The organism is Methylobacterium sp. 275MFSha3.1 (genome assembly GCF_900108435.1).
Taxonomy (GTDB): domain Bacteria; phylum Pseudomonadota; class Alphaproteobacteria; order Rhizobiales; family Beijerinckiaceae; genus Methylobacterium.
The window spans coordinates 278,748-334,927 of the sequence record NZ_FNWP01000003.1 but is presented as its reverse complement, the minus strand read 5'-3'; the positions used below and the strand labels follow the sequence as shown (position 1 = coordinate 334,927).

The 56,180-nt window shown below is 72.0% G+C and carries 50 protein-coding genes and 1 tRNA gene (2 of these 51 cut by a window edge); 24 read left to right on the top strand and 27 right to left on the bottom strand.

The genetic code is table 11. The features are described 5' to 3' along the window. From BLW78_RS04510 to BLW78_RS04485, 6 genes are all read right to left on the bottom strand, one after another. Positions 1 to 679 carry the 5' portion of an urease accessory protein UreF gene (locus BLW78_RS04510; protein ID WP_091677025.1) on the bottom strand. 11 nt of this gene lie to the left of the window's left edge, so 679 of the gene's 690 nt are visible here — the first part of the coding sequence; the start codon lies at positions 677 to 679; its stop codon lies off the left edge, out of view. Further along, complete coding sequence (locus tag BLW78_RS04505; protein WP_091677021.1) at positions 666 to 1,166, bottom strand: urease accessory protein UreE; 501 nt, start codon at positions 1,164 to 1,166, stop codon at positions 666 to 668. The genes BLW78_RS04510 and BLW78_RS04505 overlap by 14 nt, the downstream gene beginning before the upstream one ends. Before the next feature lie 33 nt (positions 1,167 to 1,199). Continuing rightward, on the bottom strand, positions 1,200 to 1,679 hold the full coding sequence (locus tag BLW78_RS04500) for a DUF29 domain-containing protein (RefSeq protein WP_091677018.1): 480 nt from the start codon (positions 1,677 to 1,679) through the stop codon (positions 1,200 to 1,202). Between the two features lie 32 nt (positions 1,680 to 1,711). Continuing rightward, positions 1,712 to 3,439 (bottom strand): urease subunit alpha, encoded by a 1,728-nt coding sequence (gene ureC / locus BLW78_RS04495; RefSeq protein WP_091677016.1) that lies wholly within the window; start codon positions 3,437 to 3,439, stop codon positions 1,712 to 1,714. A 2-nt stretch (positions 3,440 to 3,441) separates the two neighbouring features. Next, positions 3,442 to 4,062, bottom strand: a complete 621-nt coding sequence (locus BLW78_RS04490) for an urease subunit gamma (RefSeq protein ID WP_091677013.1) — start codon at positions 4,060 to 4,062, stop codon at positions 3,442 to 3,444. Between the two features lie 123 nt (positions 4,063 to 4,185). Then, positions 4,186 to 5,199, bottom strand: a complete 1,014-nt coding sequence (locus BLW78_RS04485) for a LysR family transcriptional regulator (protein ID WP_091677010.1) — start codon at positions 5,197 to 5,199, stop codon at positions 4,186 to 4,188. A gap of 97 nt (positions 5,200 to 5,296) precedes the next feature. On the opposite strand from BLW78_RS04485, the gene BLW78_RS32155 reads away from it, so the two are divergent. The 3 genes from BLW78_RS32155 to BLW78_RS04470 are packed head-to-tail and all read left to right on the top strand — an operon-like array spanning position 5,297 to position 7,366. Then, positions 5,297 to 6,550 carry a GNAT family N-acetyltransferase gene (locus BLW78_RS32155; RefSeq protein ID WP_091677007.1) on the top strand — a complete coding sequence of 418 codons (1,254 nt, stop codon included), beginning with the start codon at positions 5,297 to 5,299 and terminating at the stop codon, positions 6,548 to 6,550. Further along, complete coding sequence (locus BLW78_RS04475; RefSeq protein WP_020091947.1) at positions 6,547 to 7,161, top strand: cysteine hydrolase family protein; 615 nt, start codon at positions 6,547 to 6,549, stop codon at positions 7,159 to 7,161. Before BLW78_RS32155 ends, BLW78_RS04475 begins: the two co-directional genes overlap by 4 nt. A gap of 49 nt (positions 7,162 to 7,210) precedes the next feature. Then, positions 7,211 to 7,366: a hypothetical protein gene (locus BLW78_RS04470; protein WP_020091948.1), complete on the top strand. Its 156-nt coding sequence runs from the start codon at positions 7,211 to 7,213 to the stop codon at positions 7,364 to 7,366. Here the strand turns inward: BLW78_RS04470 and BLW78_RS04465 are convergent, their stop codons facing one another. Both BLW78_RS04465 and BLW78_RS04460 read right to left on the bottom strand, forming a co-directional pair. Next, positions 7,367 to 7,546, bottom strand: coding sequence for a hypothetical protein (locus BLW78_RS04465; RefSeq protein WP_091677004.1), 180 nt, complete (start codon positions 7,544 to 7,546; stop codon positions 7,367 to 7,369). A gap of 448 nt (positions 7,547 to 7,994) precedes the next feature. Next, on the bottom strand, positions 7,995 to 8,222 hold the full coding sequence (locus BLW78_RS04460) for a hypothetical protein (protein ID WP_042673504.1): 228 nt from the start codon (positions 8,220 to 8,222) through the stop codon (positions 7,995 to 7,997). 255 nt (positions 8,223 to 8,477) lie between these two features. Here BLW78_RS04460 and BLW78_RS04455 point away from each other — a divergent pair, with 255 nt between their 5' ends. The 6 genes from BLW78_RS04455 (at position 8,478) to BLW78_RS04430 (ending at position 17,105) form a co-directional block, all read left to right on the top strand. Next, the gene (locus BLW78_RS04455) at positions 8,478 to 9,731 is read left to right on the top strand and encodes an efflux RND transporter periplasmic adaptor subunit (protein WP_091677001.1); all 1,254 of its coding nucleotides are present in this window, start codon (positions 8,478 to 8,480) and stop codon (positions 9,729 to 9,731) included. Positions 9,732 to 9,780: 49 nt separating this feature from the next. After that, positions 9,781 to 12,945: an efflux RND transporter permease subunit gene (locus BLW78_RS04450; RefSeq protein ID WP_091676999.1), complete on the top strand. Its 3,165-nt coding sequence runs from the start codon at positions 9,781 to 9,783 to the stop codon at positions 12,943 to 12,945. A gap of 236 nt (positions 12,946 to 13,181) precedes the next feature. Then, positions 13,182 to 14,327 (top strand): CaiB/BaiF CoA transferase family protein, encoded by a 1,146-nt coding sequence (locus BLW78_RS04445; RefSeq protein WP_091676996.1) that lies wholly within the window; start codon positions 13,182 to 13,184, stop codon positions 14,325 to 14,327. A gap of 34 nt (positions 14,328 to 14,361) precedes the next feature. Then, complete coding sequence (locus tag BLW78_RS04440) at positions 14,362 to 15,111, top strand: SDR family oxidoreductase (RefSeq protein WP_091676992.1); 750 nt, start codon at positions 14,362 to 14,364, stop codon at positions 15,109 to 15,111. A gap of 10 nt (positions 15,112 to 15,121) precedes the next feature. Then, a complete protein-coding gene (locus BLW78_RS04435) occupies positions 15,122 to 16,270 on the top strand; it encodes an acyl-CoA dehydrogenase family protein (protein WP_091676990.1) in 1,149 nt (382 codons plus the stop codon). A 1-nt stretch (position 16,271) separates the two neighbouring features. Then, complete coding sequence (locus tag BLW78_RS04430; protein ID WP_091676987.1) at positions 16,272 to 17,105, top strand: HTD2 family dehydratase; 834 nt, start codon at positions 16,272 to 16,274, stop codon at positions 17,103 to 17,105. A 123-nt stretch (positions 17,106 to 17,228) separates the two neighbouring features. Here the strand turns inward: BLW78_RS04430 and BLW78_RS04425 are convergent, their stop codons facing one another. Both BLW78_RS04425 and ade read right to left on the bottom strand, forming a co-directional pair. Continuing rightward, positions 17,229 to 17,654, bottom strand: a complete 426-nt coding sequence (locus BLW78_RS04425; protein ID WP_020091957.1) for an organic hydroperoxide resistance protein — start codon at positions 17,652 to 17,654, stop codon at positions 17,229 to 17,231. Between the two features lie 85 nt (positions 17,655 to 17,739). Further along, complete coding sequence (ade, locus tag BLW78_RS04420; protein ID WP_091677213.1) at positions 17,740 to 19,461, bottom strand: adenine deaminase; 1,722 nt, start codon at positions 19,459 to 19,461, stop codon at positions 17,740 to 17,742. A gap of 127 nt (positions 19,462 to 19,588) precedes the next feature. Here ade and ilvD point away from each other — a divergent pair, with 127 nt between their 5' ends. After that, positions 19,589 to 21,418, top strand: a complete 1,830-nt coding sequence (gene ilvD, locus BLW78_RS04415; protein WP_091677211.1) for a dihydroxy-acid dehydratase — start codon at positions 19,589 to 19,591, stop codon at positions 21,416 to 21,418. Here ilvD and BLW78_RS04410 read toward each other — a convergent pair whose 3' ends face one another. The 3 genes from BLW78_RS04410 to BLW78_RS04400 form a co-directional block, all read right to left on the bottom strand. Then, positions 21,419 to 22,117, bottom strand: a complete 699-nt coding sequence (locus BLW78_RS04410; protein ID WP_091676984.1) for a GDSL-type esterase/lipase family protein — start codon at positions 22,115 to 22,117, stop codon at positions 21,419 to 21,421. 3 nt (positions 22,118 to 22,120) lie between these two features. Then, positions 22,121 to 23,143: a lipase gene (locus BLW78_RS04405; protein ID WP_091676981.1), complete on the bottom strand. Its 1,023-nt coding sequence runs from the start codon at positions 23,141 to 23,143 to the stop codon at positions 22,121 to 22,123. Between the two features lie 77 nt (positions 23,144 to 23,220). After that, positions 23,221 to 24,192 carry a GDP-L-fucose synthase gene (locus tag BLW78_RS04400; protein ID WP_020091962.1) on the bottom strand — a complete coding sequence of 324 codons (972 nt, stop codon included), beginning with the start codon at positions 24,190 to 24,192 and terminating at the stop codon, positions 23,221 to 23,223. A gap of 321 nt (positions 24,193 to 24,513) precedes the next feature. On the opposite strand from BLW78_RS04400, the gene BLW78_RS04395 reads away from it, so the two are divergent. The 4 genes from BLW78_RS04395 (at position 24,514) to BLW78_RS31985 (ending at position 28,777) form a co-directional block, all read left to right on the top strand. Then, complete coding sequence (locus tag BLW78_RS04395) at positions 24,514 to 25,977, top strand: hypothetical protein (protein ID WP_244526767.1); 1,464 nt, start codon at positions 24,514 to 24,516, stop codon at positions 25,975 to 25,977. A 74-nt stretch (positions 25,978 to 26,051) separates the two neighbouring features. Next, the gene (locus BLW78_RS04390) at positions 26,052 to 27,575 is read left to right on the top strand and encodes a phytoene desaturase (RefSeq protein ID WP_091676976.1); all 1,524 of its coding nucleotides are present in this window, start codon (positions 26,052 to 26,054) and stop codon (positions 27,573 to 27,575) included. Further along, on the top strand, positions 27,556 to 28,626 hold the full coding sequence (locus tag BLW78_RS04385; RefSeq protein WP_091676973.1) for a phytoene/squalene synthase family protein: 1,071 nt from the start codon (positions 27,556 to 27,558) through the stop codon (positions 28,624 to 28,626). Before BLW78_RS04390 ends, BLW78_RS04385 begins: the two co-directional genes overlap by 20 nt. 22 nt (positions 28,627 to 28,648) lie before the next feature. Beyond that, positions 28,649 to 28,777 carry a hypothetical protein gene (locus BLW78_RS31985; protein WP_280141588.1) on the top strand — a complete coding sequence of 43 codons (129 nt, stop codon included), beginning with the start codon at positions 28,649 to 28,651 and terminating at the stop codon, positions 28,775 to 28,777. Positions 28,778 to 28,827: 50 nt separating this feature from the next. Here the strand turns inward: BLW78_RS31985 and BLW78_RS04380 are convergent, their stop codons facing one another. Both BLW78_RS04380 and hemC read right to left on the bottom strand, forming a co-directional pair. Then, positions 28,828 to 29,739 (bottom strand): PhzF family phenazine biosynthesis protein, encoded by a 912-nt coding sequence (locus BLW78_RS04380; protein ID WP_091676970.1) that lies wholly within the window; start codon positions 29,737 to 29,739, stop codon positions 28,828 to 28,830. Between the two features lie 10 nt (positions 29,740 to 29,749). Continuing rightward, on the bottom strand, positions 29,750 to 30,673 hold the full coding sequence (hemC, locus tag BLW78_RS04375) for a hydroxymethylbilane synthase (RefSeq protein WP_091676968.1): 924 nt from the start codon (positions 30,671 to 30,673) through the stop codon (positions 29,750 to 29,752). Positions 30,674 to 30,856: 183 nt separating this feature from the next. Here hemC and BLW78_RS04370 point away from each other — a divergent pair, with 183 nt between their 5' ends. The 3 genes from BLW78_RS04370 (at position 30,857) to BLW78_RS04360 (ending at position 33,062) form a co-directional block, all read left to right on the top strand. Beyond that, positions 30,857 to 31,777 carry a metallophosphoesterase gene (locus BLW78_RS04370; protein ID WP_091676964.1) on the top strand — a complete coding sequence of 307 codons (921 nt, stop codon included), beginning with the start codon at positions 30,857 to 30,859 and terminating at the stop codon, positions 31,775 to 31,777. A 191-nt stretch (positions 31,778 to 31,968) separates the two neighbouring features. Beyond that, positions 31,969 to 32,523 carry a tellurite resistance TerB family protein gene (locus BLW78_RS04365; RefSeq protein ID WP_091676961.1) on the top strand — a complete coding sequence of 185 codons (555 nt, stop codon included), beginning with the start codon at positions 31,969 to 31,971 and terminating at the stop codon, positions 32,521 to 32,523. Positions 32,524 to 32,600: 77 nt separating this feature from the next. Then, positions 32,601 to 33,062, top strand: coding sequence for an ABC transporter ATPase (locus BLW78_RS04360; protein ID WP_091676959.1), 462 nt, complete (start codon positions 32,601 to 32,603; stop codon positions 33,060 to 33,062). Positions 33,063 to 33,100: 38 nt separating this feature from the next. Here BLW78_RS04360 and BLW78_RS04355 read toward each other — a convergent pair whose 3' ends face one another. Continuing rightward, positions 33,101 to 34,633, bottom strand: a complete 1,533-nt coding sequence (locus BLW78_RS04355) for an acyl-CoA carboxylase subunit beta (RefSeq protein WP_091676956.1) — start codon at positions 34,631 to 34,633, stop codon at positions 33,101 to 33,103. 157 nt (positions 34,634 to 34,790) lie between these two features. Then, a tRNA-Val gene (locus BLW78_RS04350) sits at positions 34,791 to 34,865 on the bottom strand. Positions 34,866 to 35,123: 258 nt separating this feature from the next. On the opposite strand from BLW78_RS04350, the gene BLW78_RS04345 reads away from it, so the two are divergent. Next, positions 35,124 to 35,465 (top strand): Rdx family protein, encoded by a 342-nt coding sequence (locus tag BLW78_RS04345; protein WP_234082982.1) that lies wholly within the window; start codon positions 35,124 to 35,126, stop codon positions 35,463 to 35,465. 55 nt (positions 35,466 to 35,520) lie between these two features. Continuing rightward, on the top strand, positions 35,521 to 37,737 hold the full coding sequence (locus BLW78_RS04340) for a sensor histidine kinase (protein ID WP_091676953.1): 2,217 nt from the start codon (positions 35,521 to 35,523) through the stop codon (positions 37,735 to 37,737). Positions 37,738 to 37,761: 24 nt separating this feature from the next. Here BLW78_RS04340 and BLW78_RS04335 read toward each other — a convergent pair whose 3' ends face one another. The 8 genes from BLW78_RS04335 to BLW78_RS04300 are packed head-to-tail and all read right to left on the bottom strand — an operon-like array spanning position 37,762 to position 49,070. Further along, a complete protein-coding gene (locus BLW78_RS04335) occupies positions 37,762 to 38,910 on the bottom strand; it encodes an ABC transporter permease (protein WP_091676951.1) in 1,149 nt (382 codons plus the stop codon). A gap of 11 nt (positions 38,911 to 38,921) precedes the next feature. Then, positions 38,922 to 39,938: an ABC transporter permease gene (locus tag BLW78_RS04330; RefSeq protein WP_020091976.1), complete on the bottom strand. Its 1,017-nt coding sequence runs from the start codon at positions 39,936 to 39,938 to the stop codon at positions 38,922 to 38,924. Beyond that, positions 39,935 to 41,902 carry an ABC transporter substrate-binding protein gene (locus tag BLW78_RS04325; protein WP_091676948.1) on the bottom strand — a complete coding sequence of 656 codons (1,968 nt, stop codon included), beginning with the start codon at positions 41,900 to 41,902 and terminating at the stop codon, positions 39,935 to 39,937. The genes BLW78_RS04330 and BLW78_RS04325 overlap by 4 nt, the downstream gene beginning before the upstream one ends. Beyond that, positions 41,899 to 42,765, bottom strand: a complete 867-nt coding sequence (locus BLW78_RS04320) for a hypothetical protein (RefSeq protein ID WP_091676945.1) — start codon at positions 42,763 to 42,765, stop codon at positions 41,899 to 41,901. The genes BLW78_RS04325 and BLW78_RS04320 overlap by 4 nt, the downstream gene beginning before the upstream one ends. After that, positions 42,765 to 44,606, bottom strand: coding sequence for an ABC transporter ATP-binding protein (locus BLW78_RS04315; protein WP_026604759.1), 1,842 nt, complete (start codon positions 44,604 to 44,606; stop codon positions 42,765 to 42,767). The genes BLW78_RS04320 and BLW78_RS04315 overlap by 1 nt, the downstream gene beginning before the upstream one ends. Continuing rightward, positions 44,603 to 46,555 carry a glycosyltransferase gene (locus BLW78_RS04310; RefSeq protein WP_091676943.1) on the bottom strand — a complete coding sequence of 651 codons (1,953 nt, stop codon included), beginning with the start codon at positions 46,553 to 46,555 and terminating at the stop codon, positions 44,603 to 44,605. Before BLW78_RS04310 ends, BLW78_RS04315 begins: the two co-directional genes overlap by 4 nt. Next, positions 46,543 to 47,823, bottom strand: a complete 1,281-nt coding sequence (locus BLW78_RS04305; protein ID WP_091676940.1) for a glycosyltransferase family 4 protein — start codon at positions 47,821 to 47,823, stop codon at positions 46,543 to 46,545. The genes BLW78_RS04310 and BLW78_RS04305 overlap by 13 nt, the downstream gene beginning before the upstream one ends. Further along, positions 47,820 to 49,070 (bottom strand): glycosyltransferase family protein, encoded by a 1,251-nt coding sequence (locus BLW78_RS04300; protein ID WP_042669527.1) that lies wholly within the window; start codon positions 49,068 to 49,070, stop codon positions 47,820 to 47,822. Before BLW78_RS04300 ends, BLW78_RS04305 begins: the two co-directional genes overlap by 4 nt. A 148-nt stretch (positions 49,071 to 49,218) precedes the next feature. Between BLW78_RS04300 and BLW78_RS04295 the strand changes: the two genes are divergently transcribed. Continuing rightward, positions 49,219 to 50,547, top strand: a complete 1,329-nt coding sequence (locus BLW78_RS04295) for a glycosyltransferase family 87 protein (protein WP_091676937.1) — start codon at positions 49,219 to 49,221, stop codon at positions 50,545 to 50,547. Here the strand turns inward: BLW78_RS04295 and BLW78_RS04290 are convergent. Then, a complete protein-coding gene (locus BLW78_RS04290; protein ID WP_091676935.1) occupies positions 50,507 to 51,367 on the bottom strand; it encodes a carotenoid 1,2-hydratase in 861 nt (286 codons plus the stop codon). The genes BLW78_RS04295 and BLW78_RS04290 overlap by 41 nt on opposite strands. Then, on the bottom strand, positions 51,364 to 52,899 hold the full coding sequence (gene crtD, locus BLW78_RS04285; RefSeq protein WP_091677208.1) for a 1-hydroxycarotenoid 3,4-desaturase CrtD: 1,536 nt from the start codon (positions 52,897 to 52,899) through the stop codon (positions 51,364 to 51,366). Before crtD ends, BLW78_RS04290 begins: the two co-directional genes overlap by 4 nt. A 106-nt stretch (positions 52,900 to 53,005) precedes the next feature. Here crtD and BLW78_RS04280 point away from each other — a divergent pair, with 106 nt between their 5' ends. The 4 genes from BLW78_RS04280 to BLW78_RS04265 form a co-directional block, all read left to right on the top strand. Further along, positions 53,006 to 53,875: a polyprenyl synthetase family protein gene (locus BLW78_RS04280; protein WP_091676932.1), complete on the top strand. Its 870-nt coding sequence runs from the start codon at positions 53,006 to 53,008 to the stop codon at positions 53,873 to 53,875. A 29-nt stretch (positions 53,876 to 53,904) separates the two neighbouring features. Continuing rightward, the gene (locus BLW78_RS04275; RefSeq protein WP_091676929.1) at positions 53,905 to 55,032 is read left to right on the top strand and encodes a methyltransferase; all 1,128 of its coding nucleotides are present in this window, start codon (positions 53,905 to 53,907) and stop codon (positions 55,030 to 55,032) included. Between the two features lie 94 nt (positions 55,033 to 55,126). Beyond that, on the top strand, positions 55,127 to 56,065 hold the full coding sequence (bchC, locus tag BLW78_RS04270; protein WP_091676925.1) for a chlorophyll synthesis pathway protein BchC: 939 nt from the start codon (positions 55,127 to 55,129) through the stop codon (positions 56,063 to 56,065). After that, on the top strand, positions 56,062 to 56,180 hold the beginning of the coding sequence (locus BLW78_RS04265) for a chlorophyllide a reductase iron protein subunit X (RefSeq protein WP_042669531.1). Its footprint extends 886 nt past the window's final position; the window shows 119 of its 1,005 coding nt (coding positions 1-119); the start codon lies at positions 56,062 to 56,064; its stop codon lies off the right edge, out of view. Before bchC ends, BLW78_RS04265 begins: the two co-directional genes overlap by 4 nt.

The following is a 56,180-nucleotide window of genomic DNA, read 5'->3' as shown; positions in this document are numbered from 1 at the left end:
AGATGCGGGAATACTGGGTCTCATGGCGGAAGGAGCCGAGATCCAGGCGGAAGGTGGCGGCACCGAGGGCGTCGAGATCCGCCGCGGCGGCCGCCTCGGCGAGCCCGGCGAGGCGCGGCGCGAGGGCGGCCACGACTCGCGTGCCGGCGGCCTGACCCACGGGCGCCGCCCGGAGGGCCGCGGAGACGAGGTTCTGCAGGAAGGCGAGGCCGTAGGCGGCGAGCACGGGGCCCGGATCCATGCGGTGCGCGCCGGCCGCGAGGCCGACCGCGACCGGGTAGGCGACCGGCCCCGGCAGATTGCCGGCCAGGGCGTCGAGGGCGTCGCAGGGCCACGCGCCGCGCGTCGCGTCGAGGAAGCTGCGGCCCTGCTGGCTCGTCTCCAGGTGCAGCTCCCGCGACGGCGCCAGGGCCAGGGCGAGGTCGTTGACGGCGACCAGCGCGGCGCCGTCCGCGGACAGCGCCGCCGCGTGGGCGTGGGTGGCCAGGATCAGGTCGTTGCGCAGGGCGCCGCGCTCGCAGACGTCCCGGAGCCACGCGGTCAGGCTCGCCTCGTCGCGGACGTCGCCCGCTTCGACCGCCCATTCGAGCCCGTGCGAGTAGGCGTAGGCCCCGACCGGGTAGCCGGGCGACAGCCACGCCATCAGGCGCAGCGCCTCCAGGGCGTCAGCCCGCGGCATGGTGGTGCTGATGGCCGCCGTGCGGGTGGTCGTGCCCGTGGTCGTGCCCGTGGCCGCCGGAATAGGCGCCGCCCTCGGGCCGGAACGGGCGCTCCACCGGCTCGGCGGTGCCGCCGAGGCCCCGGACCATCTCGGCGAGGACGTGGTCGTGCACGATCCAGACCGCGTCCGGGCCGATCTCGGCGGCGATGTGCCGGTTGCCGATGTGCCAGATCAGGCGCTTGAGGGCGTGATCGCCGGCGGCCCGGATCTCGAGCAGGCGCTCCGGCGCGGCCTCGACCCAGACGAGGCGTCCGTCCTGCAGGACCAGAGCGTCGCCGTCCTCCAGCACGGTCGGCTCCGGAAGGTCCAGCAGGAAGCTCAGCCCCCCGGCGCCGCGCATGGCGACGCGGCGGCGGTGGCGGTCGCCGTGATCGAGGACGACGCGGTCGACGATCTCGCCACCCGACAGGGCGTCGCGGCGGAGGATGCGGGTGGCGCGGATCATGGTCGACGGTTCGGGCTGGATACTCGGGCGCGGTCAGACAACGTCCGTCTCCGGCGTGCCCGGATAGAAGCCGAGCTCACGGATCTGCTCGATCGCGTAGGGACAGGATTTCGGAAAGACGGATCCGGGCAAGCCCGTCTCGCTCGCGGCCCCGAGAACAGCGACGGAATAGGCCTTCGCGAGCACCGCATCCGGCCAGGACTGGAGGCTGGGGCTCATGTCGATCAGGTCATCGATCCGGATGCGCTGGTCGAGGATGGTCGCGCGCCAGCCGTACTTCCGCTTCTCCGGCTGGAATTCCCACTTCAGCAGGTGCAGCAGCAGGATGGCGAGACGGCTCCGGATCTCGGCTTTCTGGGATCCGCCCAAGCTCTCGATCTCCTCGGCGACGTTGGCGCGGTCCAGATCCGGCCAGCGCCCGGCCCGGAGCAGGGCTGCCTGCTCCTCGGTCCAGAGGCAGAGATCGGTCGTGTAGAGGTCGTCCCTCGCCGGAAGCTGGGCGATCTTCGTCATCGCGGCTCTCCTGCCACCGAGCCCATCCTATCTCAGAACAGGAAGTAGCGCTGCGCCATCGGCAGCACCTCGGCCGGCTCGCAGACCAGCAGCTCGCCGTCGGCGCGCACGTCGTAGGTCTCCGGATCGACCTCGATGACCGGCGTGGCGTCGTTCAGCACCATGCTCTTCTTCGAGATGCCGCCGCGGACGTTCTCAACGGCGACCAGCTCCTTCTGCACGCCCAGCCGCTCCCGCAGGCCGTCCTCCACCGCCGCCCTTGAGACGAAGGTAAGGGCGGTGGCGAAGGGCGCCCGGCCGTAGGCGCCGAACATCGGCCGGTAATGCACCGGCTGCGGCGTCGGGATCGAGGCGTTCGGGTCGCCCATGGGCGCGGTTGCGATGCTGCCGCCCTTCAGCACGAGGTCGGGCTTCACGCCGAAGAAGGCCGGCGTCCACAGCACGAGGTCGGCGAGCTTGCCGGGCTCCACCGAGCCGATATGCCGGGAGATGCCGTGCGCGATGGCCGGGTTGATCGTGTACTTGGCGACGTAGCGGCGCGCCCGCAGGTTGTCGGTGCCGGACGCGTCGCCCGGCAGGGCGCCCCGCTGGCGCTTCATCTTGTCGGCGGTCTGCCACGTGCGGATGATGACCTCGCCGACCCGGCCCATCGCCTGGCTGTCGGAGGACATCATCGAGAGCGCGCCGATGTCGTGCAGGATGTCCTCGGCCGCGATGGTCTCGCGCCGGATGCGGCTCTCCGCGAAGGCGAGATCCTCGGGGATCGACGGGTCGAGGTGGTGGCACACCATGAGCATGTCGAGATGCTCGTCGATCGTGTTCCACGTGTAGGGCCGCGTCGGGTTGGTGGACGACGGCAGCACGTTCGGCAGCCCGGCCACCTTGATGATGTCCGGCGCGTGGCCGCCGCCCGCGCCCTCGGTGTGGAAGGCGTGGATAGTCCGGCCCTTGAAGGCCGCGATCGTGTCCTCGACGAAGCCCGATTCGTTGAGCGTGTCGGTGTGGATCATGACCTGGATGTCGTGGGCGTCCGCCACCGACAGGCAGGTATCGATCGCCGCGGGCGTGGTGCCCCAGTCCTCGTGCAGCTTCAGCGCGCAGGCACCCGCCCGCACCATCTCGACGAGGCTCTCCGGACGGGACGCGTTGCCCTTCCCGGCGAAGGCGAGGTTCATCGGGAAGGAATCCGCCGCCTCGATCATCCGGGCAATGTGCCAGGGGCCTGGCGTGCAGGTGGTGGCGAAGGTTCCGTGCGCCGGGCCGGTGCCGCCGCCGAGCATCGTGGTGACGCCCGAGCAGAGCGCCTCCTCGATCTGCTGCGGGCAGATGAAGTGGATGTGGCTGTCGAAGCCGCCCGCCGTCAGGATTTTGCCCTCGCCGGCGATGACCTCGGTGCCAGGCCCGACCACGATGTCGACCCCGGGCTGCACGTCCGGGTTGCCGGCCTTGCCGAGCCGGAAAATCCGGCCGCGCACGATGCCGACATCGCACTTCACGATGCCCCAGTGGTCGAGGACCACCGCGTTGGTGATCACCGTGTCGACGGCGCCGTCGGCGTTCGTGGCCTGGCTCTGGCCCATGCCGTCGCGGATGACCTTGCCGCCGCCGAACTTCACCTCCTCGCCGTAGGTGGTGAAATCGCGCTCGATCGTGATCTCCAGGCTCGTGTCCGCGAGCCTGATGCGGTCGCCGACGGTCGGGCCGAACATGTCGGCGTAGGCCGAGCGCGGCAGGCTGGCGGGCTTGGGCGTGTTGGCCATGATCAGAGCTTGCCCATCACGTCGCCGCGGAACCCGCAGACGGTGCGCCCGCCGGAGAGCGGCACCAGCGCCACTTCCCGCGTCGATCCCGGCTCGAACCGCACGGCGGTGCCCGGCGCGATGTCGAGGCGCTTGCCGCGGGCCTGCTCCCGCGGGAACACGAGGCCCGGATTGACCTCAAAGAAGTGATAGTGCGAGCCGACCTGGATCGGCCGGTCGCCGACATTGGCGACCTCGATCACGGTCCGCTCGGCGCCGGGGTTGAACACGATCTCGCCGGGCAGAGTCGTCACCGCGCCGGGGATGTCGGACGAGGCCGCACCGCGGATCGGGTGATGCACGGTGACGAGCTTCGTGCCGTCCGGGAAGGTCGCCTCCACCTGGATGTCGTGGATCATCTCGGGCACGCCCTCCATGACCTGATCGGCGTTCAGCACGGTGGCGCCGGCCTGCATCAGGTCGGCCACGGTGCGGCCGTCCCGCGCGCCCTCGACCACGAAGTCGGTGATCAACGCCACCGATTCCGGATGGTTGAGCTTCACGCCGCGGGCGAGGCGGTTGCGCGCCACCTGCGCCGCCATGGCGATGAGCAACTTGTCCTTCTCACGGGGCGTCAGCAGCACGGGCAACCTCGTCGTCGCGGCGGCCGGAGCAAGGATCATGCGCGCGGCGCGGTCAAGGGCGGGCGTCGGCCGTTGCAGGACCCGGACCAGCGGCCGTCGCGGCCCGCCGGAATCACGGAGGCGTCACGGCGTCATGGCGATGAAGCCGGCGAACAGGTCGGGGAGGGCCGCGCCCTTCACGGCACCCGGCAGGTCGCGGGGGTGGATGAACTCGTCCCGGAACCAGGGATAGCGCTTCGGATCGAAGGAGGCCCGCAGCCAGTCGATCGTCCGCCGCACGCGGGTGATCCGCTCGGCGTCCGGGTGATAGGTCAGCCAGATGTCGACGCTGAAGCGGCCGAGATTGTCCACCGGGACGACCTGCGCGCCGATCGCGCTGGCATAGGTCGGCAGCAGGCCGATCCCGGCCCCCTTGGCGATAGCCCAGTAATACGCGCTGCTGACGTTGATCTTCAGGGTGATCGGGACCTTCGCGGGGAAGCCCGGCACCGTGCTCACGTAATCCTCGAGGGCGACGGTCTGGCCGCCGTCCTGCACCACGATCCGGTGGCGCTCCAGGTCCTCGGGGCGAGCCGGGAGCCCGTAGGTCTCCTCGTAGCTCCGCGCGGCGTAGGGCACCATGTGGATCCGGCCGAGCTTGACGATGCGCAGGTCCGGGCTGGTCGGCCGCGTCAGCTGGATCGCGACGTCGGCCTCCAGCCGCAGGACGTCGGCGGATTCCATCGCGCAGCGCAGGTCGACGGTCAGGCGCGGGTTGGCGCGCTGGAACTCGACGAGCCGCGGCGCGAGCCAGAAGGCGCCCAGCCCCTCCGTCACGGCGATCCGCACCTCGCCGGTCTCGGCGAAGGGCGCGCCCTCGCCGGTGCGCACCAGGCTGAACGCCGCCACCTCCATACGGCCGGCGGCCTCGAGGATCGCGTGGCCCTCGGCGGTGAGGCGGATGCCGTCGACGTGGCGGGTCAGCAGCGGCGCGCCGATCAGCGCCTCGAGATCGTCGATCCGGCGCCGCACCGAGTTCACCGACAGGCCGAGCTTCGTGGCCGCCGAGCGGAAGCTACCGGACCGCTGGAGCGCCAGGAAGACCCGGATGCTCTGCCAGTCGGGCATCGGGTCCCGGATCGCCTCCGCCTGTTCCATCGACGGAACACCCCTGTTTCAAATTTTGCACATACAGACAGAGCGCTAGATGCGAAGTGCTTAACCGTCAATCCGTACCCGAATGACAGGTCATCCGATGACGGTGCACATTGCTCGCGCGCAGTTCGTGGCCAAGGACGCCGATCAACTCGGTACAGCGCCAGTCTCTCCCGAGCCGCGGCACGCGCTGAATGCGCTCGAGGTCGGCCGAATTGCCAGGCACCTCGTCATCTTCACGCCGACCCCGGACGATCTGGCGCGGCTGATCGCGGCGGCGCGCGCGGATCTGCCCGATCTCGCGCCCCTGCGCACCGTCCAGCGGGTGATGTCGATCAATCCCGACAGCGTCCTGGCGATCGCCCAGCGCCACCGGTTCGACGCCGCGGATCCGCGGGGCGAGGGGTTCGTGGCCTGCCTGATGCTGAACGCCGACGGCCTGGCGGCGCTCAAGGGCGGGACGCTCGACGCGTCCGACCCGCCCGCCGCGCTGCTGACCGGCCAGCACGAACGTCCGGCCGGGATCTACGTCTGGGCCGTCTACGCGCGGCGGCGCCTCTCCGGCGGCGTCGGCCTCGTCTTCGACCGTCTGTCGAGCCCGACCTACCGGGGCGTCGACTTCTACGCCCGCGCGGCCACCCCCGAGGGGGCCGACCTGCTGACCACCCTCGGCTTCACCGCGCAGACCTCCGCCCGCGGTGCCCTGTACCATTTCGCCCGCGCGTCGAAGGCGGAGCCGGCGCCCCCGTACGACACCCACCGGTCCGGCGGGACCGGCATCAGCGTCGCGGTCGCGCGGAACATGGAGGACCTGTCCCGCGTGATCGCCCTGCGCGCCGCCGTCTACATGGCGGAGCAGGCCTGCCCGTACGAGGAAGAGTTCGACGGCAACGACCTCTCGGCGACGCACCTGATCGGCTACGTCGGCGACGAGCCGGCGGGCTGCCTGCGAATCCGGTTCTTCGCGGATTTCGCCAAGATCGAGCGCCTCGCGGTCCGGGCCGAGTTCCGCAACACGCGCCTGTCCTTCGCGCTGGTCCGCGCCGGGATCGAGCTGGCCCGGGTCAAGGGCTACCGGCGGCTCTACGGCCACGCTCAGAAGCGCCTCGTCGGCTTCTGGAGCCGCTTCGGCTTCCGGGTCTTCGAGGGCGCGCAGGAGCTGGTCTTCTCGGATTTCGACTACGTCGAGATGCTGATGGAGGCGGAGCCGCACCCGCAGGCGATCGGCCTCGGCGCCGACCCCTACGTCATCATCCGGCCGGAGGGGCGCTGGCACCGGGCGGGCGCCCTCGACCGCTCGCGGAGCCGCGCCGTGACCCGCCCGTCCGTCGACCGGGCGGTGGCCGCGCGATGAACCGGCCGATCAACCCGGCGCTGTATCGCCGGCCGCGCAGCGTCCCGGCCCTGGTGCTGGTGGACATGCAGCAGGAATACGAGATCGCGGGCCGCCCGCTCGCCCTGGCGGGGATCGAGCCCGCGCTCTCCAACTGCCGGCGCGCCCTCGCGCATGCCCGCGCGAGCGGCATGCAGGTCGTCTACGTCCGCTGGATCGGCGCGCCGCTGTTCCAGGCGGGCAGCCGCTTCGTCCGCTGGATCGAGGGGTTCGAGCCGCACGGCTGCGACATGATCTTCGACCGGGACCGCCCGTCCTGCTACGCCAGCCCCGCCTTCGCGGACGCGATGGAGCGGGGATCGCCGCCGCTCGTCATCGCGGGCTTCGCCGGCGAGTCGTCCTGCCTCGCGACGGCGGTCGACGGCTTCCACCGCGGCCAGGACGTGACCTTCCTGTCCGACGCCTCCGCGAGCCACGACCTCGACGGCATCTCCGCCGACGAGATCCACCGGTCGGTGAGCGCGGTGATGCGGGTGTTCGGCGACGTCACCGACACGCAATCCTGGATCGCGGCCTCGGCGCCTTTCAGGCCCCTGCCCACAGCTTCGAGACCCACGCACGCCAATGACTGACCGAAGCCAGAATCACGGGATTCCGGAGGGGGTCCCGGCCGGCGACGATGTGGACCTGCGCCTTGGCCGGCACGCGATCGAGCTGCTGCAGGCGGCGCGCGAGGCCGGCGAGCCGACGCTGATCGCGCAGGCCGAGGCCATGGCGATGGCGGTCGGCTTCGTGCTGGCGAGCCGGCTGCCGGGCGGCGCGCCGGAGACCGCGTGATCAGTCGGCGCCGTCCTCGCCGCCGATGAGGCGCATCGCGCGCAGGCGCGCGGTCCGCTCGTCCTGGGCGCGCCGGTCCGCGTCGAGCGCCCGCCAGAGCACGACGAGCTCATCCGCGACAGGCGAATCGACGGTTTCGTCGGCATCGCGCGCGATATTGGCGTGATCGAAGGCGTCCATGTTCGAGGTTCCGCGCCTTGAGGTGCGGTCCGCTAACAGGACAGGATCGCGATCGTCCAGCCCGAAAGTTGAGCAGATCCTGTACAAGCCGACGGGATCGTCACGCGCGGCGCAATCCATCGCCGGCAAACCGAACACCGGATCGTAGATCGGCGAGGATGGGGAGGCTGACGGCGGTCGATCGACCGGGGCGATGATCCGGCTGGACCGAATTGCATCCGGAGCCGCTGTTTCGGCGCCTGCCCGGACATGAATTCAATAATCTATTGACGATCATCGATGAATACGCGACCGGCCACGCCGCCCGCCGCCTCGAACAGTGTCCGCACGGGGCCGCGCACGCCGCGAGCGCTCAGAAACATCTCGGACACCGAACTGTGACAATCCCGACCGGTATCGGCCAGGGCCCGGGCGCCGCACGGGTGCGTCCGATCGGACCGCGAGCACCTCAGGCCCGGGATCGCGTCAGCGCGGCGATGATGGATTCGACCACCACGATCTGCTCCTGCACGGCGACCAGCCGCGGCCCGGCATCCGCGCCGTCGCCCAGCACGAAGGTGCCCTTCTGCCGCCGCGCGTCGCGCAGCTTGCGCACCGACGCGACGATGACCTGCCGCTCCTCGATCAGCGCGTCGCGCAGTTCGTTCAGGCCGTCCAGTTCCAGGGTCGAGGCCATGCGGCGTCCCGGTCTCACATCCTCGGCGCGGCGTCGGCGGCCATCCCGCGCGGGCACGCCGGGCGCCTGTCGTCCGCGCGGGGCGTCCGGCCCCGCGGCGCGGCCCACTCTCGGCGGCGGTAGCACGCTTTCCGCTCACGGAACATTGCCGCGATCCGGGGAGCGCCGCGATGTCCGGCGCGGCCATTGTATGCTATTGAATGCAAAATTATCCCGGTCCGCGAAGCGGTCGGATCAACGGGCGGATAGCGGCGCATGCTGAGTGAGGACGTGCACGACCGCGACGGGTCTCGCGCGGACGAGACGGTCACGGACCGGCGCCACGGCGACGCGCGCCGCGCCGCGACGAAACCGGCGAAGAAGCGCTCGGGCGCGGCCGGCCTGATCCTCCTGCTGCTCGCCGTCGCGGGCGGCGGCGCCTACGGCTACACGCGCCTGAATCAGCCCGCGGTGAAGTCCCGGGCGGCGGCCCCGCTGCCGGTGCCCGTCACCCTCGGCACGGTCGAGCAGGGGCCGTTCGCCCTCGTGTCGAACGGTCTCGGCACCGTCCAGGCGTACAACACCGTTCAGGTGCGCACGCGCGTCGACGGCGAGATCCAGCAGGTCGCGTTCCGCGAGGGTCAGACCGTCCGCAAGGGCGACGTGCTCGTGCAGATCGACCCGCGGCCCTACCAGGCGGCGCTGGATCAGGCGAAGGCCAAGAAGGAGCAGGACACGGCCAACCTCGGCAACGCGAAGGCGGACCTCGTCCGCTACACCGGGCTGGGCGCCTTCGCCTCCCGGCAGCAGACCGAGACGCAGACGGCCCTGGTCGCCCAGCTCACCGCGCAGGTGGCGTCCGACCAGGCGGCCATCGACAACGCCACGACGCAGCTCGGCTACGCCACGATCCGCGCGCCCATCGACGGCGTCACGGGCTTCCGGCAAGTCGATATCGGCAACATCGTCAACGCGGCCGGCCAGACCCCGATCGTGACGATCACCCAGGTCGAGCCGATCTTCGTGGTGTTCACGGCCCCGGAGGATCAGCTGCCCGCCATCACCGCGGCCCTCAAGGCCGGTGACGTGCCGGTGGAGGCCTGGACGTCGGACGGGCTGACCAAGCTCGCCGACGGCAAGCTGGCCCTGTTCAACAACCAGGTCGACACCGCGACGGGCACGATCCGCCTCAAGGCCGTCTACGAGAACAGGAACCACGCGCTGTGGCCGGGCCTGTCGGTCTCCACCAAGATGCGGGTCGGCACGGTCGCGGTCGCCACGACGGTGCCGGACGACGCGATCCAGCACGGGCCCGACGGGCTGTTCGCCTTCGTGGTGGACGATGCCAGCCGGGCGCATCAGCGCGCACTGAAGGCGGGCCGCTCGGATTCGGGGCGGACGCGCGTTCTCAGCGGCGACCTCCGGCCCGGCGAGCGGGTGATCGTCGCCGGCCAGTACAAGGTGCAGGACGGCAGCCTCGTGGCCGATCCGCACGCGGCCCACACCGCGCAGGCGGAGGCGGTCCAGTGACGCGCGCGACACGCCTCACGGCGGGCGCGTCCCCGCGCGGGGCCCGGCCATGAAGGGCGGCATCTCGGCGCCGTTCATCCGGTTCCCGGTGGCGACCACGCTGATCATGGTCGGCATCCTGTTCCTCGGGATCGTGGCCTACCCGCTGCTCGGCGTCGCGCCGCTGCCGCAGGTGGATTTCCCGACCATCCAGGTGACCGCGCAGCTCCCCGGGGCCAGCCCGGAGACGATGGCCTCGTCGGTGGCGCAGCCCCTCGAGCGGCAGTTCTCGCAGATTCCCGGCGTGTCGCAGATGACCTCGACGAGCTCCCTCGGGATCTCGACGGTCACGGTCCAGTTCGACCTCAACCGCAACATCGACGGCGCCGCGAGCGACATCCAGGCGGCGATCAATGCCGCCAGCGGCCAGCTCCCGAAGAACCTCCCGACCCCGCCGACCTACCGCAAGGTCAATCCGGCCGATTCGCCGATCCTGCTGCTCTCGGCCACCTCCGACAGCATGCCGCTGATCGACGTCGACGACGCGGTCGACGTCCAGCTCGCCCAGCGGATCAGCCAGATCTCGGGCGTCGCGCAGGTCTTCATCGGCGGCCAGCAGAAGCCCGCCGTGCGGATCCAGATCGACCCGGCCAAGCTCGTGGCCAAGGGCCTGTCGCTGGAGGACGTGCGCGCGCAGCTCACCCTCACCACGGTCAACAACCCGAAGGGCAGCATCGACGGCGGCAGCCACAGCTACACCATCTACGCCAACGACCAGCTCACCGCAGCCCACAACTGGAACGACGTCATCGTCGCCTATCGCGACGGCGCGCCGCTGCGCGTCCGCGACATCGGACAGGCGGTCGCCGGCCCCGAGGACACCAAGCAGGCCGGCTGGACCAACGGCAAGCGCGGCATCTTCCTGGTCGTGTTCAAGCAGCCCGGCGCCAACGTCATCGACACGGTCGACAGCATCAAGGCCCAGCTGCCCCGCCTGACCGCCACACTGCCGGCCGCCATCAAGGTCGGCATCCTGAGCGACCGCACGCAGACCATCCGCGCCTCGGTCGAGGACGTGCAGTTCACCCTGCTGCTGACGATCGTGCTGGTCGTCGGGGTGATCTTCGTCTTCCTGCGCAGCTTCTGGGCGACCGTGATCCCGAGCGTGACCGTGCCGCTCGCGCTGCTCGGCGCCTGCGCGCTGATGTGGATGGCGGGCTACACCCTCGACAACCTCTCGCTGATGGCCCTGACGATTTCGGTCGGCTTCGTGGTCGACGACGCCATCGTCGTGCTGGAGAACATCAGCCGCTACGTCGAGGAGGGGATGCGGCCCATGGAGGCCGCTTTCAAGGGCGCGGGCGAGATCGGCTTCACCATCGTGTCGATCTCGGTGTCGCTGATCGCCGTGCTGATCCCGCTCCTGCTGATGGGCGGCATCATCGGAAGGCTGTTCCGCGAGTTCGCCGTGGTGCTGTCGATGACCATCGCGGTCTCGGCCTTCGTGTCTCTGACGCTGACCCCGATGATGGCCTCGCGGCTGCTGAAGGCCCACGACGCCGAGCGCCACGGCCGCCTCTACCGCATGAGCGAGGCCGCCTTCGACTGGCTGCTGGCGGTCTACGCCGACGCCCTCGACGTCGCGCTGCGCTTCCGCCGCGTCACGCTGCTGGTCTTCTTCGCCACGCTGGCGCTGACCGGCTACCTGTTCGTCGCCATCCCGAAGGGCTTCTTCCCGCAGCAGGACACCGGTTTCATGATCGGCGTCACCGAGGCGTCGCAGGACATCTCCTTCTCGGCGATGAAGGCGCTGCAGGAGAAGGTCGGCGCGATCGTCCAGGCCGATCCCGCGGTCGCCACCGTCGGCATGTCGCTCGGCGGCAACGGCCAGGCGCTCAATTCCGGGCGCATGTACATCACGCTGAAGCCCCGCGACGAGCGCGACGTCAACGCCTTCCAGGTGATCGGCCGGCTGCGCCCCAAACTGGAACGCGTCGAGGGCATCCGGACCTTCATCCAGGCGACCCAGGACGTGCGCACCGGCGGCCGCACCTCGCGGACGCAGTTCGAGTACACCCTCCAGGACCCGGACCTCGCCGAGCTGAACACCTGGGCGCCGCGCATCCTCGACAAGATGAAGACGCTGCCGGAGCTGCGCGACGTCGCCACCGACCAGCAGACCCGCGGCACGACGCTGACGCTGTCGATCGACCGCGACGCCGCCTCGCGCTACGGCATCACGCCCCAGCTCATCGACGACACGCTCTACGACGCGTTCGGCCAGCGCCAGATCGCGCAGTACTTCACGCAGCTCAACAGCTACCACGTCGTCCTGGAGGTGCTGCCGGCGCTGCAGGGCAGCGTCGAGAGCCTCGACAAGATCTACATCAAGGCGCCGATCGGCGGCGGGCAGGTGCCGCTCGCGGCCTTCGCCCGCTGGACGACGGTTCCGGTGGCGCCGCTGGCCGTGAACCACCAGGGGCAGTTCCCGGCGGTGACGATCAGCTTCAACCTCGCCCCCGACGTCGCCCTCGGGCAGGCCACGGAGGCGATCGGCCGGGCGATGCGGGAGCTGCAGGTCCCGCCGACCGTGGTGAGCGGCTTCCAGGGCACCGCCCAGGCCTTCCAGCAATCGCTCTCGACGGTGCCGCTGCTGATCCTGGCGGCCCTGTTCGTGGTCTACCTGATCCTCGGCATCCTCTACGAGAGCTTCATCCACCCGATCACCATCCTGTCGACGCTGCCCTCGGCCGGCGTCGGCGCCCTGGCGGTGCTGATGTGGGCGGGGTTCGACTTCAGCCTGATCGCGCTGATCGGCATCATCCTCCTCATCGGCATCGTGAAGAAGAACGGCATCATGCTGGTCGACTTCGCCATCGTCGCCGAGCGGGAGGAGGGCCTCTCGCCCGAGGTCGCGATCCGGAAAGCCGCTCTGCTGCGCTTCCGGCCGATCCTCATGACCACGATGGCGGCCCTGCTCGGCGGCATCCCGCTGATGGTCGCCACCGGGACCGGCTCGGAAATCCGGCAGCCCTTGGGCTACGCCATGGTGGGCGGCCTCGCGGTCAGCCAGGTGCTGACGCTGTTCACCACGCCGGTGATCTACATCTACCTCGACCGGCTGGCGCACCACTTCTCGTTCCGCGACAAGCCGCGGGCGGTGGACGGGGCGCTCGATGACCCCGAGCCGGTGGAGGAGGTCCGCGGCCCGCCAACGCTGCGCGCGGCGGAGTGAGGCCGACCGCCGTCTTCGCGAGCGGAGCGAAGCGATCCAGATACGCCGCGCTCGCCGACGTCGCGCTTCCCTGGATTGCTTCGCTCCGCTCGCAAAGACGCTGAGCGCGGCGAAAGCGACGTCCCGAAGCCAATGGCCGGGCAGCCCTGTCACCGCGGCCCGCTTGGCGGGGCTTCTCGCCGTTCCAGTTCATGCGGCACCGGCCCTCTGAGACCGCGGGAAGCCGAAGGATGCGGATGAGCCAGAACCTGCCGCTGCGAGGGCTGACCGTGCTCGCCCTGGAGCAGGCCGTCGCCGCGCCCTACTGCACCTCGCGGCTCGCCGATGCCGGGGCCCGGGTCATCAAGATCGAGCGGCCGGAGGGGGATTTCGCCCGCGGCTACGACGCGGCGGTCAACGGGCTGGCGAGCTACTTCGTCTGGCTCAACCGCGGCAAGGAGAGCCTCGTCGCCGACATCAAGGATCCGGCCGACGGCCGCCTGCTGCACGCGATCCTCGCCCAGGCCGACGTGTTCGTGCAGAACCTCGCCCCCGGCGCGGCGGCCCGGGCGGGCTTCGGCTCGGCGGAGCTGCGCGCGCGCTACCCCCGGCTGATCACCGTCGACATCTCCGGCTACGGCGCCGGCAACGCCTACAGCGACATGAAGGCCTACGACCTGCTGGTCCAGGCCGAGAGCGGGCTCGCCGGGATCACCGGCCACCCGGCGGGGCCCGGCCGCGTCGGCGTCTCCGTCTGCGACGTCGCCTGCGGGATGGACGCCCACGCCGCGGTCCTCGAGGCGCTGATCGCGCGCGGGATCACCGGGCAGGGCTGCGCCCTGGAGGTCAGCCTGTTCAGCGGCGCCGCCGACTGGATGAACGTGCCGCTGCTCTACTTCGAGGGGACCGGCAAGGCGCCCCAGCGGGTCGGCCTCGCGCACCCGTCGATCTGTCCCTACGGCGCCTTCCCCACGGCCGACGGCAGCCTCGTGCTGATCTCGATCCAGAACGAGCGCGAGTGGGCGAATTTCTGCGCCGGCGTGCTCGGGGAGCCGGAGCTCGCCCGGGCCGAGGGCTTCGCGTCCAACAACGCCCGTGTGGCCAACCGCGCCGCGGTCGACCTGCGCATCGGCGCCGCGCTGGTGCGGCTGGGCCGCGACGCGGCCGCCGCCCGGCTGAAGGCGGCGGGCACCGCCTACGGTTTCGTCAACACGCTGGCGGACCTCGCCACGCACCCGGCGCTGATCCGCGCGGAGGTCCGGACGCCTTCGGGCCCGGCCCGGATCGTGGCGCCGCCGGTGCTTATCGACGGCGCGGTCCGCGCCCTCGGGCCGGTCCCCGCGATCGACGAGCACGGGGCGCGGATCCGCGAGGAGTTCGCGCCCCGGGCTCGAGGACGGTGATCTGACGGCACATCGGAATGAGCGGGAGGAGACGATGAGACTGAACGGCAAGATCGCGCTCGTGACAGGGGCCGGCAGCGGCTTCGGGGCCGGGATCGCCCAGCGCTTCGCCGCGGAGGGCGCCAGGGTGGCCTGCGTCGACATCGACGGCGCGGCGGCCGGGCGCGTGGCGGCGGCGCTCGGCGAGAACGCCATCGCGATCGCCGCCGATGTCGGTCTGGCCGCCGACGTCGCCGCCAGCGTCGCCGAGACGCGGCAGCGCTTCGGCGTGCCGAGCATTCTCGTCAACAACGCCGGCACCACTCACCGCAACAAGCCGCTGATGGAGGTCACGGAGGAGGATTTCGACCGGGTCTTCCGGGTCAACGTGAAGTCGATCTTCCACTACGTCCGGGAAGTCGCCCCGCTGATGCGCGACGCGGGCGGCGGCGCGATCCTCAACGTCAGCTCGACGGCGGCGCTGCGGCCGCGCCCGGGTCTGACGTGGTACAACGCCTCCAAGGGTGCGGCGAGCCTCGCCTCGAAGTCGCTGGCCCTGGAGCTGGCGCCCTGGAAGATCCGGGTGAACGCCCTCTGCCCGGTCATGGGCGCCACGGGGCTCCTCGAGCACTTCATGGGCGTCCTCGACACGCCCGAGAACCGCGACCGCTTCATCGCCACGATCCCGCTCGGGCGCCTGTCGGAGGCGAGCGACATCGCCGCCGCCGCCCTGTTCCTCGCCTCCGACGAGGCGGCGTTCATCACCGGCGTCGATCTCCCCGTCGACGGCGGCCGCACGGCCTGAGGAGCCCCCGATGGAAGCCTATACCGAGATCCGCGAGGCGGTCGCCAAGCTCTGCGCCGGCTTCCCGGGACCGTACTGGCGGGCCCTCGACCGGGAGATGGCCTACCCGACCGACTTCGTGAACGCGCTGACCGAGAGCGGCTACCTTTCGGTGCTGATCCCCGAGGCGTACGGCGGCTCCGGCCTGCCGCTCTCGGCGGCCGCCGCGATCCTCGAGGAGGTGCAGCGGGCGGGCTGCAACGGCGGCGCCTGCCACGCGCAGATGTACACGATGGGCACGCTGCTGCGGCACGGCTCGGAGGCGCAGAAGGCCGAGTACCTGCCGGGCATCGCGGAAGGGCGCCTGCGGCTCCAGGCCTTCGGCGTGACCGAGCCCACCTCCGGCACCGACACGGGCAGCCTGAAGACGACGGCGCGCCTGGAGGGCGACCACTACGTCGTCAACGGCCAGAAGATCTGGACCAGTCGCGCCGAGCACTCGGACCTGATGCTGCTCCTCGCCCGCACCACGCCGCGGGCCGAGGGCATGAAGCGCACGGACGGGCTGTCGGTGCTCCTCGTCGACATGCGCGCGGCCAAGGGCAACGGCCTGACGATCCGGCCGATCCGCACGATGATGAACCACGCCACCACGGAGGTGTTCTTCGACAATCTTCGCGTTCCGGCGCAGAACCTCATCGGCGAGGAGGGCAGGGGCTTCCGCTACATCCTGTCCGGCATGAACGCCGAGCGGATCCTGATCGCCGCCGAGTGCGTCGGCGACGCCAAGTGGTTCATCGACAGGGCCCGGACCTATGCCGGCGAGCGGTCCGTCTTCGGGCGGCCGATCGGTGCCAACCAGGGCGTGCAGTTCCCCATCGCCAAAGCCTACGCGAACATGCGCGCGGCCGAGCTGATGGTCCGCGAGGCGCTGACCCTCTACGAGGGCGGCGCCAATCCCGGGGCCGAGGCCAACATGGCCAAGATGCTCGCCGCCGACGCCTCCTTCGAGGCCGGCAACGCCTGCATCCAAACCCATGGCGGCTTCGGATTCGCCGAAGAGTACGACGTGGAGCGCAAGTTCCGCGAGACGCGCCTCTATCAGGTCGCGCCGATCTCCACGAACCTGATCCTCGCCTACCTGTCCGAGCACGTGCTCGGCCTGCCGCGCTCGTACTGACATGACCGATCTCAGCGCCTGGATCGGCCGGACGCGGGCGGCGTCCGACCTCGTCACCCCGCGCCTCCTCGCCGAGTTCCGCGCGACCTTCGCGCCGCATCTGGCGCCGGTCGCCGACGGAATCGCGGAGCCGGCCCTGCACTGGTGCCTCGCGCCCGAGACGCCGACGGCCGACTCCCTCGGGCCCGACGGCCACGCCGCCAAGGGCGGCTTCCTGCCCCCGGTGCCGCTGCCCCGGCGGATGTGGGCGGGGGGCGAGATCGAGACGCTCTCGGACCTGCGCGCGGGGGACACGGTCACGCGCACCGAGACCGTGCGGGACGTCGCCTTCAAGAGCGGGCGGAGCGGGAGCCTGTGCTTCGTCACCGTCGACCACACGGTCTCGACAGAACGGGGCGTCGCGATCCGCGAGCGGCAGGATATCGTCTACCGCGAGGCGGCGGGCGCGCAGACGGGAACCGGCGCCGCGCCCGAGCGCGACGGTTCCGAATCCTACGCGGTGATCTGGGAGGTGCCGGCGACCCCGACGCTGCTGTTCCGCTACTCGGCGATGACCTTCAACGGCCACCGCTTCCACTACGACCAGCCCTACGCGACGCGGGTGGAAGGCTACGCCGACCTCGTCGTGCACGGCCCGATGCAGGCGACGCTACTGATGAACCTCGCCGCGACGCTTCTCGGACGCGTGCCGCGGACGTTCACGTATCGCGGGATCGCGCCGATGACGGCGAACCAGGTGTTTCGGGTCTGCGGGCGGGTCGCCGGGACGGCGTTCGAGGGTGTGACCCTCGACGCGGGGGGCCAGGTCTGCATGCGGGCCCGGGCCGACGGGTGAGCGGCCGCGGACGCTCGGTCCGCATCCGAGACTAGGCCGGAATCGGCACCGCCGTCGCGCCGCGCGCGGGCAAAAGCGGCGCAGCGGCCCGCGGACGCGTCCGCGGGCCGGCCCCGGGCGGGATCAGGCCAGCTTCAGGCCGACGTTGACGTTGCCGCGGGTCGCGTTGGAGTACGGACAGACCTGGTGGGCGGCGTCGACGAGCTTCTGCGCGTCGGCGCGGTCCAGGCCCGGGAGGCTGATGGTCAGGTCGGCGGTGATGCCGAAGCCGCCCTCGGAGCGCGGGCCGATGCCGACATCGGCGGTGACGGTGGTCTCGGCCGGGACCTTCAGCTGCAGCGACGGCGCGACGGCCTTCATGGCGCCGAGGAAGCAGGCCGAGTAGCCGGACGCGAAGAGCTGCTCCGGGTTCGCGCCCGGACCGCCCGCGCCGCCGAGCTCCTTCGGGGTCGAGAGCTTGACCTCGAAGCTGCCGTCGGCAGTCCGGGCGGCGCCGTCGCGGCCGCCGGTGGCCGTGGCGGTGGTACGGTACTTCACGTCTACGGGCATGGGACTCTCCGGTTTGGGGATGCCGCCGGCATGTAGGCGCCGACTCGCCTCCGCACAGCCCATTTAGATTGCGCGCAATCTAATTTCAAGGATCGATCAGCGCGAAGCGGTCGACATCGACGAGCCCACGATCGGTGATCTTCAGGTGGGGGATCACCGGCAGGGGCAGGAAGGCCACCTGCAGGAAGGGTTCGGGAAGGACGACCTCCAGGCTTCGCGCCGCGTCGCGCAAGGTTACGAGCGACCGGCGGATGGCGTCGAACGGCATGAGACTCATAAGCCCGGCGACCGGCAGCGCGATCTCGGCCAGCACCCGGCCGCCCTCGACCACCACGAAGCCGCCCTCGATCGCGCCGAGCCGGTTCACCGCTACGGCCATGTCGGCGTCGTCCGCCCCGACCACCGTGATGTTGTGGCTGTCGTGCCCGACCGACGAGGCGATGGCGCCGCGCTTGAGGCCGAAGCCCTTCACGAACGCGACGCCGACGCCGCGCGCGCCCGGCTGTGTCCGGCCGTGGCGCTCGACCACCGCGACCTTGATGACGTCCTGGTCGAGGTCGATCCGGCGCTCGCCGCCGGAATAGGGCAGGGTCAGGTCGTGCCGCAGGGTGATGATCTTGCCGGGCACGACGCCGATCACCGGCGTCGACGGCCCGGAGCCCGGAGCGGCGAAGTCGGCGGCCGTCACGTGCCGCGCCCGCACGCTCCGGCGGCCGATCGGCTCGATCGACGCGCGCGCGTCGAAGAGCGCGGCGTCCACCGGCCGGCCCGCGCTGAGGACTTGCGACACGGCACAGGCGGGGAGATCGTCGAGCACCACGAGGTCGGCGCGCTGGCCGGGCGCGACGAGGCCCCGGTCGTGCAGCCCGAAGGCGCGGGCCGCCGACCAGGAGGCCGCCCGGTAGGCGGCCAGCGGCGGCACGCCGAGGGCGATGGCCGTGCGGATGACGAAGTCGAGGTGCCCCTCCTCGGCGATGTCGAGGGGATTCCGATCGTCGGTGCAGAAGGCCAGGAACGGCGCCGTCCGCTCGGTCAGGATCGGCGCGAGGGCGTGCAGGTCCTTGCACACCGAGCCCTCGCGGATCAGCACGGTCATGCCCTTGGACAGCTTCTCGCGGGCCTCCTCGGGCGATGTCGCCTCGTGCTCGGTGCGGATGCCCGCCGCGATGTAGCCATTGAGCGCGAGGCCGCGCAGGAGCGGCGCGTGCCCGTCGATGTGCCGCCCCTGGAAGGCCGCGAGCTTGTCCAGCACGCCCGGGTCGCCCGCCAGCACGCCCGGAAAGTTCATGAACTCGGCGAGGCCGATCACCTTGGGGTGCGTCGCGAAGGGCAGGAGATCCTGCGCCTCGATCCGGGCGCCCGAGGTCTCCAGGTGGTCAGTGGCTGGCACGCAGGACGAGAGCTGCACCCGCAGATCCATCGCCAGCGTCTCGGAGGATCTGAGGAACCACGTGAAGGCGTCGGTGCCGAGCACGTTGGCCATCTCGTGCGGGTCGCAGATCCCGGTGGTGACGCCGTGCGGCAGGACGCACCGCTCGTATTCCTGCGGCGGCATCAGCGACGACTCGACGTGGAAATGCGTGTCGATGAAACCCGGCACCACGACCTTGCCGGACACGTCGATCTCCCGGGTGCCGCTATACGCTCCGAAGGTCCCGACGATCCGGTCGCCGCAGATCGCGATGTCGGAGGCCACCAGATCGCCGGTGACGAGGTCGAGGAAGCGGCCGCCCTTCAGGACCAGATCGGCCTCGGCCCGGCCCTGACCCTGCGCGATCGCGCGCCGGAGGAAATCCACCTGTGTCATCGCGATCCGCCCCTCCCGCCCGCCATCCGCCAGAAGCATGCCACGGGTGCCGGTCTCCCGGCGACGCTTGCGGATGCGCGGGCGCGGGCGCAGAAGCCCTTCACCTTTGAACCAGTCGAAGCTCTCGATGCCTGCCTATCGCTCACGCACCACCACCCACGGCCGCAACATGGCCGGTGCCCGCGGCCTCTGGCGCGCCACCGGCATGAAGGATTCGGATTTCGGCAAGCCGATCATCGCGGTGGTGAACTCCTTCACGCAGTTCGTGCCGGGCCACGTTCACCTCAAGGACCTCGGCCAGCTCGTCGCCCGGGAGATCGAGGCGGCCGGCGGCGTCGCCAAGGAGTTCAACACCATCGCGGTCGATGACGGGATCGCGATGGGCCACGATGGGATGCTGTACTCGCTGCCGTCCCGCGAGCTGATCGCCGATTCCGTCGAGTACATGGTCAACGCACACTGCGCCGACGCGATGGTGTGCATCTCGAACTGCGACAAGATCACCCCCGGCATGCTGATGGCGACGCTGCGCCTCAACATCCCGACCGTCTTCGTCTCGGGCGGCCCGATGGAGGCCGGCAAGGTGCAGCTGCCGGGCATCGCCAGGAAGGTCGACCTCGTCGACGCGATGATCGCGGCGGCCGACGACCGGATCTCCGACGAGGACGTCGCCGTCATCGAGCGCTCCGCCTGCCCGACCTGCGGCTCCTGCTCGGGCATGTTCACGGCGAACTCGATGAACTGCCTCACCGAGGCGCTGGGTCTGGCGCTGCCGGGCAACGGCTCGGTGCTCGCCACCCACGCCGACCGCAGGCGCCTCTTCGTCGAGGCCGGCCACCTGATCGTCGATCTGGCCCGCCGCCACTACGAGCAGGACGACGCCAGCGTGCTGCCGCGCGCGGTCGCGAGCTTCCAGGCGTTCGAGAACGCCATGACCCTCGACATCGCCATGGGCGGCTCGACCAACACGGTGCTGCACCTGCTGGCCGCCGCCCACGAGGGCGAGGTGCCCTTCACCATGGCCGATATCGACCGGCTGTCCCGGCGGGTGCCGGTGCTGTGCAAGGTCGCCCCGGCGGTAGCCAACGTCCACATGGAGGACGTCCACCGGGCGGGCGGCATCATGGGGATCCTGGGCGAGCTCGACCGGGCCGGCCTGATCGACACCGGCGTCGGCAACGTCTCGGCCGGAACGCTCGGCGGGGCGCTCGCCCGCTGGGACGTGCGCGGCGAACCGGCCGCTTCGGTCCAGACCTTCTATCGCGCGGCCCCGGGCGGCGTGCCGACCCAGGTGGCGTTCAGCCAGGAATCGCGCTTCGACGCGCTCGACCTCGACCGGGAGGGCGGCGTCATCCGCGACGCGGCGCACGCCTACTCGCAGGATGGCGGCCTCGCCGTGCTCTACGGCAATCTCGCCGAGCAGGGCTGCATCGTGAAGACCGCGGGCGTCGACGCCTCCATCCTGACCTTCACGGGCACCGCCCGCGTGTTCGAGAGCCAGGACGCGGCCGTCGACGGCATCCTCAACGGCAAGGTCACGGCCGGCGAGGTGGTGCTGATCCGCTACGAGGGCCCCCGCGGCGGCCCCGGCATGCAGGAGATGCTCTACCCGACGAGCTACCTGAAATCGAAGGGTCTGGGTAAGGCCTGCGCGCTCGTCACCGACGGACGGTTCTCCGGCGGGTCGTCGGGCCTGTCCATCGGGCACGTCTCGCCCGAGGCGGCCGAGGGCGGCCTCATCGGCCTCGTGCGCGACGGCGACCGGATCGCCATCGACATCCCGAACCGGCGCATCCACCTCGATGTCGAGACGGCGGAGCTCGACCAGCGGCGGGCCGCCCAGGAGGCGGCGGGCTGGCAGCCGGCGAAGCCGCGCAAGCGGAAGGTGAGCGCGGCCCTGCGCGCCTACGCCATTCTCACGACGAGCGCGGCGCACGGCGCGGTGCGCCGGGTCTGATCAGCGGAGTTCGAGGACCAGGGCGGCGATGGCGGCCAACAGGGCCGCCGCCGCCACCGCGGCGCCGATGAGGCGCGCGCGGACGGACCGGGCCGTGTTCGCGGGCGCACCGTTCACCGACAGGGCAGGGGCGGATAAGGCATCCGGGATGCGCCCCAGCGCCCGGAGCATCAACGGCTCGATCGCCGCGTATCCGGCCGGGCTCAGGTGGAGCCCGTCCGTCCCGTGATCCGGCCGGAGGCCGCCGGACTCGGACACCAGCACGGCGTGGTAATCGATGAACGTCGCGCCGTGCTCGTGGGCGTGGTCCCGGAGCCACGCGTTGACCGCCGCGATCATGGCGGGGGCGTCTCGCACCTCCGGGTTCCACGGGATGCCGTCCACCGGCGTGAGCGAGCCGATCCAGGCCTTCACGCCCAGGGCGCGGGCCTCGTCGAGCATGCCGGCGAGCGTGCGGCAGATCTCCTCGACCGGGACGAAGACACCCTCGTTGCGGCCGATATCGTTGACGCCGCACAGGAGATGCACGCCCCGGGCGCCGGTCTCCGCGAGGTCGCGGGCGAACCGCATGGTGATCCAGCGCGCCGTCTGCCCGGAGCCGCCACGGGGGATGAGGTCGTAGGCCTCGAAAGTGCCGGCCCGGTGGAAGCCCCAGAGCTCCGTGATCGAGTCGCCCACGAAGACGATCGGTTCGGCCATGGCTCAGGCGGCCGTCGCCGCCCCGACCGTCTCGACCACCTCCGCCTGGAGACGGTCGGCCATCACTTGGCGCCCCTCCGAAGTCACGTGGACGATGTCGGTGAACAGGGCACGGGTGTCGGCCTCGAACAGCCGGCTCAGGTTCCGCGCCGCGAAGGCCCGGTCGGCCGTGTCCAGCCGCCCGAGGACACTCTCGAAGCGCTCGTACTGGCGGTCGAGATAGGCGAGGAACGCGCCGGACGCGGCGCCGGCCTCCGCGCCCGCGAGCGTCCCCTTGCGGACGACCGTCGGCTGCAGGAGGAACCGGACCGGCGCGCCGATCCCGGGCGCGAGCCGCGCGAGGCGCCTGAGCGCCAGCTCGAACTGCCGCACCACCTCCCATTCCCAGATGTCGGACTGCCAGTTCGTCAGCGCGCGCAGGTTCTCGAGGCGATTGAAGATCATCGCCTGCAGGCCGTCATACGACAGGTCCTCCGCGTCCTCGGCGGATTTCCTCGGGTCGAAGAAGTAGTCGTAGAGGCTCTCGTTCGCGAAGTGATTGTAGGGAACGCCGGCCCGCGGATCGAAGCTCCAAGGCTGGAAGATGTCGGTCGCGCCGCCGACCACCAGGATGACGTCGGGCTGCAGGTCCATCAGCCGCGTCGTGATCAGGGCGATCATCTGGTTGAGACAGGCCGAGACCGCGCCGAAATTGTAAACTCGCGCGCCGAGCCCGTGCGCCTGCTTCAGCCCGGTCTCCAGCCGTCCGGGCACGGTGTCGGCGAAGACCTGGCCGTCGATCAGCGTACTGTCGCCGACGACGAAGACCCGCAGCGTCTCGGAGGGCGGCCGCGCGTCCGCGTGCGCGTCGTTGCGATACCCGAGGGCGTCGTAGCGCCAGCCCTGACCGGACGCCTCGGTCAGCGGCTTCCCGGCGAACTGCGCGTAGGGCGCGGGAAACCGGCTGTTCGCGTCGAAATTCTGGAAGCTCTGCAGGAACTTCCGCCGTCGCGCGTCCGCGCTGTCGTCGGGCGGCCGGTGGGCCATGGTCCGTCTCCTCGCCGGGCGGATGCCCGGTGGCTGTGCGATGGTCGGTGAGCCGGGCGGCGCGACGGCGGGCCCGCTCAGCTCCGCAGCGTCGCGTGGTTCTCCAGGAACCAGCCGTAGGTCTGGCGCAGGCCGTCCTCGAGGGCGATCTCCGGCCGCCAGCCCATCGCCCGCAGCCGCGACACGTCCATCAGCTTGCGCGGCGTGCCGTCCGGCTTGGTCGCGTCGAACGCCAGCTCCCCCGCGTAGCCGATCACCCGCGCGAGCGCCTCGGCGAGCTGACGGATGGTGCAGTCCTCACCCGTCCCGACGTTGATGTGCGAGAGGTCTGGGCGCGTGTTCGCGGCGTAGACCGCGTCGTCCATCTCCATCACGTAGACGCTGGCCCGCGCCATGTCGTCGACGTGCAGGAACTCGCGCATCGCCCGGCCGGTGCCCCAGACCGTGACCTTCGCCAGACCCTCCCGCTTCGCCTCATGGAAGCGGCGCATCAGCGCCGGCAGCACGTGGGCGTTCTCGGGATGGAAGTTGTCGTTCGGGCCGTAGAGGTTCGTCGGCATCACGCTGCGATAGCGGCGCCCATACTGGCGGTTATAGCTCTCGCACATCTTGATCCCCGCGATCTTGGCGATCGCGTAGGGCTCGTTGGTCGGCTCGAGCAGCCCGGTCAGCAGGGCGTCCTCGCGCATCGGCTGGGGCGCGAGCTTCGGGTAGATGCAGGACGAGCCCAGGAACAGCAGCCGGTCGACGCCGTGCGTGTGCGCGGCGTCGATCAGGTTCGACTGGATCAGCAGGTTCTCGTGGATGAACTCGGCCGGGTAGGTGTTGTTGGCGTGGATGCCGCCGACGCGCGCGGCGGCGAGGTAGACCTGGTCGATGCGGTTCTCGGCGAAGAAGCGCCGGACCGCGGCCTGATCGAGGAGGTCGAGGGTCCGGCGGTCGGCCGTGAGGATCCGCTCGTGACCGAGCTCACGCAGGCGACGCACGATCGCCGAGCCCACCATGCCGCGATGGCCCGCCACGAAAATGGTCTGACCTCGACCGTCCATCACGCGTCCGTTCCCTGCCGAAAGCTCGGATTTCCAAGCCCCTATAGCCCCTTTGCGGCGCGATATCGCCGCGCAAACACGCGTTTTCTGAGGCGGGCCACGGGGCGCGCGCCGGCCTCCGCGAACCGCGTCATTGTACGGGAAACGACGAGATCAAATACAACTGAAAGTTAGCGTTAATCATTCTACCAGAAGCTGCGTCTCGTTCCTGCTTGCCGACCAACGGGTTGCAGGGCCGGATCGGAATCGCTCCCCGGCCGCGCAGCAATGGAGTTCCAGATGCGTCCCTTGACCGTCGTCCCGGTTACGCCGCGGACTGCGATGATCGCTGTCATCCGTCCGGGCGCCGCCCGCGCGATCCCGATCGCGGCCGGGCTCCTGCTCTGCACGGCCCTGGCGACGCCCGCCCAGGCGCAGCTCCTGCGCGGCGCGCTGGATACAACCACGAATGGCATCCTCGGCACCGGGCTCACGATCGGCACGAGCAGCCCCGGCAGCGGCGTGCTCGGAACCGGCCTCAATGTCGGCACGACGAGCGGCGGGCTTCTCGGCACCGGCGTCACGGTCGGTACCACTGATCCCGGCACCGGCGTGCTGGGGACCGGCCTCAACGTCGGGACCACCGGCGGGGGTGTGCTCGGGACCGGCGTGCTCGTCGGCACGACCGGTCCGGGAGACGGGCTGCTCGGCACCGGTCTCACCCTGGGCACCGCGGGAGGGACCGGAACGGGCGGCTGCGGCACCTGCGGCGGCACCGGCGGGGGTGGGACCGGCGGAGGCGGAACCGGTGGTGGTACCGGTGGCGGGTCCAATCAGGGCATCTACATCATCACCGGCAACGTGACGCAGTCCCAGGGGCAGACCGTCATCAACGAACTGAGGCTCTCGCAGCTCACGAGCGTTACGGGCGTCGCCGCTAACAACACCAGCAACCAGGCCGCGCCGATCGCCGTCGGCAGCGACGCGCTGGCGGTGGGCTACGGTTCGAGCGCGGCCGGGACGGCCTCGACCGCGGTCGGCACGGGCGCCAGCGCCGCCAACACCGGCAGCGTCGCCCTCGGCTACGCGGCCAGCGCGCAGGGCCTCGGCGGAACGGCCATCGGCACGGCCTCCGCGGCGTCCGGAGCCGGCAGCACCGCCCTGGGCTTCGTCGCCGGCGCGACCGGAACCGGCTCGACCGCCGTCGGTGCGGCCGCCTCGGCGGCCGGCAACAACAGCGTCGCGCTCGGCAACGGGGCGGCCGCCAATCAGGCCAACACGATCGCGATCGGCGCGAACGTGAAGACGACCCAGGCCAACCAGGTCGCGATCGGCAATTCCGCGAACACCTACACGCTGGCCGGCATCGCCTCGCAGGCGAGCGCCGCCGCCCAGAGCGGAGCGACGGCCTTCGTGACCACGGACGCGAACGGTAACCTCGCGGCCTCGGCCTACGGACCGTCGACGATCGCCGGCCTCGGCAACCGGATCGATTCGGTGCAGGCGCAGGTCAACAACCTGGAAGCGAAGACCGACTCGGTCCAGCGCTACGCCATCCAGACCCGCAAGGAGGCCCGGCAGGGCGTCGCCATGGCCATCGCGATGGCGACCGCGCCGATGCCGTCGGCGCCGGGCAAGACGACCTGGGCCACCAACGGGGCGACCTACCGGGGCGAGTGGGCCGGCGGTCTCGCTGTGGCGCACCGGTTGCCGACCTGCTGCGTCCCGATCGCGGTGACCGCCGGCGTGGCCTACGGCGGCGACAACGCCGTCGGTGTCCGCGCCGGCCTCGCGGGCGAGTTCTGACGCGACCATCGCCGCCAGGGACGCGCACGATTTCGTCCTTGCGCGGCGGGAAAGGACCGCGATAGTGTCAAGCAATGCTGACACTCGCGGTCGACCATCGGGTTGCGCAAGAGATCGATCGGCGCCCGCACGCCGTCGTGGTCGGCTCGGGCTTCGGCGGCCTCGCCGCGGCGGTCCGGCTGGGCGCGCGCAGCTATCGCGTCACCGTCTTGGAGCGCCTCGCGCAGCCCGGGGGGCGCGCCCGCGTCCACCGGCAGGACGGCTTCACCTTCGACGCCGGTCCGACCATCGTCACCGCGCCCCAGCTCTTCGAGGAGTTGTGGCAACTCGCCGGCCGCAGGCTCGCCGACGACGTGACGCTGGTGCCGATGGATCCGTTCTACCGGATCCGCTTCGCCGACGGCACGTCCTTCGCCTACAGCGGCGACGTGGACCGGATGCGCGCCGAGGTGGCCCGCTTCGCGCCGGACGACGTCGCGGGGTACGAGCGCTTCATGGCGCACAGCCGCGCCGTCTGCCGGATCGGGTTCGAGCAGCTCGGACACGTGCCGTTCGGCAGCGTCGGCGCGATGCTCAAGATTGCCCCCGACCTGCTGCGCCTCTCGGGACACCGCTCGGTGCACGACGTGGTGGCGCGCTTCATCCGCGACGAGCGGCTGCGCACGGTCTTCAGCTTCCATCCGCTCCTGATCGGCGGCAACCCGTTCCGGGCCAGCGCCATCTACTGCCTGATCGCCGACCTCGAGCGGCGCTGGGGCGTTCACTTCGCGATGGGCGGTACGGGGCAGCTGGTCGACGGGCTGGTGCGGCTGATCCGGTCGCAGGGCGGCCGCCTGCGCCTCGGCGTCGAGGTCGCGCGCATCCGGGTCGAGGCGGGGGCGGCCACCGGCGTCGACCTGACCAGCGGCGAGACGATCGCGGCCGACGTCGTGGTGTCCAACGCCGATTCGGCCGTGACGCACGCGCGCCTGCTTCCGGAGGCGCAGCGCTGGAGCCCGGGGCGGTTCCAGCGGGCCCGCTCGTCGATGGGACTGTTCGTCTGGTATTTCGGCACCAAGCGGCGCTACCCGGCGGTGGATCACCACACGATCCTGCTCGGGCCCCGATACCGCGGCCTGCTCGCCGACATCTTTGACCGCAAGGTGCTGGCCGAGGACGCGAGCCTCTACCTGCACCGTCCGACCGCCACCGATCCGAGCCTCGCCCCGCCGGGATGCGACGCCTTCTACGTGCTGGCCCCGGTGCCGAACCTCGCCGGCGGCCAGGATTGGCAGACCCTCGCCGAACCGTATCGGCGCCGGATCGCCGCCCTGCTCGAAGCGAGCGTGATGCCCGGCCTGTCGGAGGCCATCGTGACCTCGAAGGTGACGACGCCGCTGGATTTCCAGGACGATTTCCTGAGCTACCGGGGCTCCGGATTCGGCCTGGAGCCGGTGCTGACGCAATCGGCCTGGTTCCGTCCGCACAACCGGTCGAGCGCAGTCCGCAACCTCTACCTCGTGGGGGCCGGCACGCATCCGGGGGCCGGCCTCCCCGGGGTGCTGTCCTCCGCCCGCATCCTCGACAGCGTGGTCCCCGATGCCCGCGTTACCGCCTGAATTCGCCGCCGCGGCCGACCGGACCGCCTGCCGGATGGCGATCCGGGCCGGCTCGAAGAGCTTCTTCGCGGCCGGCCAGCTGCTGCCGGCCGACATGCGCGAGGCGGCTTACGGCCTCTACGCCTTCTGCCGGCTGTCCGACGATCTCGTCGACGATGCGGCGAGCCCGGCCGACCGGCGCGGCGCCGTGGCGCGTCTCGAGGCCCGGATCGGCCAGGCCTATGCGGGCCGTCCCGCCGACGCCCCGGCGGACCGCGCCTTCGCGGAGATCGTCGCGGTCCACGCGATCCCGGAAGCGCTGCCGCGCGCGCTGATCGAGGGCTTCGCCTGGGACGCCGAGGGCCGGCGCTACGCCGATCTCGGGGCGCTCCACGCCTACGCTGCCCGGGTCGCGGGCTCGGTCGGGGCGATGATGTCCCTGATCATGGGGACCCGCTGTCCCGACGCGCTGGCCCGCGCCTGCGATCTCGGCGCCGCGATGCAGCTCACCAACATCGCGCGCGACGTCGGCGAGGACGCGCGGATGGGCCGCCTCTACCTGCCGCTGGACTGGATGCGGGAGGCGGGGCTCGATCCGGACGCGTTCCTCGCCGATCCGCGGCCGAGCCCGGCCCTGGCCGGCGTGGTGGCCCGCCTCCTCGCCGAGGCGGACAGCCTCTACGCGCGCGCCGAGGCGGGCATCGCGGTGCTGCCACGCGGCTGCCGGCCCTCGATCCGGGCGGCGGGGCTGATCTACGCCGAGATCGGCCGGGTCGTTGCGGCGCAGGGCTACGATTCGGTCCGCCACCGCGCCCGGGTCACGACGGCGCGGAAGCTCGCCCTGATCGTCCGCGCGATCCGAACGCCCGCGGACGCCGCCGGCCTCGGCGCGGCCCCGCTTCCCGAGACGGCGTTCCTGATCGAGGCCGTGGCGGCCGAGCCGGTCCTGCCGATGCGCGCGCGCCCGGCGCTGCGGCCCTGGTGGGACGTCGGCGGCCGGGTCGTGCACGTCCTCGACCTGATCGAGCGGATGCGCGAGCGCGAGGCGTTCGGCCGCTCCGCACCGTCCTGATCGACGCGGCGGAGGCTCATCGGTGCGCGACGGGCTGTTCGCCGCCCTCGATATCGGACTCGTCTTCGCCCTGGCGCTGGGTGTCGGGGTCTGGCAGCTCATCGCGGTCCGCCGCAGCATCCGCCGCGACCGGGACGGCAAGGTGGATTGAGGCCACGGTTACCGACGGCGGCCTCCGGGCCGTGACGGCGCGGTGAGCCACTACCCCGCGATCCGGCCGCCCTCATCCGTCGCGGTCACGCGGTCGGCGGATTCGGCGAGCGCGACGTCGCCCTCCAGCAGGCACCCGACCGGGCGGCCGTCCACGAAGCCGAGCCGCACCCGGATCTCGGACAGGCGGCCCATAGCCCGACCCTGCAGGATCCGGATCGGACGATCGTCCGGCTCGATGAGGCCGTCCTGCAACAGCCCGAAGGCCAGGGCTGCGGCCGCGATGCCCGTGGCGGCGTCCTCGGGATAGCCGGAGGCGCGGGGAAACTGCCGCGCCTCGAACAGCCGGGCCGGGCCGTCGAGCACGGCGTAGGGGTAGAGCCCGGTCGACCCGATCCGCGTGCAGGCAGCCTCGACGGCATCGCTGGCGGGCGCGAGGGCGTTCAGCGCCGCCGCGTCGCGCATCGGCACGAGCGTCTTGATCCGGGACGTCACAGCGTTGTGGACCGGCCGCGCAGCGAGGGCGTCGCGCCCGATTCCGAGCGCCGCTTGGGCTGCGGCGCTCTGCTCGTCCGTCAGGGGCCGCACGCGGCCGACCGACTGCGTGATCGCGACGCTCCAAGCATCCGCGCCGCGCGGGCTGACGAACCCCGTTACGGAACCGCTGCCGGTGGCGATGCGGACCGACCCCTCCGGGATGCGCCCCTCGCGGGCGAGCACCCACAGGACGCCGATCGTGGCGTGGGCGCACATCTCCATCTCGTGGTTCGGCACGAAGAAGCGCAGGTGCAGATCGTGGGCCGGGTCATCGGCCGGCAGCGCGAAGCCCGATTCGTGGCCGTACCGCCGGGCGACGCCCCGCATGGCCTCCGCGTCGAGGGCCCGCGCGTCGGAGACGACGGGACAGGGATTGCCGCCCGTGCCGGCGTGCGTGAAGACGTCGACCACAGTCACGCGGGGCATCGGCCGGCCCTCACTGGAGGTGGCGGGTATAGGTGTCGCCGGCCGCCGCCTTGAGGGCCGCGCCCGCCTCGCGGCCGATCCGCTCCGCCTCCGCGACGGGTCCCTGCCGGGACGCCGCCCAGTGGCGGCTGCCGTCGGGCAGGAAGAGCAGCCCGTCGATCCGCAGAGTGTCCCCGTCGATCTGCGCCAGGGCGGCGATGGGCGTCCGGCAGGATCCGTCGAGTTCCGCGAGCAGCGCCCGCTCGGCCGAGACCGCGATGGTGGTCCGCGCGCAGGCGATGGGCGCCAGGAGGTCGCGGATCGCCGCGTCGTCCGAGCGGCACTCGATGCCCAGGGCGCCCTGCGCCACGGCCGGCAGCATCTCCTCGACCGACAGGACGCTGCGCGCCATGCTCTCGAGGCCGAGGCGCTCCAGGCCCGCGATGGCGAGGAGCGTCGCGTCGCACTCGCCGGCCTTGAGCTTGCGCATCCGGGTGTTGGCGTTGCCCCGCAGCGGGACCACTCGGAGATCGGGCCGCCGCATCAGCACCTGCGCGCCGCGGCGGAGTGACGAGGTCCCGACCCGGGCGCCGGCCGGCAGCCCGGACAGGCCGTCGGCGTGCGGCGACAGGAACGCGTCCCGCGGGTCGTCGCGCGCGAGGATGCAGGCGATGGCGAGGCCGTCGGGGAGCCAGGTCTCCACATCCTTCATCGAATGCACGGCGACGTCGACCTCGCCGGCGAACAGGGCCTGCTCGAGTTCCTTGGTGAACAGGCCCTTGCCGCCGATCTCGGACAGGGGCCGGTCCAGGATCTTGTCGGCCACGGTGGTCACGACCACCAGTTCGGTCTCGAGGCCCGGATTGGCCGCCACGATCCGGTCGCGCACCATCCCGGTCTGCGCGAGCGCCATCGGAGAGCCGCGGGTGCCGATGCGCAGGGGGCGGTTCAACATCTGTTCCGGATCGCTTCGCTGGACGAGACACTGCCTTATAGACCGAGCGCGGCGGCAGGCCACATTCCGTCAACCGGTTTCGGGCCAGGGTCTCGCGGCCGTGAAGGCGGGCCGCCCCGCTTTCGCCGGACTGCGCGCCTAGCGGGACCCCGGCGGGTTCTGGAGCCTACAGGTCTTATCGCGATGCTGATCATGCCGAGCCGCCGGCAGTTCCTGACCGGGCTCGGCGTGGGCGCCGGCCTCACCGCCGCGACGGGCGTCTACGCCTTCGACGTCGAGCCGCTGCACCGGCTGGTGGTCACATCCTACGCGCCGTCCCTGCCGCGCTGGGATCCGGCGCTGCGCCTGCGGGTGGCGGTGCTGGCGGATTTCCACATCTGCGAGCCGTACATGCCGTTCGACCGGGTGGCGGAGATCGTCGCGGCCACCAACGCCCTCGCGCCCGATCTGGTCCTGCTGCTCGGCGACTACCCGGCCGGGCGCATCGCGTGGCGCAAGCTGCCGCTCGACCAGTTCGCCCGGATGATGACCGAACTGAAGGCGCCCCTCGGCACGCACGCGATCCTCGGCAACCACGATTGGTGGGACGACCACGCCGTCCAGCGGGCCGGCCGCGGCGTTCCGGCGGTGCGGCGCCTGCTGGAGGCGCAGGGCATCCCGGTTCTGGAGAATCAGGCCGTGCGCCTCGTGAAGGACGGGCGGCCGTTCTGGCTGGCCGGGCTCGGCGACCAGCTGCCGTTCCTCAACGCGTGGAACACGTTCAGCCTGGCCGACCTGCCGCGAACGCTGCGAGCGGTCACGGACTCGGCGCCCGTGATCCTGATGGCCCACGAACCCGACATCTTCGTCTCCGTGCCCGACCGCGTCTCGCTGACCCTCGCCGGCCACACCCATGGCGGCCAGGTCCGGCTGTTCGGCCACGCCCCCGCCATCCGGAAGGTGCGCGGCCACGATTACTCCTACGGCCACATCGTTCAGGACGGCCGCCACATGATCGTCTCGGGCGGTTTCGGGATGAGCCGGATCCCCGTGCGGATGGGCGTCCCGCCGGAGATCGTCCTCCTCGAACTCGGCACGTCGGACGCGTCCGCGACCGCCAGCTGAGCGCGCGAGCGCGTCACGCGGACGCCGACGGTCGCCGCATCGGTGAAGTAGATCCAGGTCGCGCACAATGGATGTGTCGCCTGCGCGCGCGATCCCGCAAGTCACAGCGGTCATTCGCAGGCATTGACGCGGGTTTGACACACCGAGATGTGCGTGAGAGCGTCCCGCGTCGATTCGATCTGGGGACGCTCATGCCGATCCTGCTCGGCCTCATCGGGATCATCGTCGCGGGACTGTTCTGGATCTTGCGGACGCACGGGACCGTCAAGGGCCTGCAGGAGGTCAACCGGGACACGAAGGGGCTTCAGCGCCGCGCCGTCTCGACCTTCCAGAACCTCGTGGGGACGCCGTTGCAGCGCGTCCGCGATCCGCGCCTGGCGGCGGTGATCCTGATGATCCAGCTGGTCCGGACCGGCAGCCCCCTCACCGCCAGCGAGAAGACGCGGATCCTCGAATACATGGAGCGTCCGCTCGAGGTGGATCGGATCTCGGCAACCTTCGAACGGGCCTGGGGCTACACGCAGGCGCGTCTCCCGTTCTCGCAGGTCGCCGACGCCCTGGCGCCGCTGCTGCGCGACGCGCTGACGGTGTCCGAGCGGGGCGAGCTGATCGCGATGCTGACCCAGGTGGCCAGCGCGCATTCCCCGCCCAGCGAGTTGCAGCGGGAGGGCATCGCCCGCCTCAAGCGGCGCCTCCTCGTCGGCGAGGGACCCGTCCTGGTCAGGGGACGGGGCGAATCCGCCTGATCCGCATCGGGGTGGGGCGCGGCGCGCCGGAACGCCGCGCCGCTCGCCTTTCCGGACCGCCGCGCTACCTCGCGGGCATGCGCGCGCTCCTGCCTCTCCTCGTCTTCACCGCCCTCTCGGCCGGCGCCGGCCCCGTCCGGGCACAGTCCTGCGACGGGCTGGTCGACAAGGTCACGGCCGAGACGGCGGCCAAGACGGCCGAGCGCCGGAGCGACTACGCGAGCTTCACGGCCGGTCCGGACATGACCCTGACGCTGGCCTGCGGCGGGCCAAACCTGTCCTCTGTGGGCGCGCAGTTTCGCGGGGCGAACCCGCCCGACCGCTACTACGACCTGTTCGGGCAGGCCGGGCACGCGGTGACCGGCATCGACGCCGCCGTGATCACCGAGGCCGCGCACCGGGCCCAGGCGACGGCCACGAAGCTCAGGCACAGCAACGTCGATCTCGGCGGGGCCCGGGTCACCTGCTCGGCGATGGTGTCGCCCGACAAGGGCCCGCTGACGCTGTGCGCGGTGATCGAGAACAGCAACCGCAGCTGAGACCGGCGGCGGCGCGGCCGCCGGCCCGTGCGCCCGCCTCAGAGCGGGATGTTGTCGTGCTTCTTCCAGGGCTGCTCCATCTTCTTGGTGCGAAGCATCCCGAGGGCCTTGGCGATCCGGCGGCGGGTCGAATGCGGCATGATCACCTCGTCGATGTAGCCGCGCTCGGCCGCCACGAAGGGCGAGAGGAACCGGTCCTCGTACTCGCCGGTGCGCGCCGCGATCTTCTCCGGGTCGCCGATCTCGCTGCGGAAGATGATCTCGACCGCGCCCTTCGCGCCCATCACGGCGATCTGCGCCGTCGGCCACGCGTAGTTCACGTCCGCGCCGACGTGCTTCGACGCCATGACGTCGTAGGCGCCGCCGAAGGCCTTGCGGGTGATGATCGTGACCAGCGGCACCGTCGCCTGCGAGTAGGCGAAGAGCAGCTTGGCGCCGTGCTTGATCAGGCCGCCGTATTCCTGCGCCGTGCCCGGCAGGAAGCCCGGCACGTCCACGAAGGTGACGATCGGGATGCCGAAGGCGTCGCAGTAGCGCACGAAGCGCGCGGCTTTCCGCGAGGCGTCCGAATCGAGCACGCCCGCGAGCACCAGCGGCTGGTTGGCCACGAAACCGACGGTCCGGCCCTCGATCCGGCCGAACCCGGTGATGATGTTGCGCGCGTAGGCGGACTGGATCTCGAAGAAGTCGCCCTCGTCCACCACGCGGCGGATCAGCTCGCCCATGTCGTAGGGCTTGTTCGGGTTGTCCGGGATCAGCGTGTCGAGGGACGCGTCGATCCGATTGACGTCGTCGAAGCTCTCCAGCTCCGGCACGCCGTCGATGTTGTTCGCCGGAAGGAAGTCGAGGAGGCGGCGGATCTGGAGGATCGCCTCGACGTCGTTCTCGAAGGACCCGTCGGCGATCGACGACTTGGTGGTGTGGACCTTGGCGCCGCCGAGTTCCTCGGCGGTCACGACCTCGTTGGTGACGGTCTTCACCACGTCGGGGCCGGTCACGAACATGTAGCTCGTGTCGCGAACCATGAAGATGAAGTCGGTCATGGCCGGCGAGTAGACGTCGCCGCCCGCGCAGGGACCCATGATCACCGAGATCTGCGGGATGACGCCCGAGGCCATGACGTTGCGGCGGAACACCTCGCCGTAGCCGCCGAGAGCCGCGACGCCCTCCTGGATGCGCGCGCCGCCGGCGTCGAAGATACCGATGATCGGGGCGCGCATCTTCAGCGCCATGTCCTGAACCTTCACGATCTTCTGGGCATGCGCCTCGGACAGCGAGCCGCCGAACACCGTGAAGTCCTTCGAGAAGAGGAAGACCGTGCGGCCGTTGATCGTGCCCCAGCCGGTCACGACGCCGTCGCCGGGGATCTTCTGCTTCTCCATGCCGAAATCGGTGGAGCGGTGCTGCACGAACATGTCGAACTCCTCGAACGACCCGTGGTCGAGGAGGAGTTCGATGCGCTCGCGCGCCGTCAGCTTGCCGCGCTGGTGCTGGGCCTCGACGCGCTTCTCACCGCCGCCGAGCCGGGCCTGCGCCCGCCGCTCTTCGAGCTTGTCGAGGATGTCCTTCATGGTTGTTCCCGCCCTTCCCCTGCCTGTGACCTGCGACCCGGATCGGGCCGGGTCCAAGCTTATGCGTTCACCGATCGAGCGCCCTTAGCACGCGCTTTTCGGGTGGCAAACCGACGCGGGGAGCCGCGGGATCAGACCTTCGGGGGATAGGGGATGATGGTGGACGGTGCAGGGATCGAACCTGCGACCTTTCCCGTGTGAAGGGAACGCACTACCGCTGTGCTAACCGTCCGTACCGGCGTGCCGCCTGAGCGCACGCCATCGCCGCTCGCCCGTGGGGGCGCCGCGACCCGGTGGCGGGCCTTCTAGAGCGCGGCGGGCCGCGACGTCAAGCGCGGCCGGCGATGTTGGCCGACAGCCGGACGATCGTTCGAGCAGGCGTCCAACTACGCACCGCACTCGGCTGAGCGCCGCCGTCGCCGGCCCGGGGCACGCCGACGTGCGCGTGCGTGAGGTTGACAAGGGCGCCGGCCCGGTGCGCTGTGCGGGCATGCACGATGGGCCAGCGGGCGCGAAGCCCGGCAGCGACGTGACGGTGGAGGGCGCGGCGAGGCCAGGACGGCCGCGCGTCGCGATCACGTACTGCACCCAGTGCAACTGGCTGCTGCGCTCCGCCTGGATGGCGCAGGAACTCCTCTCGACGTTTCGCGATGATCTGGGCGAGGTCGCCCTCGTCCCGGCCACGGGGGGCGCTTTCAACATCCAACTGGACGGGGTGCTCCTGTGGGAACGGGTGCGCGACGGCGGTTTCCCGGACGTGAAGGCGCTGAAGCAGCGCGTGCGCGACCACCTCGACCCGACACGCGATCTCGGTCATATCGACCGGTCATGAGGCGAGGGAACGGCGACGAGCCCGCGTGGCACCGCGGGCCGGGGACGGACCCCGCTTGAGTCCGGACCATCACGCCGAGGGCGCGGGCGTCCCCGCGGTGATTCCCGCGCGCCGTTCCTGGCTGTCGCGGCGGCTGCACCGCTTCGGGCGAAACGGCTTCTCGACCCAGGTCTACCTGATCGCGCTGGTGATCGCGCTGATCGGCCCCGGCCTGCTGTTCACCAGCATCCTGCTGATGCGCTACGCCTCCGCCGAGCGGGCGCGGTTCGAGCAGGACGCCCGCGAGAACGTGCGCGGCATCGGCCTGTCCCTGGACCGCGACACCGCCGGCCTCGTGTCGGTGCTGCAGACTCTGGCGACCTCACCGCGGATCCGGCAGGGCGACTTCGAGGCGTTCGACGCCCAGGCGCGCCTCGTCCGCGAATCGATCGACCTGGACGTGCTCCTGCGCCGGCCCAACGGGCAAGAGATGGTGAATACCGGCGTGCCGCGCGGCGCGCCGATGCCGATCGTGACGCTACCCTTCGACCAGGATCTGGCCCGCGGGACGCAGCGCGCCATGGTGAGCGGCTACGTGCCGGGCCCGACGCCGAGCGAGGCCACCTACGCGGTCGGCGTGCCCGTGATGGTCGACGGCGAGGTCGGCTATATCCTGAGCTTCACCGTCCCCTTGTCGCGTCTGCAGGGCATCCTGTCCCGGGAGGTCGTCCCGGGCTGGACGACGGGGATCAGCGACAGGTCGGGCATCGTCCTGGCGCGCCTGCCCGATCCCGAGGCGGTGGTCGGCAAGCAGCGCCTCGCCAGCCTCCGCCAGGTGCAGTCGTCGACGCCCGGGGTCTGGGAGGGCCAGGATCGCCAGCACAAGCCGGTGGTGGTGATCGAGGCGCGCTCGCGGCTCACCGGCTGGATGGTCGCGACCAGCATCCCGCAGGCCCTCGTCGACGCGCGGGTGCGGCGCTGGATCTGGGCCTTCGCGGGCTTCGGCCTGCTGGTGCTGGCCACCTCGTCGCTCCTGGCGGTGAACCTCTGGTCGCGGGTCTCGCGCCCCCTCCGGCTGCTGGCCGCTTCGGGGCCTGCCCTGGCCCGGGGCGAGGCGATCCCGCGCGTGTCGTCGCCGATCCACGAGATTCAGCGGCTCGGCGTCGTGCTGTCGGAGGCGTCTCTCCGGCTGCGCACCCGGGAGGAGGAGCGCGACCGTGCACTCGCCGAGACAAAGCGCGGCCTGAGCGCCCTGAGCGAGTCCGAGGCGCGCTTCCGGCACATGGCCGATTCGGCGCCGGCCCTGATCTGGATGACCGACGAGACCGGCGCGGTCAGCTTCGCCAACCTCCATTTCGAGCACCTGTTCGGGCTGCCGGCCGCACGGTTCAACGACGACGGCTGGCACCAGATCGTGCATCCCGACGACCTGGAGAATTTCCGCAGCGCCTTCACGGAGGCGTTCGAGGCCCGGATCCCGTTCCGCACGGAGGCGCGGGTGATCGACCGGACGGGCGCGGTGCGCTGGCTCCAGTGCGAGGGCGTGCCGCGGCTCGACGACGCCCAGAACTTCCTGGGCTACACCGGCTGCAACATCGACATCACCGACACGAAGAACGCCGAGGAGCACCTCCTGCTCCTGATCCACGAGTTGAACCACCGGGTGAAGAACACCCTGGCGACGGTGCAGTCGATCGCGGCCCAGTCGCTGCGCGGGCTGGAAGGCGCCGAGGCCGACGCGGCGCGCGCCGCCTTCGAGGCGCGCCTCCTCGCCCTGGCGCGGGTGCACGACGTGCTGACCCGGGAGAGCTGGGAGGGGGCGGAACTCTCAGCCGTTGTAGCGGACGCGATCCGGCCGCTGGAGGCCGGCGACGGCCGGGCCTCGCGGTTCCAGGTTCAGGGACCGGCCCTGCGGCTGCCGCCGCGGCTCGCGCTGTCCATCGCCATGGCCCTGCACGAGCTCGGCACGAACGCCGTGAAGTACGGCGCGCTCTCGACCGAGGGCGGCACGGTCGAGATCGCCTGGACGGTGCGGCGACTGGACGAGATGCAGCTCTCGCTCCGTTGGTCCGAGCGCGGCGGCCCGCCGGTGAAGAAGCCGACGCGGACCGGATTCGGCTCGCGCCTGATCGAGCGCAGTCTGGCGCGCGAGCTCGCCGGCGAGGTGGTGCTGAGCTACGAGCCGACCGGCGTGGTGTGCACCATCGACGCCCCGGTGCCGTCGCCGGGCCTCCTCGAGCGCAAGGGCGTCGCCGCCCCGACGCGGATCGCGCCGCTGCCGCTGGCCGGGTAGGCCACACGGCGCGGCGCGCGCCCCTCAGTGGTACGGGTCGGCAGCGTCGCGCAGGCCGTCGCCCATGAAGTTGAAGGCGAGCACCGTCACCAGCACGGGCAGGACCGGCAGGAGCAGCCAGGGGTAGAGCTGCACCGCCGCGAGATTCTGCGCCTCGTTGAGCAGCACGCCCCAGCTGGTCACCGGCGATCTGAGTCCGAGGCCCAGGAACGACAGGGCGGTCTCGCCGAGGATCATGGTCGGGATCGACAGCGTCGCCGACGCGATCAGGTGGCTCATGAAGTTCGGGATCAGGTGACGGCCGATCACCCGGGTCGGCGAGGCGCCCATCAGCTCGGCGGCCTGGACGAAATCCTCCTCCCGCAGCGCCAAGAGCTTCCCGCGCACCGCCCGCGCGAGCCCCGGCCAGTCGAGCAGGCCGAGGATCACCGTGATGCCGAAGAAGATCAGCAGCGGGCTCCAGTTCGGCGGCAGCGCCGCCGACAGGGCGAGCCAGAGCGGCAGCTCCGGCAGGGAGCGCACCACCTCGATCAGCCGCTGCACCCCGGCATCGACGACGCCGCCGAAATAGCCCGCGATGCCGCCGAAGAAGAGCCCGAGCGCGAACGAGATGGCGACGCCCACGAGGCCGATGGTGAGGGAGATCCGGGCCCCGTAGATCATGCGCGAGAACAGGTCACGCCCGAGCTTGTCGGTGCCGAGGAGGAACAGCGTGCCGTTCTCCGGCGGGCAGACGAGGTGCAGGTCGGTGCGGACGAGCCCCAGCCAGTCGTAGCCGTCGCCCCGGCAGAGGAAGCGCAGCGGCTGCGGGGCGGCGGCGTCCACCTTGTAGTCCCGGCGGAACGTGTCGAGGTCGAGATGGGCCCGGTAGGGATAGACGAACGGCCCGACGAAGCGGCCCTCGTGGAACAGGTGCACGCCCTGTGGCGGCGCGTAGAGGAAGTCGCCGTTGCGGCGGGCCTGTCCATAGGGCGCGAGCTGCTCGACGAACGGCACGGTCGCGTAGAGCGCGAGCAGGATCAGGGCCGAGGCCACGGCGAGGCGGTGGCGCAGGAACTTGCGGAGGATGAGCCGCCACGCGGAGGCCGTGGCGACCGGGCTCTCGGTCCGGGCCTCCGGCTCGAAGGGCGCCGGATCGACGAAGTGTCCGGATGCGGGCAGCGCGTCGGTCATCGCGGGGCGAGTCATCGCAGGCCCATGCGGATGCGCGGATCGAGCCAGACCAGGATCAGGTCCGAGATCAGCATGCCGACGAGGGTGAGGGCCGCGACGAACATCAGGATGAACCCGGCCATGAACTGGTCCTGGCTGCGCAGGGCCTCGAGGAGCAGCGGCCCGACGGTCGGCAGGCTGAGCACCAGGGAGACCAGCACCGACCCCGAGACGAGGTGCGGGAGCAGGTTGCCGATATCCGCGACGAACGGGTTGAGCGACATCCGGAACGGGTATTTCAGCAGCGCCTGCAGGGGCGGCAGGCCTTTGGCGCGGGCGGTCACCGTGTAGGGCTTGGCCAGCTCGTCGAGCAGGTTGGCGCGCATGCGCCGGATCATGGCCGCGGTGCCGCCGAGGCCGATCACCAGCGTCGGCACGATCAGGTGCGCCATGAGCGAGCGGACCTTCTCCCAGGTCCAGGGCTGGTTGGTGAGGGCCGAATCGTAGAGGCCGCCGATCGACAGCCCGAACCACCGGTTGGCGTAGAACAGCAGGATCAGGGCGAGCAGGAAGCCCGGCACCGCGAGGCCGACATAGCCCAGCAGGGTGACGACGGCGTCGCCGAGCGTGTTCCGGTGCGTCGCGGAGTAGATCGCCGCCGGGATCGCCACGAGGTGGACGAACACCACCGCCGTGAGGTTGATCAGCAGGGTCAGCCACAGGGCGTCGCCGACGACGTCCGCCACCGGCTTGTCGTACTCGAACGACCAGCCCCAGTCGCCCTGGAGCAGCCCGGAGAACCCGACCGATCCGGGCAGCACGCCGATCCACATCAGGTACTGCTGCCAGACCGGCCGATCGAGCCCGTACTGCTTGATGAGCAGCTCCGCCTTCGCCACGGAGCTCGCGTCGCCGGTGGCCCGCAGCTCCATGATCCGGTTGGTCAGGTAGTCGCCCGGCGGCAGCTTGATGATCACGAAGACGAGCGCCGAGATGACCAGCAGCGTCACCGCCATCGTGACGACGCGGCGGAGGATCTGGACGATCACCGGGCCTCCGCGCGCTTGTCGGCGCCGGTTTCGGTGCCCTTGTCCCAGAACAGCTCGTCGAGGCGCTGCACGCCGATCATCGCGGTGGGCTCCCAGGAATAGAGGGCGCGCTTCGGGAGGTTGATCAGGCGATCGGCGCCGACCACCGGCTGGAGCGCGCCCGCCACTGTGCCGATCACCCAGGTGTTGTGCGCGTGGTTCATCAGCATCTCGCGCCAGATCGCGGCCTGCCGGCCGGCATCGTCGGTGTGGCGCCACTCCCGGTCGAGCTCGATGAGGCGCTGGACCTCCGGTACGTCGCAGGGCTCGCCGCTCTTGCCGCGGCTCTCGACGTTCATGCTCCACAGCGGCCAGGAATAATGCTCCGGCTGGGCCGGACTCAGCTCGGTCGGGGGCATGATCGCGGTCGGGACGGCGAGGTCGAGGCCCTGGGCGGCGACCATGACGGTCACGCCCGCGATCGAGCGCCGGTGCAGGTTCGTGCGCTCCTGCGGCTTGGTGATCAGGCGGATCCCGACCTCGCGCCAGAACTCCGTGATGAGCAGCAGCGCGTCGAGGACCATCTCGGCCTCGCCGTCGCTCTCCACCACCAGCTCCAGGGCGCGACCGCCCGGGAGCAGCCGCGTGCCAGAACCGTCGCGGGCCGTCAGCCCGATCTCGTCCAGCAGCTTGGCGGCCCGGGCCGGGTCGTAGGCGGCGTTGAGGGTCCGCATCTCGGGCTCGAACAGCGCGCTCTCCGGCACGATCGTGTCGTTGCCCTCTGTGCCCAGGCCGAACAGGAGCGTGTTGTTGAGGGTGCGCCGATCGATGGCGAGCGACAAGGCGTGCCGGTAACGCGCGTCGCGGTTGAGCTGCCGCCACGCCGGATCCGTCGTGGTCAGGTTCGGGTAGAGCGCGATCTCCGAGCCGCGGGCCACGGGCCACAGGTTGGTGCGGTAGCGATGCGCCGCCTCACCCTCCTTGAGGCTCGGGATGTCGGGCATCATCAGCCCGCGGAACATCAGGTCGGCCTCGCCGGCATTGGTCTTGGCGACCAAGAGGCCCTGCGAGGCCACGTCCATCACGATCGAATCGACGTAGGGGAGCTGCGTGCCGGCCGTGTCGACCCGGTGGTAGCTGCGGTTGCGCTCGAACCGGAACCGGGTGGCCGGCGAGCGGGTCCGCGGGACCCAGCCCTGCAGGGTCGGGCAGTCCGGGTTGTTGAGCTCGTAATTGTCGTCGAGGCGATTGTGCAGGGCCGCCCAGCTGCGGAGCTTCAGCGCCTTGGCCTTCGCGTCGGCCGCTTCCTTGCCGACGTAGCGGGCGTGGTACGGCTTGAGATAGTGCGACGGCCGGTAGATCAGCGGGTCGCGCGGTGCCGCCAGGGCCGGCAGGAACATCGGGTTCGGCCGGTCCCAGCTGTAGCGGACGGTGACCGGATCGAGGAATTCCACCTCCGGGAGCTTGCCGTCGACCCGGAAGAAGGCCGCGGGCCCGTCGGGGCTCAGGGCCTTCTCGTTGGCGACATCCTCCCAGTAGTAGCGGAAATCCTCCGCGGTGAACGGGTGTCCGTCCGACCAGCGGTGGCCCTGGCGGAGCGTGAACGTGAAGCGGCCGCCCTCAACGTCGACGCGCTCCAGCACGTCGGGCCGCAGGTTGAGGTCGGCATCGTAGCCGACGAGGCGGGTGTAGCCGTAGACCGACAGGTAGCGGACGTCCCGCGCCTTCGCGATCAAAGTGCGGATCGTGCCGCCCGCGCTGCCGAGGCGGCGTCCGTGGGCGGCGAGGTCGGCCACGTAGGGGGTGGTCGGCGGGCCGGGCGCGTCGGCCGGCGGGGTGTCGGCGAAGGCCCGCGACGGCGCGCGCGACCAGATCAGGCTGGCGCCGAGCCCGGCGAGCAGGGCGCGGCGGGACACGGTGCTGTCGTTCCCGCCCCGCAGCGGGAGAGCGGACGCGGTGCCGTCCTGAATGTCCCAGGCCTTCATGAGCTGCCCCGCAACGTCACGGAGGTGAGCCGGGCGGGCGAGTAGCCGGTCGCCCTGTGCAGGTCGTCGAAGGCGTGGGACCGTGCGATCAGCCCGGCGGCCTGCCGCACCAGGGCGTCGTCGGCCGGCTGCTCGAAATGGCGGCCGTTCCGCGTCCACCGGATCGGCTCCGGGCTGCGCTCGGGCCCGGTGATCATCGCGATGGTCGGGTGCGCGGGGCCGCCATGGGCGTGGATCCGGTGCCCGGCCGCGTCGTCGTCGAACAGCAGCCGGGTCAGACCGCGCGCCCGCGCCTCCACGACCCGCCGGCCCTGGGCGACGTGGTCGTCGAAGAACGCCACCGTTCGCGCCGGGTCGAGCATGGACCAGTCGGCGGTCGACCAATCCGCCGTGCTGTAGCGGGCCTGCCGGTCGCGGTACTGCAGGCCCGACAGGTCCGGATCGTGGCAGAAGATCTGCGCCTGCGGGCGGGCCTGCCGGATCACCCAGGTCGTGAGCCCGCGGAAGACGCCCGATTCGATCACGAAGTCGGGCTTCAGCGCCCGCATGGCGACGTAGAGCTGCAGCGCGCCGTTGAAGCCGCTGCCGCCGCGCCGCTGCCGGACGGGGGCGGTGGGTATCAGCGCCCAGAATGCCCGGACCTGCTCCAGCACGTCGCCGTCGGGGACGAGGCCGGCGGCGGCGAGATCGCGTTCCAGGATGGCGGCGGCCGATTCGAGCAGGGTGGCGACTTCGCGCGGCGAGGTCGGCCGGTGGGTCCAGTCGGGGGCGGCCGGGACGAGGTCGTAGCCCAGGCGGTCGAAGAACGGCGACAGCACCTTGCGGCGCAGGCGCTCCAGCATCACGGGCGGCCGGGCCTGCATCACGCGGCCTCCGCGCTGTGGGCGGCGCTGAAGCGCACCCGGTGTCCGGTCTCGACCGGACGCATCGCCCCGGCCTCGTCGGGGGCCAGGCGGAACGGCTCCTCCCAGCGGGTCGGGTCGTTGCGGTCGGAGGCGACGGCCGCGAAGTCGAGGGGATGGTCCAGGCTCGGGTCGGGCACGGCGGCGAGCAGCGCCCGCGTGTAGGGATGGACGGGCCGGCGGAACAGGGCCGCGCGGGGCGCCTCCTCCACGATGCGGCCCCGGCACATCACGCTGATCGTGTCCGCCATGTAGTCGATCACTGCCAGATTGTGGGAAACGATGAGGTAGGAGAGGCCCAGGGCGGCCTGGAGATCCTTGAGCAGGTTCAGGATCTGCGCCTGGACCGAGACGTCGAGGGCCGAGACCGGCTCGTCGAGCACCAGCAGCCGCGGCTTCGGGGCGAGCGCACGGGCGATCCCGATGCGCTGCCGCTGCCCGCCCGAGAAGGCGTGCGGGTACCGGCCGAGACCGCTGGGCTCCAGGCCGACCATGGCCATCAGGGCGCGGCAGCGCTCCCGCCGCTCCGCCGCCGGGACGCCGTGGATCTCCATCGGCTCCGACAGGATCTGCCGGACGGTCATGCGCGGATCGAGGGACGCGTAGGGGTCCTGGAACACGAACTGGACCGTGCGGCGATAGGCGAAGAGGGCGTCGCCGCTCAGGCCGTGGACGTCCCGCGGGCCGCTGCCGTCGTCGAACAGGATCCGCCCGGAATCCGGCCGGAGCGCCCGCATGATCATCTTCGAGACCGTGGTCTTGCCCGACCCGGACTCGCCGACGAGCCCCAGCGTCTGGCCCGCCGCCAAACTCAAGGAGACGTCGGACACGGCGTGGACGATCCGCGGCTTCTGCCACAGCCGACCGGCGCGCAGCGTGAAGCTCTTGCTCACCCCCTCCACCTGCAGGATCGGCCCGGCCAGGGGCGCGGGCGCCTGGCCGGGCGGGATCTCGGCCTTGGCCGGGCGGATCGGTGTGAGCCGCTCGCCGGGCGCCATGTCGAAGCGCGGCACCGCGTGGAGGAGCGCGCGGAGATAGGCGTGGCCCGGCGCGCGCATCACCGTGTCGCGCGGGCCCGCCTCGACGAGGCGTCCGCGGTAGAGGACGGCGACGTCGTGGGCGATGTTGGCGACCACGCCGAGGTCGTGGGTGATCAGCAGGATCGCCATCCCGGTCTCCTCCTGGAGCCGGGCCAGCAGGGCGAGGATCTGGGCCTGGGTGGTGACGTCGAGCGCGGTGGTCGGCTCGTCGGCGACGAGGAGGGCGGGTTTCAGGATCAGCGCCATGGCGATCATGGCGCGCTGGCGCAGGCCGCCGGACAGCTCAAACGGGTAGGTCCGCAGGGCGCGGTGCGGGTCCGGGAAGCCGACCCGGGCCAGCGCCCCCTCGGTCCGGGCATCGGCCTCCTTGCGGTCGGCCCCGGTGTGGATGCGCAGCGCCTCGCCGATCTGGTCGCCCACCGTGTGGAGCGGTGACAGGCAGGTCATGGGCTCCTGGAAGATCATGGCGATGCGCTGGCCACGGATCGCCCGCATCGCCTCGCCCTCGGAGGGGAGCCGCGCGATGTCGGCCTCGACCTCGCCGTCCCGGAACAGGATCTGACCGCGGGTGATGGCGGCGGAGGGCGGCAGGATCCGCAGAATCGCCTGGGCGGTCACCGACTTGCCCGAACCGGACTCGCCGACCAGGGCGAGGGTGCGGCCGCGGTGAACGTCGAGGGACAGGCCGTGCAGCGCCTCGAACGGACCGCTCTCCGTGCGGAACGCGACCGCGAGGTCGCGGATGGACAATAGCGGGCTCAACCCGTCCTCGCGATCTGTGAGACCTGAGACTTAGATGCCGCCGGCCCCTTGTCCATCGCGGACGCGCCGAAGTGCGCCCGAACATCCACGACCTGTATCGCCGGGTGCCGCAGGAGGTTGGCCACCAGCGCGCCGACGAAGTCCCAGACGGCCTCGTCGTGGACGCGGTGGTGCGTCAGCAGGCCGAGCGGCCGCTCCGGCGCGCCCGCGATGTCGGCGGCGAGGCCGCGCAGCAGGGCTTCCGGATCGCGCAGGGACCGGCTGCCCCGCCAGTCGATCGGATCGAGGGTGGCATCGAGCCGGCGCAGACCCGGGATCGGCGGGCCGGGCACGGCCGAGAGGCCGCGATAGCCGAGATCCGGCAGGGCGGCGGCGAGTTCCGGCGCGACGCGGTTCCACGGCGGTACGAAGACAGGCAGCAGCGAGCCTTCCGGCAGACGCTGCCGGGCGATCCGGAGGCCGGCAGCGGCGTCGGCGATCAGGGTGTCGAGCGGGCGGTGCGCGCCGAACTCGGCCCGCTTCTCGCCCGGCGGGGCGTGGTTGTGGTGGGCGAGGCCGTGGACGGCGACGGATACACCGGCAGCCGCTTCGAGCCGCCGCGGCAGCGAGGCGTCGATGCCGGCCGGGATCGCGGCGAGGAGCAGCGGGACGCCGTGGTGCTCGGCGAGACCGATGAGGCGGTCGAGGTCCGGACCGCCCGCGACCGCGTCGTCGTCGCGCCAGAACAGCGGCACGCGCAGGCCCCGCGCCGCGACGGCGTCGAGAGCACGGCGGAGAGCGTCGAGGGCCGGCTCGGCCGGCTTAGCCCGGACGGGGCGCGATCGCTCGCCCCCGCGGAGGGATTCGACCAGCGCGACCGTGCGCGCTGCGCCGTCCCGATCGATCCCGTGATCGCCGGGCGCGGGGAGGACGCCCCGCGCCGCGATGGCCTGCACCAGGGTCCCGGGCGTCAGCTCCGATTCCGGCAGCACCCGGGCGAGGCCCCGGGCGGCGAGGCGCTCGGCGCGCAGGCGCTGCTCGGTCTCGCCGCCGGCCTCGAAGGGCACGAGGACAGCGGGTGTGCCGGTGGCGAGGAGATCGACGGCCGTGTTGTAGCCGCACTGGCTGACCGACAGGGCGGCGCCGGCCAGGAGCGCGCGATAGTCCGGCTGGGCGCGACCGAGTATGCCGGGCGCGAGACCGTGACCGATCTCGGACAGCTCGGCCTCGGGGACGCCGTGGCCGGCCAGGATCCGCCAGCCGAGATCCGGCCGAAGCCGGGCGGCGCCTGCGGCCGCGCGCAGCAGGACCAGCCCGGCCGGTCCGGATCCGGCGGCGACCACCACGCCGGAGCGGCGCGAGGCCGGCGCGGGCACGGTCCCCTCGTCCACGTAGCCGGTGTAACGCACCTTCGCGGCGGTGGCCGCGTCGAGGGGCCACGAGGCCTCGAGGGGGATCAGGGCCGGGTCGCCGTGCACCAGCACGGCGTCGTAGAGGTCCGCCACACGCGCGTGCGCCTGGGCGATCCGCTCCGGCTTGGTCGAGGCCACGAGGACGTCGCGCACGGAGGCGAGGACGAGCGGGCGCGGTCGCCGGGCGCGGGCCGCGTCCACCAGGGCGAGGAACTCGGCCGCCAGGGCGCGCCGGCCGAACGGGAACAGCTCGGTGATCACCGCGTCCGGCTCGAAGGCCGCCAGGGTGTCGACCATCAGGGCCCGGCGGCGTTCGAGGAGCGCCGGCCCGGCCGGGCTTCCGTCGGGGTCCAGCAGCGTCGAGAAGTCCGTGCCGGCGATCCGGAGCGGCGGCAGCTGCACGCGGCGCAGCCCGTCATGTCGGACCATCGGTGCCGGGACGCCGCCCGAGACCAGCATCGTCTCGTGGCCGGCCGCCGCGAAGGCGCGGGCGATGGCGGCCGCGCGGGTGAGGTGCCCCGCACCGAGCAGATGCGTGACCGCGATCAGGACGCGCACGCGGACAACTCCGATTCGCGGGCGGCCGCGCCCTGCGGCAGACCCGCGGACGCGCGCAGCCGGCCGGCGATCAGCGCGATCGCCGCTTCCTCGGAGAAGTCCTGCACGAGCCGGGCCAGGGCCGCCGCGCCGAGCCGCTGACGGAGGCCCGGATCGCCCGCAAGACGGACCAGGGCCTCGGCCAGCGCCGCCGGCTCGCCGGGCGGGGTCAGGACGCCGTGGACACCGTCGGTGATGAATTCTGGCGTGCCGGCGAAGGCGGTCGCCAGGATCGGCAGCGCCTGGCTCGCGGCCTCCATCAGCACGTTCGGCAGGCCGTCGCGATCGCCGCCGGGGGCGGGCTTCGTCGGCAGGACGAAGAGGTCCGCCGCGCGCATGGCCTCGACCACCGCGGGCTGCGCCAGGGCGCCGCGGAAGCGGACCCGCTCCGCCACGCCGCAGGCAGCGACCCGGGCCTCCAGGGCTTCGCGCCGCTCGCCGCTGCCGATCAGGTCGAGCCGCCAGTGCAGGTGCGCGGGCAGGGCGGCGAGGGCGTCGATGAGGTCGTCGTGCCCCTTCTTGGCGACGAGCCGGCCGACACAGAGGAGCCGGAGGGGGCGGTCCGGGTCCGTCCCGTCGCGCGGCTCGCGCGGCGGCGGCGCGTCGGGGAACCGGGCGAGATCGAGCCCGTGATAGGCGAGCAGCGTCCGGCCCGGGGCGAGGCTGTCGAGCCGGGCGAGGCCGTCACGGGTGCAGGTCACGCCCCATTCGGCGTCGCGCAGCTTCTCGGCCAGTTCCCAGTCGGGCGTGGTCCAGATGTCCTTGGCGTGCGCCGAGAAGCTCCACCGGCGCCCGGTCAGGAGCGCGGCGTAGCGGGCGACGCTGGCCGGCGTGTGCAGGAAGTGCACGTGGATATGGGCGACCTCGGCCGGCAATTCCCGGGCGAGGACCAGGGCCTGCCCGAGGCGCCGCAGCCGCGACGCCGTCGGGTCGCGCCGGAGATCGCGGGCGAACAGCGCCAGGAGCGCGGGCAGGTTCGGCCGCCGGAGCGCGGCGCCGAGGCCCCGGAGCACCCGCAGCGGCGCGTCGCGCAGGTACTCGGGCAGGTAGGCGGCCTCCGCGCGGATCTGCGCGTGCATCGGATGGCGGGCCCGATCGGTCGGGCGCCGGAGGGACCAGATCTCGAGAGCCAGGCCGCACCGTTCCAGCGCCAGCAACTCCTGCGCGATGAAGGTCTCGGAGAGCCGCGGATAGCCCTTCAGCACCACGGCGACCCGCTTGGTGCTCACGAATAGGCCTGCAGGTACGGCCGGGCCGCGACGTCTGCGCCGCCGCGGGCGGTCAGCGCCCGGACGCGACGCGCGACCGCGTCGAGGCCGTCCAGGAGACCCGGCACCAGAACCCGCGACGGCGGGTCCTGTCCCGGCAGGTCGCGGAGCGCCGCCGCCATGCGCCCGGGCGCCCGGCCTTCCGCCTCCATCAGCACCCGCGCGAGGCCGAGCCGCTCGGCCGCCAGCGCCCGGATCGCCTGTTCCCGCCGCGGCTCGGTCCGGGGCACGAGGATCGCCCGGCGGTCGAAGGACAGGATCTCGCAGAACGTGTTGTAGCCCCCCATGGCGACGACGCCGGCCGCCTTGCGCATCAGGAACTCGATCTCGCTGTCGAAGGTGATGGCCGCGATCCGGTCGCCGAGGCGGCGGATGCGCGCCATGAACCCGTCGCGGATGCCGGCGTCGAGGAAGGGACCGAAGGCGATGAGCGCGGGGAGGGGGATCGCGGGATCGGCCTCGTAGGCGGCGATCACCCAGTCGATCAGGGCCGCCCCGTCGCCGCCGCCGCCCGGCGTCACCAGGATGAAGGGGCCGTTCGCGATCGGGGGCTCCTCGCGGCCGGCGCGGCGCTCCGGGAGGTCGCGGCGGAGATAGCCGGTGTAGATCAGGCGCCCGTCGATGCGGGCGGCCATCTCGGGCTCCATCGGCAGCGCCGCCAGGGGCTCGTGGATCCGGCTCAGCCCGTACACCCAGATCTCGTCGTAGAAGCGCGCCATCGTCTCGGCCGCGCCCTTGCGCTCCCATTCGGGGACGAGGCGGTCGGCGTCGTCGAGGACGTCGCGCAGGCCCAGGACGAGGCGGATGTCGCGGGCCGCGGCCTTCTCCAGCACCGGCAGCAACTCGCCGTGGAAGCCGGCCGGTTCCTTGTCGACGATGATCAGGTCGGGCCGGAAGGCGTCGCAGGCCTGGGCGATGATCGCGGAACGCTGCGCGACGGTGCGCGCCAGCGGGGTCGCGCCGTCGAGGCTGGCATAGCCGCCGTCGGCGAACTTGGTCACCGGCGGCAGCCTGACCGTCCGGACGCCCGCGGCGAAGGCGAAGCGGTCGACCACGGGCGAGCCCGAGACGATCATCGCCCGGGCGCCGCGGTTGCACGCCACGATCGCGTTGGCGATCGCCCGCGAGCGGCGCAGATGGCCGAGCCCGAAGGTATCGTGGCTGTAGATCAGGACGCGCGGGGCCGGAGACGCCTCGTCCAGTCGCATCGATGTGATCGCCCCGGTTTGACGGCGCGAGGATCGCAGCCGCCGCCCTCTTGCACAAGCCGGGCCGGGCCGCAAACACCCCTGTTAACGGGCCCGGAACCGCGCGCGCCTAGGCTGCCGCGGAATCCGGACGCGGAAATCCTCCGTCATGCCTGCGCCCCTCCACACCCGTGCGCCGGGCTCACCCTCAGCACGCGCCGCCGCGCTCCGGTCGGATCTCGCGCATCTCCTGAGCAGCGATGACCGGCTGTTCGCCTTCGGCCGGCGGGCGGCCTGGGTGCTGGTCCCGCTCGGCCTCGCCCTGGTCCTCCTCGTCTACGGGACCGGCCCGGACCCGCGGCGCAACTGGTACGGCGACCCCCTCGGCAACGACTTCGTCCAGGTCTGGGTGGCGGGCCGCTCGGCGCTGGAGGGGCGGGGAGCGGACCCCTACGACCTGCCGGTGCACCTGGCGAACCTGAAGGCGGCCTGCGGGCAGGCGTGCCGGTTCGCGTGGCACTATCCCCCGGTGTTCCTCCTGCCGGCGGCCGCGATGGCACTGCTGGATCTGCAGCCGGCCTACCTGCTCTGGACCGCGCTCTCCCTCGCCCTGTTCGCGCTCGCGATGCGGGTCGCGGCCGGCCGGCGGGACGCGGCCCTCGTCGCGCTCGCGCACCCGCTCGTGCTCTGCAACCTCGTCTACGGCCAGAACGGCCTGTTCACCGCGTCGCTGCTGACCCTCGGCGCGGTGCTCGTCGATCGCCGACCGTGGCTCGCCGGGCTCTGCTTCGGCCTGCTGGCCTACAAGCCGCACTTCGCGGCGCTCGCCCCCCTGCTCCTGCTGGTGACGGGACGGCGCGCGTGCCTGGCCGCCTGCGCGTCGACGGTGCTGGCCCTCTGCCTCGCGTCGCTGGCGCTGTTCGGGACGGCGCCCTGGACCGGCTTCCTCGGCACGCTCGGGGACACGAACCGGATCATCCTGCAGAACGCGGCGGCGAGCCTCAACCTCAACGCCAGCGCGTTCGGCGCGGTGCGCCTGCTCGGCGGCTCGATGGCCGCCGCCTGGACGGCGCAGGGTCTCGTCGCCGTACTGGCGCTCGGCCTCGCCTGCCGCGCCTGGTCCCGGCCCACAGACCCGACGCTGCGCGCGGCCGCGCTCCTCGTCTCCGCGCCGCTGCTGTCACCGTACCTCCCGGTCTACGACCTGGCGCCCCTCGTACCGGCCGTGCTCCTCCTGGCGCTCGCCGCGCACCGCGCCGGCGGCCTGCGGCCGCGCGAGCGGGCCCTGCTCTGCGCGGTGCCGCTCTTCGCGGTCGTCCGGGAGGCGGCCGCGCTGACCGGCTTCCCCCTCGGCCTCGTGCTGAGCATGGCGACCTTCGCCTGCATCGCGGAGCGCGTCATGCCGCGGAGCGTCACCCCGAGCCGACGGCGATCCGGGACGGGGGGCGCCGAGGCCCTCACGGAGCCAGCGGCCGCGGGATCCGGAAGGGCAGCATGAGTCGCACCATCGGGTTGCGGAACCGGTCGAGCGACAGGCTCTCGTGCACGGCCCGGACCGGCTCGCCGCCCAGGGTCGAGGCGAGCAGCGAGCGGGCGTAGAACGGCGTGTCCTCGTAGGTCGCGAGCACCCGCGAGCGGCCGCCGTCGCTGCGGGTCTCGCGCGGCATCCGCCAGAAGCGCGTCGCCGGGAGCGCCGCGCCGGGCGGCGGCCGGATCTCGCGGCGGCTGCCGTCCGCGGAGAACCGGAGCGACAGGTTCTGGCCACCGCCGTCGCGGTGATGGACGTCGTAGAGGATCGCCGCGCCGTCCGGCAGGTCGGCCCGGCACCATGTCCACCGCGAGAAGGCGGCCTCCAGCGGTTCGTCGCCGTCGTTGGTGTCGAAGTAGCCGCTCCCGCTCCAGCGAAGGTTCGGCGCGTCGAAATCCACCTCGACCCGCGAGGAGGGCGACATCGGCCACCAGCGGTGGCGCCCGGCCCGGTCGAGATGGAACGGGCCGCCCGTGAACCCGCGCGGTTCGAGACGCACGGTGCCGCGGATCCTCCGGGGCAGGGGCGCGCCGCGCTCGTCGATCCGCACCGTCAGCGCCGTGCCGTCCCAGTGCATGGCGCTGGGTCCGACGGCAATGTGGTCGGCGCTGCGCGACAGGCTGGCGGCGCGGCGCTCGGTCATGGCGAAGCGGCCGCGGTCGCCGTAGAGCACCACGTTCATGGCGCAGTGGGCGAAGGGGTCCTTCTCGGCGCTCCAAGCGTAGTAGGGCGAGAACACGCTGCCGATGAACGCGATGATCGTGAGGCCCTGGCGGCCGTCGTCGCTCACCGCATCGACGTACCACCACGCGTAGCCGCCCCGCGCGACCGCGCCATCGAATCGCGGTCGTCCAGGATCGCTGCCGCTGCCAGCCGCCCCGACTGCGCCGCCATCGGCACGCCCGGGCCGGGATGGATCGAGCCCCCCGCGAGATAGAGGCCCGGCACCGCCGTCCGCGCGCCCGCGCGCTTGAAGGTCGTCGCCCATCCCTGTGCCGCCCGACCGTAGAGGGCTCCGCCCGTCCCGGGGAAGAGGGCGTCGAAATCCCGCGGCGTCGTCGTGACCGCCGACGACGTGAAGTCCAGGGTGAGCCCGCAGGCCTCCAGCCGGCGGATCAGGTTCCTCTCGCATCTCTCGATCTCCGGCGGCTGAAGGGGGCGCTCCCGGCCATCCGCCGGAGCGTTGACGAGCAGGAGCAGGCGTTCCGGCCCCCGCGGCGCGGCGCCCGCCGCGTCCCGGTCCTGGGCACAGACGTAGACGGTCGGGTCATCGGGCAGGCGGCGGGCGCGCAGGAGCGCGTCGAACTCGGCCCGGTAGTCGCGCGAGAAGAACACCGTGTGGTGCGCCAGCGGGAAACCCGCCGGCACCGCCTCCGCGCAGAGCGTGACCGCGGAGAGCGAGCGCTCGCCGGGCGCGAGCCGCTCGCCGGCGGCGGCCGCATCGGGCCCGAGCAGCCCCGCCCCCAGGGCCGCGCAGTCCGCGTTGCAGACGACGTAGTCGGCGGCCACAGTCGTGCCGTCGCTCAGGCGCACGCCGGTGACGCGGCCGCCGTCCGCGAGGATTTGCGCGACCTCCGCGCCGTACCGAAAGGTCGCGCCGCGCTCCGCCGCCAGATCGGCCACCGCCCGCGCGAGGCCGCTGAGCCCTCCCGCGACGGTCCAGACGCCGGCCTGCTCCACGTGGGCGACGAGCATCAGCGTCGCCGGTGCCGTGAAGGGCGAGGCGCCGCAATAGGTGGCGTAGCGGCCGAACAGCTGGAGCAGCCGCGGGTCGCGAAAGTACGCCCCCAGCGCCGACCAGAGCGTCGTGAAGGGCTGGATCCGCCAGAGATCGCCGAGGCCCGAGAGCCCGACCCGCTGCGCGAGGCCGGCGGGACCCGTCCGGCCCTCGCGGATGAAGGGCCCTTCGAGGGTGCGGTAGACCTCTGCGGAGCGGGCGCAGAAGCGCCGGTAGCCGTCCGCCTCGCGCGGTCCCGCGAAGGCCGCGATCGCGTCCGCCGACGCGTCGATATCGGCGAAGAGGTCGAGACGCTCGTCCCGGCTCCAGGCATGACGGGCGAGGAGCCTCGCCGGTGACAGGGCGACCCGGTCGCCGAGATCCGCCCCGCACTCGGCGAACAGCTCCTCGAGAACCCAGCGCATCGTGAAGACGGTCGGACCGGCCTCGACGGCGCGGTCCCCGACCGGGACGGCGCGCATCTTCCCGCCGGGCTGCGGCGCGCGCTCGAGGATTGTCGTCTCGAAGCCGGCATGGGCGAGCCGCAGGGCGGCGGCGAGGCCACCGATCCCGGCACCGATCACGACGACGCGCTCCTGCGCCACGGCCGCTCCGAACTCCCCCACCACGGGATTGATCTCCCCTCCGCAAAGTGTCAATAAGAAATGACACCTGTTGCTGACAACCGCATACAACACGGGAGGCAACGATATGGAGTCCGGTCGGCGGATCGAGATGGCGCTGGATCGCGCCGTTGCGCACGCGGAGGCGCCCGGCGCCCCGCCCCTTCTGGCGGAGGCTCTCCGCTACGCGGTGTTTCCCGGCGGCCATCGGATCCGGCCGCGCCTCTGCCTCTCGGTAGCCCGCGCCTGCGGCGACGACGACCCGGCGGGGTCCGTGGCGGCCGCCGCCGCTATCGAGCTCCTGCATTGCGCCTCGCTGGTCCACGACGACCTGCCGTGCTTCGACGACGCGCCGATGCGGCGGCAGAAGCCATCCGTCCACGTCGCCTTCGGCGAGCCGATCGCCGTCCTGACCGGCGACGCCCTGATCGTCCTCGCCTTCGAGACCCTCGCGCGGTCCGTCGGGCCTCATCCGGCGCGCCTCGGGCGCCTCGTCGGACTCCTCGGTCGCGCAGCGGGGTCGCCGTCTGGCATCGCGGCCGGGCAGGCCTGGGAATCGGAGGCGCATATCAGCCTCAGCGACTATCAGCAGGCGAAGACGGGCGCCCTGTTCGCCGCCGCGACCGTGGCCGGCGCCGCGGCGGCGGGCGCGGAGCCGGAGCCCTGGCGCCGCCTCGGCGAGTGCCTCGGCGAGGCCTATCAGGTCGCCGACGACCTGCGCGACGTCGCCTGCCGGCAGGAGGAGATCGGCAAGCCCGCCGGGCGCGACGCGACGCTGGGCCGCCCCAACGCCGCCGCCCTGCTGGGTACCGGCGGCGCGATGGAGCGCCTGTCCCGGCTGACCCGCGAGGCGATCGCGGCGATCCCGCCCTGTCCGGGCGTGGCCGCGCTCACCGCCGAGATCGAGGCGCAGGCGCGGCTATTCCTGCCCGCGAGCCTGCGCGCGGTGGCGGTCTGAGCGCCGGATCGCTCCCCGGAACCGGCACGGTGCCGCCCGTTCCGCCCGCGTGGGCGGACAGGTGGCTCGCGTGGCGCAACCGCCTCGTCGCCAGCCCCCGGTTCCAGCGCTGGGCAGCGGGTTTTCCGCTGACGCGCCGCATCGCGCAGCGCAACACGCGGGCGCTGTTCGACCTCTGTGCCGGCTTCGTCTACGCGCAGATCCTGACCGCCTGCATCCGCCTCGACCTGTTCGCGATCCTCGCGGAGGGCCCGCAGACGGTCGACGCGCTGGCGCGGCGGCTCGACCTCACGCCCGACGCGGCACGACGCCTGCTGCGCGCCGCCGAGTCCCTCGGTCTGCTGCGCGCCCTGTCGAATGACCGATTCGGGCTTGCCGACCTGGGCGCGGCCCTCGTCGGCAATCCCGGCATTGCCGCCATGATCGAGCATCACGCGCTGCTCTACGCGGATCTCGCGGATCCGGTCGCCCTGCTGCGCGGACAGGCCCAGCCGACCCGCCTCGCGGGCTACTGGCCCTACGCGGCCGGGGCGACGGGCGACGCGCGCACGGTGGCGCCCTACAGCGGCCTGATGGGTGCCTCGCAGGCGCTGATCGCCGAGGACGTGCTGGACGCCTGCGACCTGTCGCGCGTCCGGCACCTCATGGATGTCGGCGGCGGCGAGGGCGCCTTCCTGCAGGCCGTGGCGGCGCGGCACGCCGGCCCCCGCCTGACCCTGTTCGACCTGCCGGCCGTCGCCGACCGCGCCCGGGCGCGCCTCGACCAATCCGGCCTCGGCGACAGGATCGCCTGCCGCGGAGGCGACTTCCACGGCGGGCTGCCCGCGGGCGCCGACACGATCACCCTGGTGCGGATCGTCCACGATCACGACGACGCGCCGGCCCAGGCACTGCTGCGGGCGGCCTACGCGGCGCTGCCGCCGGGCGGCACGCTGCTCATCGCGGAGCCGATGGCCGGGACGCCCGGCGCGGAGCCGGTCGGCGACGCCTATTTCGGCTTCTACCTCCTGGCGATGGGCTCCGGCCGGCCGCGCCGGGCCGAGGAGCTGCGCGCGATGCTCGCGGCCGCAGGTTTCACCGCCACGACCGAGCATCCGACACGTCGCCCCCTGCTCGCGCGGGTGCTGAGAGCCCAAAAAACAGGCCCCGCAAAGTAAGTGTGACTTGACGCTGACCTGTGTCTATCTAGGATGACACATAGCGGCTTCGCACCAGAGAGAGTCGCAACGCAAAGGGTGGACACTTCCAGCCATGGACGCTCTGGCCGTCATTCTGGAAAACCCGGAGCACCTCTCGGTTCAGCGCCTGGCCCTGACGCCGCCCACTGACGCGGACGCGGTCGTGGCGGTGTCCTGGAGCGGGATCAGCACCGGCACCGAGCGCCTGCTCTGGTCGGGGCGGATGCCGCCCTTCCCGGGCATGGGCTACCCCCTGGTGCCGGGCTACGAATCCGTCGGGACGGTCGTGGAGGCGGATGCCGACGCTTCGGTCCGGGTCGGCCAGACCGTCTACGTCCCGGGGGCCCGCTGCTTCGGCGCCGTTCGCGGCCTGTTCGGAGGCGCCGCGTCCCATCTGGTCGCACCGGCCGCCCGCCTCGTGCCGGTGGACGCGGCCCTCGGCGAGCAGGCCTGCCTCCTGGCCCTCGCGGCGACCGCCCATCGCGCCCTCGGGCGCCTCGCCCCCGGGGCGGCGCCGCTCATCGTCGGGCACGGCGTCCTCGGCCGGCTGCTCGCGCGGCTGACCCTGGCTGCGGGCGCCGCGCCCACCGTCTGGGAGACGGACCCCGTGCGCGCAGCCGGCGAGCACGGCTACACCGTCGTCGCGCCCGACGCGGATCCCCGGCGCGACTACGCGACGATCACGGATGTCAGCGGCAACGCCGCCGGCCTCGACGACCTGATCGCCCGGCTCGCACCGGGGGGCGAGATCGTCCTCGCCGGGTTCTACGAGGCGCCCCTCAGCTTCGCTTTCCCGCCCGCCTTCATGCGCGAGGCCCGGATCCGGATCTCGGCCGAGTTCAGGCCCGAGGACACGGTGGCGGTGACGCGGATGATCGAGAGCGGCCGGCTCTCCCTCGAGGGGCTGATTACCCACCGTGCCCCGGCGGCACAGGCCCAGGACGCCTACCGCACCGCGTTCGCGGATCCGGGCTGCCTGAAGATGATCCTCGACTGGAGGGACGCCGCGTGAACGTTCAGCTCAACAAGGCTGCCCTGTCCCAGGCGACTCAGCTCCGCGCCGAGGCCGCGATCGAGCCCGATGCCGTGTCCACCGCACCGGCGAAGAAAGAAACGCAGATCATCGC

Bases quoted from the DNA above. Each gene is read 5' to 3' on its own strand.
- BLW78_RS04505 (WP_091677021.1), bottom strand. From the start codon at position 1,166: ATGATCCGCGCCACCCGCATCCTCCGCCGCGACGCCCTGTCGGGTGGC.
- BLW78_RS04500 (WP_091677018.1), bottom strand. From the start codon at position 1,679: ATGACGAAGATCGCCCAGCTTCCGGCGAGGGACGACCTCTACACGACC.
- ureC (WP_091677016.1), bottom strand. From the start codon at position 3,439: ATGGCCAACACGCCCAAGCCCGCCAGCCTGCCGCGCTCGGCCTACGCC.
- BLW78_RS04485 (WP_091677010.1), bottom strand. From the start codon at position 5,199: ATGGAACAGGCGGAGGCGATCCGGGACCCGATGCCCGACTGGCAGAGC.
- BLW78_RS32155 (WP_091677007.1), top strand. From the start codon at position 5,297: ATGACGGTGCACATTGCTCGCGCGCAGTTCGTGGCCAAGGACGCCGAT.
- BLW78_RS04475 (WP_020091947.1), top strand. From the start codon at position 6,547: ATGAACCGGCCGATCAACCCGGCGCTGTATCGCCGGCCGCGCAGCGTC.
- BLW78_RS04465 (WP_091677004.1), bottom strand. From the start codon at position 7,546: ATGGACGCCTTCGATCACGCCAATATCGCGCGCGATGCCGACGAAACC.
- BLW78_RS04460 (WP_042673504.1), bottom strand. From the start codon at position 8,222: ATGGCCTCGACCCTGGAACTGGACGGCCTGAACGAACTGCGCGACGCG.
- BLW78_RS04455 (WP_091677001.1), top strand. From the start codon at position 8,478: ATGCTGAGTGAGGACGTGCACGACCGCGACGGGTCTCGCGCGGACGAG.
- BLW78_RS04450 (WP_091676999.1), top strand. From the start codon at position 9,781: ATGAAGGGCGGCATCTCGGCGCCGTTCATCCGGTTCCCGGTGGCGACC.
- BLW78_RS04445 (WP_091676996.1), top strand. From the start codon at position 13,182: ATGAGCCAGAACCTGCCGCTGCGAGGGCTGACCGTGCTCGCCCTGGAG.
- BLW78_RS04440 (WP_091676992.1), top strand. From the start codon at position 14,362: ATGAGACTGAACGGCAAGATCGCGCTCGTGACAGGGGCCGGCAGCGGC.
- BLW78_RS04435 (WP_091676990.1), top strand. From the start codon at position 15,122: ATGGAAGCCTATACCGAGATCCGCGAGGCGGTCGCCAAGCTCTGCGCC.
- BLW78_RS04430 (WP_091676987.1), top strand. From the start codon at position 16,272: ATGACCGATCTCAGCGCCTGGATCGGCCGGACGCGGGCGGCGTCCGAC.
- BLW78_RS04425 (WP_020091957.1), bottom strand. From the start codon at position 17,654: ATGCCCGTAGACGTGAAGTACCGTACCACCGCCACGGCCACCGGCGGC.
- ade (WP_091677213.1), bottom strand. From the start codon at position 19,461: ATGACACAGGTGGATTTCCTCCGGCGCGCGATCGCGCAGGGTCAGGGC.
- ilvD (WP_091677211.1), top strand. From the start codon at position 19,589: ATGCCTGCCTATCGCTCACGCACCACCACCCACGGCCGCAACATGGCC.
- BLW78_RS04410 (WP_091676984.1), bottom strand. From the start codon at position 22,117: ATGGCCGAACCGATCGTCTTCGTGGGCGACTCGATCACGGAGCTCTGG.
- BLW78_RS04405 (WP_091676981.1), bottom strand. From the start codon at position 23,143: ATGGCCCACCGGCCGCCCGACGACAGCGCGGACGCGCGACGGCGGAAG.
- BLW78_RS04400 (WP_020091962.1), bottom strand. From the start codon at position 24,192: ATGGACGGTCGAGGTCAGACCATTTTCGTGGCGGGCCATCGCGGCATG.
- BLW78_RS04395 (WP_244526767.1), top strand. From the start codon at position 24,514: ATGATCGCTGTCATCCGTCCGGGCGCCGCCCGCGCGATCCCGATCGCG.
- BLW78_RS04390 (WP_091676976.1), top strand. From the start codon at position 26,052: ATGCTGACACTCGCGGTCGACCATCGGGTTGCGCAAGAGATCGATCGG.
- BLW78_RS04385 (WP_091676973.1), top strand. From the start codon at position 27,556: ATGCCCGCGTTACCGCCTGAATTCGCCGCCGCGGCCGACCGGACCGCC.
- BLW78_RS04380 (WP_091676970.1), bottom strand. From the start codon at position 29,739: ATGCCCCGCGTGACTGTGGTCGACGTCTTCACGCACGCCGGCACGGGC.
- hemC (WP_091676968.1), bottom strand. From the start codon at position 30,673: ATGTTGAACCGCCCCCTGCGCATCGGCACCCGCGGCTCTCCGATGGCG.
- BLW78_RS04370 (WP_091676964.1), top strand. From the start codon at position 30,857: ATGCTGATCATGCCGAGCCGCCGGCAGTTCCTGACCGGGCTCGGCGTG.
- BLW78_RS04365 (WP_091676961.1), top strand. From the start codon at position 31,969: ATGCCGATCCTGCTCGGCCTCATCGGGATCATCGTCGCGGGACTGTTC.
- BLW78_RS04360 (WP_091676959.1), top strand. From the start codon at position 32,601: ATGCGCGCGCTCCTGCCTCTCCTCGTCTTCACCGCCCTCTCGGCCGGC.
- BLW78_RS04355 (WP_091676956.1), bottom strand. From the start codon at position 34,633: ATGAAGGACATCCTCGACAAGCTCGAAGAGCGGCGGGCGCAGGCCCGG.
- BLW78_RS04345 (WP_234082982.1), top strand. From the start codon at position 35,124: ATGCACGATGGGCCAGCGGGCGCGAAGCCCGGCAGCGACGTGACGGTG.
- BLW78_RS04335 (WP_091676951.1), bottom strand. From the start codon at position 38,910: ATGACCGACGCGCTGCCCGCATCCGGACACTTCGTCGATCCGGCGCCC.
- BLW78_RS04325 (WP_091676948.1), bottom strand. From the start codon at position 41,902: ATGAAGGCCTGGGACATTCAGGACGGCACCGCGTCCGCTCTCCCGCTG.
- BLW78_RS04320 (WP_091676945.1), bottom strand. From the start codon at position 42,765: ATGCAGGCCCGGCCGCCCGTGATGCTGGAGCGCCTGCGCCGCAAGGTG.
- BLW78_RS04300 (WP_042669527.1), bottom strand. From the start codon at position 49,070: ATGCGACTGGACGAGGCGTCTCCGGCCCCGCGCGTCCTGATCTACAGC.
- BLW78_RS04295 (WP_091676937.1), top strand. From the start codon at position 49,219: ATGCCTGCGCCCCTCCACACCCGTGCGCCGGGCTCACCCTCAGCACGC.
- BLW78_RS04280 (WP_091676932.1), top strand. From the start codon at position 53,006: ATGGAGTCCGGTCGGCGGATCGAGATGGCGCTGGATCGCGCCGTTGCG.
- bchC (WP_091676925.1), top strand. From the start codon at position 55,127: ATGGACGCTCTGGCCGTCATTCTGGAAAACCCGGAGCACCTCTCGGTT.